53 protein-coding genes, 4 pseudogenes and 1 other annotated feature (1 of these 58 running past the window's edge) are annotated in these 57671 nt (G+C 37.4%); of the genes and pseudogenes, 54 read left to right on the top strand and 3 right to left on the bottom strand.

Annotated elements, in window-relative coordinates; translation table 11 throughout:
- The 3 genes in view from HMPREF9965_RS05680 to HMPREF9965_RS05670 are tightly spaced (at most 57 nt apart) and all read left to right on the top strand, a layout consistent with a single transcriptional unit that may run on beyond the window.
- On the top strand, positions 1 to 1669 hold the 3' portion of the coding sequence (locus HMPREF9965_RS05680) for a LicD family protein (RefSeq protein WP_001088915.1). It extends 491 nt beyond the left edge of the window; 1669 of the gene's 2160 nt are visible here — the last part of the coding sequence; its start codon lies beyond the left edge, outside the window; it ends in the stop codon at positions 1667 to 1669.
- A 57-nt stretch (positions 1670 to 1726) separates the two neighbouring features.
- Positions 1727 to 2539: a LicD family protein gene (locus HMPREF9965_RS05675; protein WP_000004185.1), complete on the top strand. Its 813-nt coding sequence runs from the start codon at positions 1727 to 1729 to the stop codon at positions 2537 to 2539.
- Between the two features lie 36 nt (positions 2540 to 2575).
- Positions 2576 to 5284 carry an MBL fold metallo-hydrolase gene (locus HMPREF9965_RS05670; protein ID WP_025170823.1) on the top strand — a complete coding sequence of 903 codons (2709 nt, stop codon included), beginning with the start codon at positions 2576 to 2578 and terminating at the stop codon, positions 5282 to 5284.
- Positions 5285 to 5333: 49 nt separating this feature from the next.
- Here the strand turns inward: HMPREF9965_RS05670 and HMPREF9965_RS05665 are convergent, their stop codons facing one another.
- Positions 5334 to 6812 (bottom strand): oligosaccharide flippase family protein, encoded by a 1479-nt coding sequence (locus HMPREF9965_RS05665; RefSeq protein WP_000789699.1) that lies wholly within the window; start codon positions 6810 to 6812, stop codon positions 5334 to 5336.
- A 122-nt stretch (positions 6813 to 6934) separates the two neighbouring features.
- Here HMPREF9965_RS05665 and mecA point away from each other — a divergent pair, with 122 nt between their 5' ends.
- The 24 genes from mecA (at position 6935) to HMPREF9965_RS05545 (ending at position 31322) form a co-directional block, all read left to right on the top strand.
- The gene (gene mecA, locus HMPREF9965_RS05660) at positions 6935 to 7675 is read left to right on the top strand and encodes an adaptor protein MecA (protein ID WP_000782714.1); all 741 of its coding nucleotides are present in this window, start codon (positions 6935 to 6937) and stop codon (positions 7673 to 7675) included.
- A gap of 148 nt (positions 7676 to 7823) precedes the next feature.
- Positions 7824 to 9110, top strand: a complete 1287-nt coding sequence (locus tag HMPREF9965_RS05655) for a homoserine dehydrogenase (protein ID WP_000216371.1) — start codon at positions 7824 to 7826, stop codon at positions 9108 to 9110.
- Between the two features lies 1 nt (position 9111).
- Positions 9112 to 9981, top strand: coding sequence for a homoserine kinase (gene thrB, locus HMPREF9965_RS05650; RefSeq protein WP_000692408.1), 870 nt, complete (start codon positions 9112 to 9114; stop codon positions 9979 to 9981).
- Positions 9982 to 10232: 251 nt separating this feature from the next.
- Positions 10233 to 11171, top strand: coding sequence for a peptide-methionine (R)-S-oxide reductase MsrB (msrB, locus tag HMPREF9965_RS05645; protein ID WP_000818198.1), 939 nt, complete (start codon positions 10233 to 10235; stop codon positions 11169 to 11171).
- Positions 11172 to 11231: 60 nt separating this feature from the next.
- Positions 11232 to 12956: an ABC transporter ATP-binding protein gene (locus tag HMPREF9965_RS05640; protein ID WP_000681670.1), complete on the top strand. Its 1725-nt coding sequence runs from the start codon at positions 11232 to 11234 to the stop codon at positions 12954 to 12956.
- 1 nt (position 12957) lies between these two features.
- A complete protein-coding gene (locus tag HMPREF9965_RS05635) occupies positions 12958 to 14706 on the top strand; it encodes an ABC transporter ATP-binding protein (protein ID WP_001254288.1) in 1749 nt (582 codons plus the stop codon).
- A gap of 261 nt (positions 14707 to 14967) precedes the next feature.
- Positions 14968 to 16227 carry a TRZ/ATZ family protein gene (locus HMPREF9965_RS05630; RefSeq protein WP_000870439.1) on the top strand — a complete coding sequence of 420 codons (1260 nt, stop codon included), beginning with the start codon at positions 14968 to 14970 and terminating at the stop codon, positions 16225 to 16227.
- A 62-nt stretch (positions 16228 to 16289) separates the two neighbouring features.
- Positions 16290 to 16425: a sequence feature (ribosomal protein L10 leader region), on the top strand.
- Positions 16426 to 16463: 38 nt separating this feature from the next.
- Positions 16464 to 16964: a 50S ribosomal protein L10 gene (gene rplJ / locus HMPREF9965_RS05625; RefSeq protein ID WP_001287274.1), complete on the top strand. Its 501-nt coding sequence runs from the start codon at positions 16464 to 16466 to the stop codon at positions 16962 to 16964.
- 74 nt (positions 16965 to 17038) lie between these two features.
- Positions 17039 to 17404, top strand: coding sequence for a 50S ribosomal protein L7/L12 (rplL, locus tag HMPREF9965_RS05620; protein WP_001196969.1), 366 nt, complete (start codon positions 17039 to 17041; stop codon positions 17402 to 17404).
- A gap of 201 nt (positions 17405 to 17605) precedes the next feature.
- Positions 17606 to 17779: a hypothetical protein gene (locus HMPREF9965_RS12995; RefSeq protein WP_000159606.1), complete on the top strand. Its 174-nt coding sequence runs from the start codon at positions 17606 to 17608 to the stop codon at positions 17777 to 17779.
- On the top strand, positions 17776 to 18555 hold the full coding sequence (locus HMPREF9965_RS05610; RefSeq protein WP_000822774.1) for a replication initiator protein A: 780 nt from the start codon (positions 17776 to 17778) through the stop codon (positions 18553 to 18555). Before HMPREF9965_RS12995 ends, HMPREF9965_RS05610 begins: the two co-directional genes overlap by 4 nt.
- A 98-nt stretch (positions 18556 to 18653) precedes the next feature.
- The gene (gene dcm, locus HMPREF9965_RS05605; RefSeq protein ID WP_000668588.1) at positions 18654 to 20012 is read left to right on the top strand and encodes a DNA (cytosine-5-)-methyltransferase; all 1359 of its coding nucleotides are present in this window, start codon (positions 18654 to 18656) and stop codon (positions 20010 to 20012) included.
- Entirely contained in the window at positions 19996 to 20445 is a 450-nt protein-coding gene (locus tag HMPREF9965_RS05600) for a hypothetical protein (protein ID WP_000645891.1), read from the top strand. The genes dcm and HMPREF9965_RS05600 overlap by 17 nt, the downstream gene beginning before the upstream one ends.
- Positions 20438 to 20818 (top strand): arsenate reductase family protein, encoded by a 381-nt coding sequence (locus HMPREF9965_RS05595; protein ID WP_000566534.1) that lies wholly within the window; start codon positions 20438 to 20440, stop codon positions 20816 to 20818. The genes HMPREF9965_RS05600 and HMPREF9965_RS05595 overlap by 8 nt, the downstream gene beginning before the upstream one ends.
- A 12-nt stretch (positions 20819 to 20830) precedes the next feature.
- Complete coding sequence (locus tag HMPREF9965_RS05590) at positions 20831 to 21064, top strand: hypothetical protein (RefSeq protein ID WP_000840776.1); 234 nt, start codon at positions 20831 to 20833, stop codon at positions 21062 to 21064.
- A gap of 2 nt (positions 21065 to 21066) precedes the next feature.
- Positions 21067 to 21654 carry a CPBP family intramembrane glutamic endopeptidase gene (locus tag HMPREF9965_RS05585; protein WP_000821303.1) on the top strand — a complete coding sequence of 196 codons (588 nt, stop codon included), beginning with the start codon at positions 21067 to 21069 and terminating at the stop codon, positions 21652 to 21654.
- A gap of 333 nt (positions 21655 to 21987) precedes the next feature.
- Positions 21988 to 22287 carry a hypothetical protein gene (locus tag HMPREF9965_RS05580; RefSeq protein ID WP_000869753.1) on the top strand — a complete coding sequence of 100 codons (300 nt, stop codon included), beginning with the start codon at positions 21988 to 21990 and terminating at the stop codon, positions 22285 to 22287.
- Complete coding sequence (locus tag HMPREF9965_RS05575) at positions 22277 to 22765, top strand: hypothetical protein (RefSeq protein WP_000093687.1); 489 nt, start codon at positions 22277 to 22279, stop codon at positions 22763 to 22765. Before HMPREF9965_RS05580 ends, HMPREF9965_RS05575 begins: the two co-directional genes overlap by 11 nt.
- A complete protein-coding gene (locus HMPREF9965_RS05570) occupies positions 22765 to 24642 on the top strand; it encodes a VirD4-like conjugal transfer protein, CD1115 family (RefSeq protein WP_025170820.1) in 1878 nt (625 codons plus the stop codon). Before HMPREF9965_RS05575 ends, HMPREF9965_RS05570 begins: the two co-directional genes overlap by 1 nt.
- Before the next feature lie 20 nt (positions 24643 to 24662).
- Positions 24663 to 24905 carry a hypothetical protein gene (locus tag HMPREF9965_RS05565; RefSeq protein WP_000627865.1) on the top strand — a complete coding sequence of 81 codons (243 nt, stop codon included), beginning with the start codon at positions 24663 to 24665 and terminating at the stop codon, positions 24903 to 24905.
- A 16-nt stretch (positions 24906 to 24921) separates the two neighbouring features.
- Positions 24922 to 25776: a conjugal transfer protein TrbL gene (locus HMPREF9965_RS05560; protein WP_001054255.1), complete on the top strand. Its 855-nt coding sequence runs from the start codon at positions 24922 to 24924 to the stop codon at positions 25774 to 25776.
- A gap of 53 nt (positions 25777 to 25829) precedes the next feature.
- Positions 25830 to 26189: a PrgI family protein gene (locus HMPREF9965_RS05555; protein WP_001097584.1), complete on the top strand. Its 360-nt coding sequence runs from the start codon at positions 25830 to 25832 to the stop codon at positions 26187 to 26189.
- Positions 26140 to 28497 (top strand): VirB4-like conjugal transfer ATPase, CD1110 family, encoded by a 2358-nt coding sequence (locus HMPREF9965_RS05550; protein ID WP_000823786.1) that lies wholly within the window; start codon positions 26140 to 26142, stop codon positions 28495 to 28497. The genes HMPREF9965_RS05555 and HMPREF9965_RS05550 overlap by 50 nt, the downstream gene beginning before the upstream one ends.
- Before the next feature lie 11 nt (positions 28498 to 28508).
- On the top strand, positions 28509 to 31322 hold the full coding sequence (locus tag HMPREF9965_RS05545) for a phage tail tip lysozyme (RefSeq protein ID WP_000653453.1): 2814 nt from the start codon (positions 28509 to 28511) through the stop codon (positions 31320 to 31322).
- 30 nt (positions 31323 to 31352) lie between these two features.
- Here HMPREF9965_RS05545 and HMPREF9965_RS13155 read toward each other — a convergent pair whose 3' ends face one another.
- Positions 31353 to 31541, bottom strand: a complete 189-nt coding sequence (locus HMPREF9965_RS13155; protein ID WP_071788347.1) for a hypothetical protein — start codon at positions 31539 to 31541, stop codon at positions 31353 to 31355.
- Positions 31542 to 31559: 18 nt separating this feature from the next.
- On the opposite strand from HMPREF9965_RS13155, the gene HMPREF9965_RS05540 reads away from it, so the two are divergent.
- The 5 genes from HMPREF9965_RS05540 to HMPREF9965_RS0102300 all read left to right on the top strand — a co-directional run bounded on the left by HMPREF9965_RS05540 (position 31560) and on the right by HMPREF9965_RS0102300 (position 39616).
- The gene (locus tag HMPREF9965_RS05540; protein ID WP_000013901.1) at positions 31560 to 32126 is read left to right on the top strand and encodes a PBECR4 domain-containing protein; all 567 of its coding nucleotides are present in this window, start codon (positions 31560 to 31562) and stop codon (positions 32124 to 32126) included.
- A 150-nt stretch (positions 32127 to 32276) separates the two neighbouring features.
- The gene (locus HMPREF9965_RS05535; protein ID WP_000387505.1) at positions 32277 to 32687 is read left to right on the top strand and encodes a thrombospondin type 3 repeat-containing protein; all 411 of its coding nucleotides are present in this window, start codon (positions 32277 to 32279) and stop codon (positions 32685 to 32687) included.
- Between the two features lie 47 nt (positions 32688 to 32734).
- Positions 32735 to 38947, top strand: a complete 6213-nt coding sequence (locus HMPREF9965_RS05530; protein ID WP_000453512.1) for a DEAD/DEAH box helicase family protein — start codon at positions 32735 to 32737, stop codon at positions 38945 to 38947.
- Between the two features lie 74 nt (positions 38948 to 39021).
- Entirely contained in the window at positions 39022 to 39306 is a 285-nt protein-coding gene (locus tag HMPREF9965_RS05525) for a DUF5962 family protein (protein ID WP_000969638.1), read from the top strand.
- Between the two features lie 13 nt (positions 39307 to 39319).
- Positions 39320 to 39616, top strand: a complete 297-nt coding sequence (locus tag HMPREF9965_RS0102300) for a DUF5966 family protein (protein ID WP_000998886.1) — start codon at positions 39320 to 39322, stop codon at positions 39614 to 39616.
- A gap of 13 nt (positions 39617 to 39629) precedes the next feature.
- Here HMPREF9965_RS0102300 and HMPREF9965_RS12745 read toward each other — a convergent pair whose 3' ends face one another.
- On the bottom strand, positions 39630 to 39827 hold the full coding sequence (locus tag HMPREF9965_RS12745; protein ID WP_001841477.1) for a hypothetical protein: 198 nt from the start codon (positions 39825 to 39827) through the stop codon (positions 39630 to 39632).
- A 159-nt stretch (positions 39828 to 39986) separates the two neighbouring features.
- Here HMPREF9965_RS12745 and HMPREF9965_RS05520 point away from each other — a divergent pair, with 159 nt between their 5' ends.
- From HMPREF9965_RS05520 to HMPREF9965_RS05425, 22 genes and pseudogenes are all read left to right on the top strand, one after another.
- Positions 39987 to 40628 carry a hypothetical protein gene (locus tag HMPREF9965_RS05520; RefSeq protein WP_000933081.1) on the top strand — a complete coding sequence of 214 codons (642 nt, stop codon included), beginning with the start codon at positions 39987 to 39989 and terminating at the stop codon, positions 40626 to 40628.
- 9 nt (positions 40629 to 40637) lie between these two features.
- Positions 40638 to 41719, top strand: a pseudogene (locus HMPREF9965_RS13335) (DNA primase).
- A 50-nt stretch (positions 41720 to 41769) separates the two neighbouring features.
- A complete protein-coding gene (locus HMPREF9965_RS05510) occupies positions 41770 to 42003 on the top strand; it encodes a DUF5965 family protein (RefSeq protein ID WP_000152420.1) in 234 nt (77 codons plus the stop codon).
- Positions 42000 to 42383, top strand: coding sequence for a DUF5945 family protein (locus tag HMPREF9965_RS05505; protein ID WP_000159211.1), 384 nt, complete (start codon positions 42000 to 42002; stop codon positions 42381 to 42383). The genes HMPREF9965_RS05510 and HMPREF9965_RS05505 overlap by 4 nt, the downstream gene beginning before the upstream one ends.
- Positions 42384 to 42420: 37 nt before the next feature.
- Entirely contained in the window at positions 42421 to 42693 is a 273-nt protein-coding gene (locus HMPREF9965_RS05500) for a hypothetical protein (RefSeq protein WP_000494444.1), read from the top strand.
- 67 nt (positions 42694 to 42760) lie between these two features.
- Positions 42761 to 43237, top strand: a complete 477-nt coding sequence (pezA, locus tag HMPREF9965_RS05495; protein WP_000579611.1) for a type II toxin-antitoxin system antitoxin PezA — start codon at positions 42761 to 42763, stop codon at positions 43235 to 43237.
- A complete protein-coding gene (pezT, locus tag HMPREF9965_RS05490; protein ID WP_000405379.1) occupies positions 43237 to 44007 on the top strand; it encodes a type II toxin-antitoxin system toxin PezT in 771 nt (256 codons plus the stop codon). The genes pezA and pezT overlap by 1 nt, the downstream gene beginning before the upstream one ends.
- A 218-nt stretch (positions 44008 to 44225) precedes the next feature.
- On the top strand, positions 44226 to 44657 hold the full coding sequence (locus HMPREF9965_RS05485) for a hypothetical protein (RefSeq protein WP_025169729.1): 432 nt from the start codon (positions 44226 to 44228) through the stop codon (positions 44655 to 44657).
- Between the two features lie 2 nt (positions 44658 to 44659).
- Positions 44660 to 45049, top strand: a pseudogene (locus tag HMPREF9965_RS05480) (replication initiation factor domain-containing protein); the annotation flags it as partial.
- Positions 45050 to 45211: 162 nt separating this feature from the next.
- Positions 45212 to 45682: a MarR family transcriptional regulator gene (locus HMPREF9965_RS05475; RefSeq protein WP_000447038.1), complete on the top strand. Its 471-nt coding sequence runs from the start codon at positions 45212 to 45214 to the stop codon at positions 45680 to 45682.
- Positions 45682 to 47958 carry an ATP-binding cassette domain-containing protein gene (locus tag HMPREF9965_RS05470; RefSeq protein WP_000401875.1) on the top strand — a complete coding sequence of 759 codons (2277 nt, stop codon included), beginning with the start codon at positions 45682 to 45684 and terminating at the stop codon, positions 47956 to 47958. Before HMPREF9965_RS05475 ends, HMPREF9965_RS05470 begins: the two co-directional genes overlap by 1 nt.
- Before the next feature lie 452 nt (positions 47959 to 48410).
- Entirely contained in the window at positions 48411 to 48719 is a 309-nt protein-coding gene (locus HMPREF9965_RS0102285) for a LytTR family transcriptional regulator DNA-binding domain-containing protein (protein WP_000656274.1), read from the top strand.
- A gap of 33 nt (positions 48720 to 48752) precedes the next feature.
- Positions 48753 to 49492, top strand: a pseudogene (locus HMPREF9965_RS05465) (response regulator transcription factor).
- A gap of 228 nt (positions 49493 to 49720) precedes the next feature.
- A complete protein-coding gene (locus tag HMPREF9965_RS05460; protein WP_000209242.1) occupies positions 49721 to 50866 on the top strand; it encodes a low temperature requirement protein A in 1146 nt (381 codons plus the stop codon).
- Between the two features lie 297 nt (positions 50867 to 51163).
- On the top strand, positions 51164 to 51232 hold the full coding sequence (locus HMPREF9965_RS12990) for a Maff2 family mobile element protein (RefSeq protein ID WP_373852502.1): 69 nt from the start codon (positions 51164 to 51166) through the stop codon (positions 51230 to 51232).
- A gap of 324 nt (positions 51233 to 51556) precedes the next feature.
- A pseudogene (locus tag HMPREF9965_RS05455) lies at positions 51557 to 52239 on the top strand (S24 family peptidase).
- A 2-nt stretch (positions 52240 to 52241) separates the two neighbouring features.
- Positions 52242 to 53657, top strand: coding sequence for a Y-family DNA polymerase (locus tag HMPREF9965_RS05450; protein WP_000219658.1), 1416 nt, complete (start codon positions 52242 to 52244; stop codon positions 53655 to 53657).
- Positions 53654 to 54019, top strand: coding sequence for a hypothetical protein (locus HMPREF9965_RS05445; RefSeq protein ID WP_000981956.1), 366 nt, complete (start codon positions 53654 to 53656; stop codon positions 54017 to 54019). Before HMPREF9965_RS05450 ends, HMPREF9965_RS05445 begins: the two co-directional genes overlap by 4 nt.
- Positions 54009 to 54299: a DUF5960 family protein gene (locus HMPREF9965_RS05440; RefSeq protein WP_001080188.1), complete on the top strand. Its 291-nt coding sequence runs from the start codon at positions 54009 to 54011 to the stop codon at positions 54297 to 54299. Before HMPREF9965_RS05445 ends, HMPREF9965_RS05440 begins: the two co-directional genes overlap by 11 nt.
- Positions 54300 to 54590: 291 nt before the next feature.
- The gene (locus HMPREF9965_RS05435; RefSeq protein WP_000003751.1) at positions 54591 to 54947 is read left to right on the top strand and encodes an SAG1252 family conjugative relaxosome accessory protein; all 357 of its coding nucleotides are present in this window, start codon (positions 54591 to 54593) and stop codon (positions 54945 to 54947) included.
- A gap of 4 nt (positions 54948 to 54951) precedes the next feature.
- The gene (locus tag HMPREF9965_RS05430) at positions 54952 to 55317 is read left to right on the top strand and encodes a MobC family plasmid mobilization relaxosome protein (protein WP_000431636.1); all 366 of its coding nucleotides are present in this window, start codon (positions 54952 to 54954) and stop codon (positions 55315 to 55317) included.
- A complete protein-coding gene (locus tag HMPREF9965_RS05425) occupies positions 55304 to 57124 on the top strand; it encodes an SAG1250 family conjugative relaxase (RefSeq protein WP_000237142.1) in 1821 nt (606 codons plus the stop codon). The genes HMPREF9965_RS05430 and HMPREF9965_RS05425 overlap by 14 nt, the downstream gene beginning before the upstream one ends.
- Positions 57125 to 57671 lie beyond the last annotated feature (547 nt).

Genomic DNA, 57671 nt, shown 5'->3' with positions numbered 1-57671 from the left:
TGGACGTCTGTGGGGGATTGTCAATCCTAATGCTAGTGCGATATTTTCATACATTAGCATTATTTTGGCTATGTATCTGATCCATAAAGGAAGTAAATATTCTGTATATCTTAAACTGAACAATGTGATTCAATTAGTATACTTTGCTACTATGCAAAGTCGAGGAGCCTTACTTTCTTTACTCCTTATGATTGGACTTTATAGTTTCTTTGCTACTAGAGGAAGTCTCATTAAACGATTTCTTACTTTTATTGTTGCTGGTTCGCTGGTTACTACTACCAACATTGGATTAAGCTATGCAACTTCAATTTATATCTCATCTGAAACTGCGACTGTTTTTGACTTAAACAAAGGACAATCCTACGCTGAGACAGATTCGTCTATCACTAAGAAGAATGGTGAACTCCATCTAATTGAAACAACACCAAGTGGTAGGACCTACATTTGGAAAAATGCCATCAAAATGGGAAGTGCCAAACCAATTTTGGGTTATGGTGTACGGAATGTCCCAGATTACTACACAGAATATTTCAGTAAATTTGAGATCCAAAACTCCCTTATCGGTGGGAACTTCCATAACATTTTTGTGACTATATTTGTTAGTTCTGGAGTTCTAGGCTTAGTATCCTTCCTTCTTATATTGGGATATGTAATCAAGTGCTTTTTAACTTATTTGATTGTTTCTAAGAAAAATACTGATAAATTGATTATGATCCTTTTCTTCGGTATCTTGTTTGGTCAGTTGTTTGAAAGTCAGATTATGTATTCAACCAACTTTATCAATATCATCTTTTGGTTGGCAATCGGTTATGGACTAGTGGTTTGCAAACGGGATGAAGGAGTTCGGTATCAAGAAGTAACAAATGTCAGTGAAATTCAACAGATGGAACTTGGAATCATGGAGTACATTCATGAAGTTTGTCAGAAAATTGGTGCCAAGTATTTCTTAGCATATGGAAGTCTAATTGGTGCTGTTCGCCATCAAGGATTTATCCCTTGGGATGATGACATGGATATCTGCATGCTAAGAGAAGATTATGAGAAACTACAAGATTACCTTATCGCTAACCCTGATGAGCGTTACGAGGTCATGTCTCATAAAAATAATCTCAACTATGTCTATCCTTTTATGAAAGTGCAGGATAACCATACCTACTTGCTCGAAGAAGATGTACGAATTGATTCCAATATGGGAATCTATGTGGATATTTTCCCTGTAGATGGTTATGAAGATGATGCAGATTTTAAAAACAAGATGACGAAACTCATAAAGAAACGTCAATTAAGTTGTTATACATTTAAAGGCATCACCAATACAAAAAGTCTACTAAATTCTTTAATTCGTTATATTTCTGTTGTCATTTTCTACTTTACAAATACGAATAAGTATGTTGAGCGAATTGATGAGCTTGCTAAATCTAGAGCAGTTGCTGACTACGAGCAAGTTGATTATTTGATTTACAAGGATATGAATAAGCCAGTTTGGAAACGTGAGTGGTTGGAACAAGTGATTGTGGGAACGTTTGAAGGCAAGGAATTTATGATTCCAAAACACTACCATGAAATTTTGACCTCTGACTATGGAGATTACATGCAATTGCCGCCTCTTGAACAAAGAGTATCTCACCATGATTTTAAACTGTGGAAAATCACTAAAAGTTCTAAGTAAGCAAATCGCAGTTAAAAATCGTTTAAAAAATTAGTCAAAATTAGGAGAATAGAAAGTATGTCTGAGAGAGTTTTAAGTCTTGAAGAAATAAAACAAGTGGAGTTGGATATTTTAAAGTATCTACATGAATTATGTGAACAGCATCAGATTAAATATTTTATTGATTTTGGAACCTTACTAGGAGCTGTCCGCCATAAAGGATTTATCCCTTGGGATGATGATACGGATATTTCTTTGGCGCGAGATGAATTTGAAAAGCTTTATAAGGTTTTAAAAAATGAGAATCATCCCTACTACAAATTGATTTCATTTAGAGAAACAAAAGGCTATCCGTACAGTTATATGCGCGTTCATGACATTAGAACACGTAGAGATGCAAATCTTCTGGACCCGACAGTCGTATTGGGAACTTGCGTTGATATTTTTCCATACGATGGTGTCGTGACGGAGGAAAGTGATTGTAAGAAAATGAAGCTCTATAAACACTTTGTCCGCCTTTCTTCTTTGAATTTTAAAGGGATCAAGTCTGAGAATGGTGGACTTAAAAATCTGCCTCGTTATATTGGATCAGCTATTTTTCGCCTAAGTTCTCCACAAACTTGGAATCAAAAATTAGAGAATCTTGCTTTGAAATATAGTGTAAATCAAGCTACAGATCTTACCTGTACGATATTTGATCCAAGCTTTCCAGAGGGAATCAAAAAAGAATGGCTCTATGATCTGATTGATATGCCATACGAAAACATCGTAGTGAAGGCTCCGAGAAAATACCATGAAATTCTTGTCTACGAATTTGGAGCAGATTATATGACTCCACCGCCTGTTGAACAACAGATTCCAGGAACTGATAAGAATTATTGGATTGATTAGTAAGAGATTGTTTTCATCGAGAAAGGAGTGTTCATGATGAAGAATAAAAAATTAGTTAAATCAGTCAGTTATAGTTTATTTGCTTTCCTTTTTGTGTTGATTGGTTTATCACAACAAGTTAATGCAGACACCATTACTGCTGGTTCAGGCAATCGTATCCATTTCATAAATACTAAAGCAAAATCTGGGAGTGATGCCATCCTTCTGGAGAGCAATGGTCATTATGCCTTGATTGATATGGGGGAAGATTATGACTTTCCTGATGGAAGTGACCCACGCTATCCAAGCCGCTGGGGAATTTCCATGAGAAATTATCAAGTCTTGGAAGACCGTTTGATTCGCCATCTTGATCAGATTGGTGTTAAAAAATTAGATTTTATTTTGGGGACTCATGTTCATAGCGACCATATCGGCGGAGCAGATGAAATACTCAATCGTTATAAGGTTGATAAGTTTTATCTGAAAAAATATTCAGATGAACGGATTACCTCACACTGGGGACTCTGGGATAATCTTTTCAATTATGATAATGCTTTGAGAACCGCACACAAACGAGGAGTTACTCTTATTCAGAATATTACAGATGAGGATAGTCACTTTAAATTAGGTGATATGGATATCCAACTCTATAATTATAAAAATGAATATGATGCTGAGGGAAATCTGAAAAAAGTTCGAGATGATAACTCAAACTCAATCGTTTCAGTGGTGACTGTGGCAGGAAAGAGAATCTACCTTGGTGGAGATTTGGATAATGCCGAAGGAGCGGAAGATAAGTTAGGTCCAGTTATCGGTAAGGTTGATATGATGAAATGGAATCATCATTATGATGCGACAATTTCAAATACGATTAATTTTCTTGAAAACCTATCTCCAAAGATGATTATTCAGACAACTGGTGGTGATATTAATGTTGCTTCAACCAGAGAATATCTCCAAAAGAAAAATATTCAAGTTCTCAGAGCTTCTAGTCAAACTCAAGACGCTACCGTTTTTGATATTAGTGATAGCGGATTTGCCAATGTTTCTAATCTCTTCCCTGACATCCCTGTAGTTGACGAAAAATGGTATCAAGAAGGTGGCTACTGGAAATATCGTTTAAGTGATGGGGAAATGGCTATCGGTTGGAAAGAGATTGGCGGAGCCACTTACTTCTTTAATGGAAAAGGACAAATGCAAGCAGGCCGCTGGCTTCACCTTAATGATGATTGGGGAGAAAATGCTAAGGGGAATGATTACTATCTCAACTCAAATGGTGAAATGCAAACAGGCGGTTGGTTCAAGTTGGATGGCTCTTGGTATTATATCCAATCAAATGGCGCTAGACGATTTAGTGAGCTTTCTGAAATTGGAGGGAAGAAATATCTCTTTGCAGCAGATGGAAAGATGTTAACAGGACATCAAGTCTTTAATGGCAAGAAGATGTTCTTTGCAGACAGTGGAGCTTTACAAGTTGTTGATAATGTATCAAGTTGGAAAAAGATTGATTCGAACTGGTACTACTATGATGAGAATGGTAATGTAGTCGTTGGTCTAAGGGAGATTAATGGGGGAACCTATTATTTTGATAAAGATGGTATCATGCAGACCGGTTGGAATCGTATTAAGAGATACTGGCGTTACTTTGCTACTTCGGGAGCTATGAAAACTGGATGGATCAAGGATCAAGATACTTGGTATTATCTGGATAAAGATGGTATCATGCTCACTGGAAAACAAGATATAAATGGTGTTCGTTACTATTTGAACGCTAGTGGTGCAATGCAAACGGGCTGGAAATGGCTAGAGAACAACTGGTATTACTATGCGAACTCAGGAGCTATGAAAACAGGCTGGATTAAGGATAATGAGAAATGGTATTATCTAAATCAAGATGGTATTATGCAGACTGGGAAACAAGAAATCAACGGTACGCGTTACTATTTGAATACCAGTGGTGCCATGCAAACAGGCTGGCAGTGGCTTGATAAACACTGGCATTACTACGCTGATTCAGGAGCTATGAAAACTGGTTGGTTGAAGGATCAAGGAACATGGTATTATCTTGAAGATCAGGAAGGCATCATGTTGGTCGGTTTCCAACAAGTGGATGGTAAGCAATATTACTTTAGTGCATCAGGTGCCATGCAGATAGGCTGGAAATGGTTTGATAATCATTACCGTTACTTTGAATCAAATGGAGCTATGAAAACAGGTTGGTTGAAGGATCAAGGAACATGGTATTATCTTGAAGATCAGGAAGGTATCATGCTGGTCGGTTTCCAACAAGTAGATGGTAAGCAGTATTACTTTAGTGCATCAGGAGCAATGCAAACAGGCTGGAAATGGTTTGATAATCATTATCGTTACTTTGAAGCAAATGGAGCTATGAAAACAGGTTGGATAAAGGATAAAGGAATCTGGTATTATCTCAATCCTGAAGATGGTATCATGTTGGTTGGCCTTCATAAAGTAAATGGTGATCATTATTACTTTGATGAATCAGGAGCTATGCAGACCGGTTGGAAACGAATTGACGGTAATTGGTACTATTTCCAAACAGATGGTTCCTTGTTGAAAAATGCCACCACACCGGATGGTTATAAGGTAAACGAAGAAGGCATTTGGAGACAGGCTGTTGCTGCTGTCAATGGCGAAGCAGATCAGTCAGAGAAGAAGCAAGAAGCTAGTTCCTCTATTGCTGAACAGCCAAAACAAGATTCAAATCTAGAAGCCAATACTTCTGACAAGAAAGAAAAAGAATAAATAAGAAACACCCTACTGATAAACGAGCGTTTATCAGTAGGGTGTTCTTTTAATTTCTTTTGATCTTAGCTAATACTAGGTTCAGTGCATAGTGAAGTGTTCTATCCTTAGTGAGAAAGAGTGTTAAGAGATAGTAGATTCCACAAGTAGCTATGGTAGAGAGAACCATGAGAATCATATTGAGGTTCACCGTATAGGAACTGATTTGGAAAATCATCTTGAAAATATAGAAGATCGGGATAAATCCAAGGGATATGAGACCATAACGTGTTAAGGTCATAAAGATTTCTTTTAAATTGATTAGTTGGTGTTTCCTAATAAAATGAATTTCTAAGAGAACAACGATGGCTTCGGCAATAATGGTAGTAGCAATATAATACTCAGGGGCAAAAATATTATTGATATACAAGATACAGTTGAAGAGGAGATTTGCGCCACCACCAGCAAAGTAGAAAGCGGTCAAGCGGTTCTCGTGGTCATTGATAAAGATAATTTGCTTACCAAGAATCAATTCAATAGCCCAGATAATGGTTCGAAAGGCGAAGACGCTGGTCACGATACCTGCCTCAAGATACTTTTCAGAAGAGTAGATAACCGTTGCGTACTTTCCCAAAATCATAATCCCAAAACTAGTTGGAATCATGAGAAAATAGAATAATGATGCCGCTTGATTTACAAGATAATTATAAGAATTGTAATCCTTTTTCCCGAGGTAGTAGCCGAGACGTGGAATGCTGACACTGATAGCTCCACTTAAGACACCTGCAATCAGCATAACGATGCTATAGGCAATTGTATAATAAGAAATATAGTTTTCATCTGGTCCCTTGGTGATAAACATTCTATCTAGCAAGGTATAAAGCATATTGGCATTTGCCAAGAGAAGCATAGTAAAGAGTGGTTTAGAAGCCTTAGCTAACTCGATGAAACCAATTTTGACAAAGGAAACTTCTCTCTTGATCCAAAGAAAACTAAGGAGGTAGTTGAGAATAGTGGTCGCAGTCATGACGATAGCGTAGGGAACAATATCATCAGCAGTTTTGACAAAGGCAAAGATGGCGACCAGCATGGTAATCCGAATAATCAATGTCTTGTAAAGGATAAAGGCATAGTTTTCATAGGCCTCATTCATCCATTCGATATTGAGGAATTGGAAGAGTGCCTGAGCTCCTAGGATGTAGTAAAGGACTTTAAGATTCTCAATGCTGGTGTCAAAGAAGATAAAGAGGAAGTAGATACCAGTCGTCAGGAGAGAGGTGAAAACTGAGATATAAAACAACTTAGAGAAGACATAGTTGATTTTATTCTTGTCGTCCTTAACCTTACTGATAGCACGAATCCCGTAGTTGTAAATACCAAAGGCAGCTAGTGGAATAACAAAGCTAGCCCAGGTATTGGCAGTATTGAAATAACCATAGTTGGATTTGCTGAGAATTCGCGTCAGATAAGGGTTGGTTATCAGCGGAAAAACGATATTGAGGATATTGACCAGCAAGCTAGCCAATGCATTAACTTTTATATTTTTCATTGAACTTTCTTTCTTAAATGTAACATTATCTCTAGTATTATATCACATTCCAGCTTCATTCTTTTGATAAAATCGTAAAAATCTAGTATAATAGATAGACTGAAAGTATGAGGTTAGTAGAAATGAAGATGAAACAAATTAGTGATACAACACTAAAAATTACAATGACTTTAGATGATTTGATGGATCGAGGAATGGAAATCGCAGACTTTCTCGTTCCTCAGGAAAAAACCGAAGAGTTTTTCTATGCTATTTTAGATGAGTTAGAGATGCCAGAGAATTTCTTGGATAGTGGCATGTTAAGTTTCCGTGTGACGCCAAAACCAGATAAGGTCGACGTCTTTGTGACCAAGTCCAAGATTGACCAGAATCTGGATTTTGAAGATTTGGCAGACCTACCAGACATGGAAGAATTAGCCCAAATGTCGCCAGATGAATTTCTCAAAACCTTGGAAAAGAGCATTGCAGATAAGACCAAGGATGATATTGAAGCTATCCAATCTCTAGAGCAGGTCGAAGCAAAGGAAGAAGAGCAAGAGCAAACAGAAAAGGAAACGGAGAACAAGAAAGAACCTTATATCTACTATATTCTGCGTTTTACAAGCCTTGCTGACTTAGTTGCTTTTGCAAAGACGGTTAACTACCAGATGGAAACATCTGAACTCTATAAGATGAATGGGCACTATTATTTGACAATTTTAGTCGATATTGAAAACCATCCAAGTCCATACCCAGCCTGGCTCTTGGCTCGTATGCGTGAATTTGCAGACGACAGTGATATCAGTCGTTCAGTCTTGCAAGAGTATGGTCGCATCTTGATCAACCACGATGCAGTTCTCGGTCTTCAAAAAATTAATTCATAGTTTTTAGAAATCAATTTTTACTTATCAGAAAAGACGAATCCCATGATTCGTTTTTTCTTTACTAGGCTGAAATAGTGATTTACTATAATAGGAATTTTCACAAAATTCTGTTATAATGGCTATATCAGAAAATTTCTAGGAGATAAACATGACAGTTAAAATTGCTTTACTTGGATTTGGTACCGTTGCAAGTGGCGTGCCTTTCCTCCTAAAGGAAAATGGAGAAAAAATCGTTCAGTCAGCTCATTCGGAGATTGAAGTAGCCAAGGTATTGGTTAAGGATGAAGATGAGAAGAACCGCTTACTTGCAGCAGGGAATGACTTTAACTTTGTGACCAATGTAGATGAGATTTTGTCAGACCAAGACATTACGATTGTAGTGGAATTGATGGGGCGTATCGAGCCTGCTAAGACCTTTATCACTCGTGCCTTAGAAGCTGGAAAACACGTTGTTACTGCTAACAAGGACCTTTTGGCTGTCCATGGAGCAGAATTGTTAGAAATTGCTAAAGAGCATAATGTAGCACTTTATTACGAAGCAGCAGTAGCTGGTGGGATTCCAATTCTTCGTACCTTGGCAAATTCGCTGACGTCTGACAAAATCACTCGTGTCCTTGGCGTGGTTAACGGAACTTCTAACTTCATGATGACTAAGATGGTCGAAGAAGGCTGGTCTTATGACGATGCTCTGGCTGAAGCTCAAAGACTTGGATTTGCAGAAAGTGACCCGACAAATGACGTAGATGGGATTGATGCGGCCTACAAGATGGTCATTTTGAGCCAATTTGCCTTTGGCATGAAGGTTGCATTTGACGATGTAGCCCACAAGGGGATCCGCAATATCACACCAGAAGACGTAGCTGTAGCTCAAGAGCTTGGCTATGTTGTGAAATTGGTTGGTTCTATCGAGGAAACTCCTTCAGGGATTGCTGCAGAAGTGACTCCAACCTTCCTACCTAAAGCACACCCACTTGCCAGTGTGAATGGGGTGATGAACGCTGTCTTTGTAGAGTCTATCGGTATCGGTGAATCTATGTACTACGGACCAGGTGCTGGTCAAAAACCAACTGCAACAAGTGTTGTAGCGGATATTGTCCGTATCGTTCGTCGCTTGAATGATGGTACCATTGGTAAAGACTTCAACGAATACAGCCGTGACTTGCTCTTGGCAAATCCAGAAGATGTCAAAGCAAACTACTATTTCTCAATCTTGGCACCAGACTCAAAAGGTCAGGTCTTGAAACTTGCTGAAATCTTTAATGCTCAAGATATTTCCTTCAAGCAAATCCTCCAAGACGGAAAAGATGGGGACAAGGCGCGTGTCGTCATCATTACACATAAGATCAATAAAGCGCAGCTTGAGAAGGTTTCAGCTGAGTTGACCAAGGTATCAGATTTTGACCTCTTGAATACCTTCAAGGTGCTAGGAGACTAGGATGAAGATTATTGTACCTGCAACAAGTGCCAATATCGGGCCAGGATTTGACTCGGTCGGTGTAGCTGTAACCAAGTATCTTCAAATTGAGGTCTGTGAAGAACGAGATGAGTGGTTGATTGAACACCAGATTGGCAAATGGATTCCCCACGATGAGCGCAACCTTTTACTCAAGATTGCTTTACAAATTGCGCCTGACTTGCAACCAAGACGCCTGAAAATGACCAGTGATGTTCCCCTAGCGCGTGGTTTGGGTTCTTCTAGCTCGGTTATCGTTGCTGGGATTGAACTGGCTAATCAATTAGGTAAGCTCAACTTATCTGACCACGAAAAATTGCAGCTGGCGACCAAGATCGAAGGACATCCTGACAATGTGGCTCCAGCCATTTATGGTAATCTCGTTATTGCGAGTTCCGTTGAAGGGCAAGTCTCTGCTATCGTAGCAGACTTCCCAGAGTGTGATTTCCTAGCTTATATTCCTAACTATGAATTACGTACTCGAGACAGTCGTGGTGTCCTACCTAAAAAATTGTCCTACAAGGAAGCTGTTGCGGCTAGTTCTATCGCCAATGTGGCGGTTGCAGCCTTGTTGGCAGGAGACATGGTGACTGCTGGTCAAGCGATTGAGGGAGACCTCTTCCACGAGCGCTATCGTCAAAGTCTGGTCCGTGAATTTGCGACGATTAAGCAAGTAGCCAAAGAGAATGGTGCCTATGCAACCTATCTCTCTGGTGCTGGACCAACAGTTATGGTCTTGGCTTCTCATGATAAGATGCCAGCGATTAAGGAAGAATTACAAAAGCAACCCTTCAAAGGCAAACTGCATGATTTGAAAGTTGATACGCAAGGTGTCCGTGTCGAAGCGAAATAAAGAATAAAAGATAGGATGGGGAAACTCTTGACCAGAGGGCTTCCTATCCTTTTTTTGAAAAGAAGTTTATACTCAATGAAAATCAAAGAGCAAACTAGGAAGCTAGCCGCAGGCTGCTCAAAACAGTGTTTTGAGGTTGTGGATAGAACTGACGAAGTCAGTAACCATACCTACGGTAAGGTGACGCTGACGTGGTTTGAATTTGATTTTCGAAGAGTATTAGTTAACAACTTGATAAAGGAGAAATAAAGATGGCAGAAATTTATCTAGCAGGTGGTTGTTTTTGGGGCCTAGAGGAGTATTTTTCACGAATTTCAGGCGTATTAGCAACCAGTGTCGGCTACGCTAATGGGCAAGTCGAAACGACCAATTACCAGTTGCTCAAAAAAACAGACCATGCAGAAACGGTTCAAGTGATTTATGACGAGAAAACAGTGTCACTCAGAGAAATTTTGCTTTATTATTTCCGTGTCATTGATCCCTTATCAATCAATCAACAAGGGAATGACCGTGGTCGCCAATATCGTACTGGTATTTATTACCAAGATGAAGTAGATCTGCCAGCTATCTATACAGTGGTGCGGGAGCAGGAGCGTATGTTGGGTCGAAAGATTGCAGTAGAAGTGGAGAAACTTCGCCACTACATTCTGGCTGAAGACTATCACCAAGACTATCTCAAGAAAAATCTTTCCGGTTACTGTCATATCGATGTGACAGATGCTGAGAAGCCATTGATTGATGTGGCAAATTATGAAAAGCCTAGTCAAGAGGTGTTAAAGGAAAGCTTAACTGAAGAGTCCTATCGTGTCACCCAAGAAGCTGCTACAGAGGCTCCATTTAGTAATGCCTATGACCAAACCTTTGAAGAAGGGATTTATGTAGACATCACGACGGGTGAACCACTTTTTTTTGCCAAGGATAAGTTTGCCTCAGGTTGTGGTTGGCCAAGTTTTAGTCGTCCGATTTCCAAGGAATTGATTCATTATTACAAGGACATGAGCCATGGAATGGAGCGAATTGAGGTTCGTTCTCGGTCGGGCAATGCTCACTTGGGTCATGTTTTCACAGATGGACCTCGGGAGTTAGGTGGCCTCCGTTACTGTATTAATTCTGCATCCTTGCGTTTTGTATCCAAGGATGAGATGGAAGAGGAAGGATATGGCTATCTATTACCTTACTTAAACAAATAAAACAGAGAGGGTGGGCGCTTCCCCCTTTCTTCATTTCCAGAATAAGAATAGAAGGGATCTATGAAACACTTACTATCTTACTTCAAACTCTATATCAAAGAATCCATTTTGGCTCCCTTGTTCAAGCTGCTAGAAGCTGTTTTTGAGCTCTTGGTTCCCATGGTGATTGCTGGGATTGTTGACCAGTCCTTGCCCCAGAGAGATCAAGGTCATCTTTGGATGCAGATTGGCCTGCTCCTTATCTTTGCAGTGATTGGCGTTTTAGTGGCCTTGGTAGCCCAGTTTTACTCAGCCAAGGCAGCGGTTGGGTTTGCCAAAGAACTGACAGACGACCTTTATCGTCATATTCTTTCCCTACCCAAGGATAGCAGAGATCGTCTGACAACTTCTAGCTTGGTGACTCGCTTGACTTCGGACACTTACCAGATTCAGACTGGTATCAATCAATTTCTGCGTCTCTTTTTGCGAGCGCCTATTATCGTTTTTGGGGCTATCTTTATGGCCTATCGCATCTCGGCTGAGCTGACTTTCTGGTTTTTAGTTATGGTTGTGATTTTGACGATTGTCATTGTAGGCCTCTCTCGACTGGTAAGTCCTCTCTACAGTAGTCTCAGAAAGAAAACGGACCAGCTGGTTCAGGAAACGCGCCAGCAATTGCAAGGGATGCGGGTCATTCGTGCTTTTGGTCAGGAAAAACGAGAGTTACAGATTTTTCAAACCCTTAACCAAGTTTATGCTAGATTGCAAGAAAGGACAGGTTTCTGGTCTAGTTTGTTAACACCTCTGACCTATCTGATTGTTAATGGGACTCTCCTTGTTATCATCTGGCAGGGCTATATTTCAATTCAAGGAGGTTTACTCAATCAAGGTGCCCTGATTGCCCTTATCAACTATCTCTTGCAAATCTTGGTGGAATTGGTCAAGCTAGCTATGCTGATAAATTCCCTCAATCAGTCCTATATCTCAGCTAAGCGAATCGAGGAAGTATTTGCTCAAGCTCCAGAAGACATCCATTCAGAATTAGAAGAAAAGCAAGCTACCAGTAATCAGGTTTTACAAGTTCAAGAATTGACCTTTACCTATCCTGATGCGGCCCAACCTTCTCTGAGAAACATTTCCTTTGATATGAAGCAAGGGCAAATCCTTGGTATCATCGGGGGAACTGGTTCAGGTAAGTCAAGCTTGGTGCAAGTCCTACTTGGACTTTATCCAGTCGACAAGGGGAGCATTTCCCTTTATCGAGATGGACGTAGTCCTCGCAATCTTGAGCAGTGGCGATCTTGGATTGCCTATGTGCCCCAAAAAGTCGAACTCTTTAAAGGAACTATTCGTTCCAACTTGACTCTAGGTTTCAATCGAGAAGTAACTGACCAAGAACTCTGGCAGGCCTTGGAGATTGCGCAAGCTAAGGATTTTGTCAGTGAAAAGGAAGGAATTTTGGATGCCCTAGTTGAGGCAGGAGGTCGAAATTTATCAGGTGGACAAAAACAACGTCTGTCTATCGCCCGAGCAGTCTTGCGCCAAGCTCCTTTTCTCATCCTAGATGATGCGACCTCAGCTCTCGACACCATCACAGAGTCCAAGCTCTTGAAATCTATTCGAGAAAATTTGCCAAACACGAGCTTAATCTTGATTTCTCAACGGACTTCGACGCTTCAGATGGCTGACCAGATTCTCCTTTTGGAAAAAGGTGAGTTACTAGCTGTTGGCAAGCACGATGACTTGATGAAGACTAGCCAAATCTATCACGAAATCAATGCATCCCAACATGGAAAGGAGGACTAGCATGAGACGACAAACCGCAAACCAGACGCTCAAACGTTTAGCCGTAGATTTAGCAAGCCATCCCTTCCTCCTTTTCCTAGCCTTTCTAGGAACTATTGCCCAGGTTGCCTTATCAATCTACCTACCTATTCTGATCGGGCAGGTCATTGACCAGGTCCTGGTGGCTGGTTCTTCACCAGTTTTTTGGCAGATTTTTCTCCAGATGATCTTGGTGGTAATAGGAAATACACTGGTACAATGGGCCAATCCTCTTCTTTATAATCGTCTAATCTTCTCTTATACCAAAGACTTGCGAGAGCGAATCATCCATAAGCTCCATCGTTTACCGATTGCTTTTGTGGATCGGCAAGGTAGTGGGGAGATGGTTAGTCGTGTAACCACGGACATAGAACAGCTGGCAGCTGGCTTGACCATGACTTTCAATCAATTTTTCATTGGTGTCTTGATGATTTTGGTTAGTATTCTAGCCATGCTCCAAATTCATCTCCTCATGACCCTCTTGGTCTTGCTGTTGACGCCACTGTCCATGGTGATTTCACGCTTTATTGCCAAGAAATCTTATCATCTCTTCCAGAAGCAAACAGAGACGAGGGGGATTCAGACTCGGTTGATTGAAGAATCGCTTAGCCAGCAAACTATTATCCAGTCCTTCAATGCTCAGACAGAGTTTATCCAAAGACTGCATGAGGCGAATGCCAACTACTCAGGCTATTCTCAGTCAGCCATCTTTTATTCATCAACGGTAAATCCTTCGACTCGCTTTGTCAATGCGCTCATTTATGCCCTTCTTGCTGGAGTGGGAGCCTATCGTATCATGATGGGTTCAACCTTGACCATCGGACGTTTAGTGACTTTTTTGAATTACGTCCAACAGTACACCAAGCCCTTTAACGATATTTCTTCTGTTTTAGCCGAGTTGCAAAGTTCTCTCGCTTGTGCAGAACGTGTCTATGCTGTCTTAGAGAGTCCTGAGGTGGCTGAAACAGGTAAGGAAATCTTGACCAGCGACCAAGTCAAGGGAGCTATTTCCTTTAAACATGTTACTTTTGGCTACCATCCAGAGAAGGTCTTGATTAAGGATTTATCCATTGACATTCCTGCTGGTAGCAAGGTTGCTATTGTTGGTCCGACAGGTGCTGGCAAGTCAACTCTTATCAATCTCCTCATGCGTTTTTATCCCATTAACTCGGGAGATATCTTGCTGGACGGTCGTTCCATTTACAACTATACCCGAGCGTCATTGAGACAGCAGTTTGGGATGGTGCTCCAAGAAACCTGGCTCAAGCAAGGGACCATTCATGACAATATTGCCTTTGGAAATCCTGAAGCCAGCCGAGAGCAGGTGATTGCTGCTGCCAAAGCAGCCAACGCAGACTTTTTCATCCAACAGTTGCCACAGGGATACGATACTAAGTTGGAAAATGCGGGGGAATCTCTATCTGTCGGTCAAGCCCAGCTCTTGACCATCGCCCGAGTCTTTCTGGCTATTCCTAAGATTCTTATCTTAGATGAGGCAACTTCATCTATAGATACCCGTACAGAAGTACTGGTTCAGGATGCCTTTGCAAAGCTCATGGAAGGGCGCACCAGCTTTATCATTGCCCACCGCTTGTCTACCATTCAGGATGCGGATCTGATTCTAGTCTTGGTGGATGGTGACATCGTGGAACATGGCAATCATCAGGATCTCATGGCAAGAAAGGGCAAGTATTACCAAATGCAGCGAGCTGCAGTTTTTAGCTCTGAATAAGCCATCCCTGTCCATTTAAAGTCTTAATGACACTAAAAGTTGCCTTCGGGTGACTTTTTTGTTACAATAGCTAGAAAAATTGTTCACTGTAATACTCAATAAAAATCAAAGAGCAAACTAGGAAGCTAGCCGCGGGCTACTCGAAGCACTGCTTTGAGGTTGTAAATAAGACTGACAAAGTCAGTCACATATACCTACGGCAAGGTGAAGCTGACGTGGTTTGAATTTAGTATAAATTGTCTTATAGAAAAGGAGCCTATAATGAAAGTCTATCAGCATGTAAATATCGTGACTTGTGACCAAAATTTCCATGTCTATTTGGATGGTCTCTTAGCTGTTGAAGCATCTAAAATCGTCTATGTTGGTCAAGAGAAGCAAGAAATTTTAGAGCAAGCTGAGCAGATTATAGACTATCAGGGAGCCTGGATCATGCCTGGTTTGGTTAATTGCCACACCCATTCTGCTATGACAGGCTTGAGAGGGATCCGAGATGACAGCAATCTCCATGAATGGCTCAATGACTATATCTGGCCAGCTGAAGCAGGATTTACAGCAGATATGACTACAAGAGCAGTCAAGCAGGCTCTGACAGAGATGCTCCAGTCAGGAACAACAACCTTCAACGATATGTATAATCCCAATGGTGTGGATATTGAGAGAATTTATCAGGCAGTCAAGGCATCTAAGATGCGTTGTTATTTCTCACCGACCCTCTTTTCTTCAGAGACAGAGACAACTGCTGAGACCATAAGCAGAACACGTGCTATTATAGAGGAAATCTTAGGATATGAAAATCCAAATTTCAAGGTTATGGTAGCTCCACATTCTCCATACAGTTGTAATCAAGACTTGCTGGAAGAAAGCTTAGATATGGCAAAAGAGCTGGACATTCCTATCCATATCCATGTAGCGGAGACTCAGGAGGAATCAGGAATTATCCTCAAACGCTATGGCAAACGCCCCCTCACCTTTCTAGAAGAACTAGGTTACTTAGATCATCCGTCTGTCTTCGCTCATGGAGTCGAGTTAAACGAGCGAGAAATTGAACGCTTGGCGACTTCTCAAGTGGCTATCGCCCATAATCCTATTAGTAACCTTAAACTGGCCTCAGGAATCGCTCCCATCATCCAACTGCAAAAAGCAGGAGTGGCAGTAGGAATTGCGACAGATTCAGTTGCTTCCAACAACAACCTTGATATGTTTGAGGAAGGGCGGACCGCCGCTCTCCTTCAGAAGATGAAGAGTGGAGATGCGAGCCAATTTCCTATTGAAACAGCCCTCAAAGCTCTGACGATAGAAGGTGCTAAGGTTCTTGGAATGGAAGATCAGATAGGAAGTCTAGAAGTTGGCAAGCAGGCAGATTTTCTGGTCATCCAACCACAAGGAAAAATCCATCTCCAACCTCAGGAAAATATGCTCTCTCACCTCGTTTATGCAGTCAAATCCAGTGATGTTGATGATGTCTATATCGCTGGAGAACAGGTGGTTAAGCAAGGCAAAGTTTTGACGGTAGAGATTTAAAAAAATTTCAAAAAAAGTTTGCAAACATCTTGCATTCTTTTTTTGTCTATGCTATACTTATATACGGTTTGAAAAAACTGCCTAAGACAGTAGGGGAGCTCGACTCATAAAGATCCTACCGAGGACAAAACGTATCATGTAAAAAGAAGCGTATTGTACTTTCGTGTCTAGGTTTGGGCGCGTTTTTCTTTTGGAAAAATTCCCCAAGCAAAATAATTACGGAGGTGAACACACTAATGAGTGAAGCAATTATTGCTAAAAAAGCGGAACTAGTTGACGTAGTAGCTGAAAAAATGAAAGCTGCTGCATCTATCGTCGTTGTAGACGCTCGTGGTTTGACAGTTGAGCAAGATACAGTTCTTCGTCGTGAGCTTCGTGGAAGCGAAGTTGAGTATAAAGTCATTAAAAACTCAATCTTGCGTCGTGCAGCTGAAAAAGCTGGTCTTGAAGATCTTGCATCAGTATTTGTTGGACCATCTGCAGTAGCATTTTCTAACGAAGATGTTATCGCACCAGCGAAAATCTTGAACGATTTTGCTAAAAACGCTGAAGCACTTGAAATCAAAGGTGGTGCAATCGAAGGCGCTGTCGCATCTAAAGAAGAGATCGTTGCTCTTGCAACTCTTCCAAACCGCGAAGGACTTCTTTCTATGCTCCTTTCTGTACTTCAAGCGCCAGTGCGCAACGTTGCTCTTGCAGTCAAAGCGGTTGCAGACAACAAAGAAGACGCAGCTTAATCTTAAGCTACGCAGCGTAGCATAGCTACGAAAAAACTATTATATAATTAAAAACTTATTTGGAGGAAATAACAATGGCATTGAACATTGAAAACATTATTGCTGAAATTAAAGAAGCTTCAATCCTTGAATTGAACGACCTTGTAAAAGCTATCGAAGAAGAATTTGGTGTAACTGCAGCTGCTCCTGTAGCTGTAGCTGCTGCTGGTGGCGCTGAAGAAGCTGCTAAAGATTCATTCGACGTTGAATTGACAGCTGCAGGCGACAAGAAAGTCGGCGTTATCAAAGTTGTACGTGAAATCACTGGTCTTGGACTTAAAGAAGCTAAAGAACTTGTTGATGGTGCACCAGGTGTCATCAAAGAAGGCGTTCCAACTGCAGAAGCAGAAGAAATCAAAGCTAAATTGGAAGAAGCTGGAGCTTCAGTTACTCTTAAATAAGAGGCATATACCAATTAGAATTCGGAATACTATAGTATCAGCCTTTTAGAATCGTGAACACATTTTAGAAACTGATAAATTAATTTAGTTTCCTGCCAAAAACCCTACCAAAAATTAATTTGGCAGGGTTTTTCTTTTTAATAAAAATATTTTGGAGAACAGTTGAATATTGTTCTCCTTTTTTTATTTTCTGGAGGGAAAATGACAAAAGAATTACAATCATCACGCTATATCGTCATTTCATTTTTAGTACGTGAAATGGGAATTGACATTGTTGAAGCCATCTCTCTTATGGCTGAATTAGAAAAAAGTGGCTTGGTTCGCTTGGAATCAAATGGCGATTTAATACTCAAAGAACTTGGAGGAGAGCTATGAAACGAATTACCGCAAATCAATACCAAACTTCAGAACGGTATTATAAATTACCTAAAATTCTTTTTGAGGATGAGAAATATATGGATATGAAACTAGAAGTAAAGGTGGCTTATTCTATTTTAAAAGATCGTTTAGAATTATCTCTCAGTCGTGGTTGGATAGATGAAGAAGGCGCGGTCTATTTAGTATTTTCTAATTCTAAACTGATGAGGCTGTTAGGTTGTTCGAAGTCAAAATTACTGTCCATCAAAAAAACTCTTAAAGAATATGACTTAATTGATGAAGTTCAACAGTCTTCAAGTGAGAAAGGAAGACTAGCTAATAAGATTTATTTAGGGGAATTATCTTCTACCCCAGTAGGTAATTCAAACAGGCCTAGTGTTAAAAAAAGACTAGGGCAGGTTGAAAATCAAACGGCCCCCGTCTCACATTCAGCCCCTAGTGAGACTGAAGTTAGTGAGACTAAATATAGTGAGACTGATTCTTTATTTATTGAGGATGAGGAGGATAGGAATACTCAACCTATCTTGAAAAGAAAAGTAGAAAAGGTCACAAAATATGATCGAGATTATATTTGGGGATTGGTACAAGATCAATTTAGACGCGAAGGTTTTTCTGAAACAGCCAGTGAAATTGCTATGACTGATTTTGAGAAAATCTATCAGTATGCTCTAGATAATGTCCGCTTTGTTAGACGTGCGGAAGTGCTTGCTGAATTTGTGTTTAACGGCTTGTATTCTGTTTGGAATAACCGTGTTAGAAAAGGAGGTGGTTAAATGTCGCCAATCGAGTGGATATTAGTTATGCTCATTTTCATTTCAAGTGGTTTGACTCTTTGGACATTAATAGTCGATCAGAAAGGGGTAATCAAGAAATGAAATTTATTGATTTATTTTCAGGTATCGGTGGTTTTCGACTAGGAATGGAAAGTGTCGGACACGAGTGTATTGGATTTTGTGAGATTGATAAATTTGCTAGAGAATCTTATAAATCCATTTTTCAAACGGAAGGAGAAATAGAATTTCATGACATACGAAATGTTTCAGATGATGAATTTAAAAAACTTAGAGGGAAAGTCGATATCATCTGTGGGGGATTCCCTTGTCAAGCATTTTCAATCGCAGGAAGACGATTGGGATTTGAAGATACTAGAGGAACTTTGTTCTTTGAAATTGCTCGGGCGGCCAAACAAATCCAACCACGTTTTCTTTTTCTTGAAAATGTTAAAGGCCTACTCAATCACGATAAGGGACGGACGTTCACCACAATCCTTACCACACTTGATGAGTTGGGGTTTGATGTTGAGTGGCAGGTGCTTAACAGTAAGGATTTTGGCGTTCCCCAAAACAGAGAGAGGGTGTTTATTATCGGACATTCTAGAAAGAAAGGTACCAGACTCTTATTTCCTTTCAGACGAGAAGGTCAAGCAACTAACTCTGAGATTTTAAAAACATTAGGAAATTTGAATCCATCAAAAAGTGGAATGAGCGGTAAAGTTTATTATTCAGAAGGTCTTGCGCCAACCTTAGTTCGTGGGAAAGGAGAAGGATTTAAGATTGCGATTCCTTGTATGACACCAGACAGATTAGACAAGAGACAAAATGGTAGACGCTTTAAGGAAAATCAAGAGCCGATGTTTACTTTAAATACTCAGGATCGTCATGGCATTGTCGTTGTTGGAGATTTACCCACTAGCTTTAAGGAGACCGGTCGCGTCTATGGAAGTGAGGGCTTATCTCCAACACTGACTACGATGCAAGGAGGAGATAAAATTCCCAAAATACTGATTCCAGAACCAATCCAATTTTTAAAAGTCAGGGAAGCAACTAAAAAAGGATACGCTCAAGCAGAGATTGGAGATTCAATCAATTTGGAAAGACCAAGTTCTCAGTATCGGCGTGGTAGAGTTGGAAAAGGTATAGCGAATACGTTAACAACTAGTGGTCAAATGGGAGTAGTAGTGGGTAGCTATGAAGGAGAAGATAAACAAGTTTATCATGTAGCTGGTGTCTTGATAGATGGACAATTTTACCATCTGAGGATACGACGAATCACTCCTAAAGAGTGTTTTCGCTTGCAGGGCTTTCCTGATTGGGCTTTTGAAGCTGCGAGAAAAGTCTCTAGTAATAGTCAGCTCTATAAACAAGCTGGTAATAGTGTAACCGTTCCTGTGATTGCCGCGATCGCAAAGAAATTAAAAGAAATAGAGGAAAAAGATGAAAGCATTAAATAAAGAATCAATACTAGATTGTGATGAATTAGAAACAGAATTACATGATGCAGAAATCAAACAGCTGGATGAACAATTATTTTTGATGCCCAATTATCCATGTGAGTTTGAAGTAACATTTTTAGATGATTACCATAAAAAACACAACTACCCACTATTTTACGAGTCCTATCTTCAAAACGTTATGGAATTCCTTGAAAGTCAAGACATAAAGAATGGGGTTGATGCCTTTGTAGATGATATTCAGAATCTTGTTTTTGTTTTATATGGACAAGGCTATCGAGCCGAGGGAAAAGAAGGAATACTTACAACCCAAGTAACTGTAAAAGCTTATGATGAAGACAAGAAATCGATTAACTTCTCAAATTCATTAGATTCCTTAATCGTCTCAGAATATCAAATGGAACCGAATCTTTGGGAGGTCTCCCATGATTGATCTCTATCTAAGTAAAAATAGCCAAAGAAATCAACTTCTTTTGGATTTCTTTCAAAAGTATGGCATCGAGGTGTCTTGTCATTCGATTTCTGAAATGACAAAGGATAAATTAATTGAGATGATGAGCTATTCTTCAGATTGTTTTGAGTTTCTATCTCCCAATTTATTACGATTTAAGAACCGTGACAATCTAAGATTAACGGATTTCATTGAAATGATATTAAAAAATCCTGAACTATGCATCAGGCTTCCTCTTGCGGTTTCAAATAAGAGAGTTTATCCAAATCTGAATTTGGAAGAGGCTAGAGCTCTATTGCCAAGAGATACGAAACAATTGATTTACATGGCACAAACACATTATTTATCTAGTTAAAGGAGAAGCAATATGGCTGAACGATTTTGGGAGAACTTGTCCATTATTTTGGCTGAAAGAAATATTAGCTGGATTGAGTTAACCAGAAAAATGTTTGCGGGAGAGTTTCACTATCCAAGTGAATTGAATCGTTTGTATCAAAAAATACGCCACTACAAGATGGAACAACGAATGCCTCAAAGTCCATGGGTAGAAAGGATTGTGCAGGTATTAGATTTAGATTATGAAGATTTATTTCGGAGGTAACTATGAAAAGAATAATTCCAGTTTATATATTCCAACAAGTAAATGTCTTATTGGTATCCCTATACTTACTGAAATTGCTTTGTATTGGTGAGTTAACCATACTACAGATTCTCTATTGTGCGTCGCTCATTTCTTTTTTATGGATGTATGGCCAACGAAAACAAGTGGTCAAGGTCAATATGAAAACTAGGATGAAATGGCTTGGTATTGGATTCGTTAGCCTACTGATTATAAGCCTATGTTTTAGTCTGATTCATGCTCAAGGAACCACGAATCAAGCAAACTTAATTGGCCTTCAACATCAGGTTCCTTGGTTTTCATTTTTATTGTTCTTAATCAATGCGAGTATGGTTGAAGAATTTCTGTATCGAGAAATTTTATGGAACCTGGTCAGAAAATTAGATATTCGAGTTGCTTTGACAAGTGTTTTATTTGCCTTAGTACATCATCCAGGAACCATTCTAGCTTGGTGTTTATATGTTTCACTTGGGATCTTTTTAGGGATGGTGCGCTATAAATCGGACTTATGGGGAAGTATGGGTCTACATTTGGTGTGGAACCTACTAGTTTATAGTTTGCTGCTTTTTTAGACAAAATTAGCTTATTTTAGGGAAATGAAATGCTAACGTTATGTAACAATGTTAGTCTTTTATTTCAAGATCTTTGTTTAGTATGAATTTAGCTCTACAGGAAAATAAAAAATGTGATAAAAATTTCAACTACTCTTATCTATAATAAAGCTACCTGTTCTTTGAAAATTGAATTCACTCCGTCTTGATTAGCGTGCCTGTGTAAGTAGGGACTGAGAGTATTTCCCTGTGAAGGGCAACTGGCACAAGACGTGTGTGAGAATTTTCTAACAGACACGGAGTTTATCGTTACCAGACTTAAACGATGCGACAAACTAGATAAAGGAGTTAATCATGAAGGTAGTAAACTTGTATGATTTGAAACAAATGGGAAATAAAGGTGGTTGTACCATCCAATTGATTCATCACTTTCCTTTTGGTATGGGCTTAGGACATCTCAAAAAAGACTACATTGAATTTAAACGTGTTGGTATCTTTGATGGAAAAGCAGTAGAAGTTACTCTTCGAGAACCTTATTCGAGAGATCTACTGCAGGTTGTCAAGTCGATTAAGCAACGTCAGAAATTGATAGCTTATCGTTATAAAGAAGGAAAGCTGCTATTTGTGAAGAAGGAGGCCTCAGATGTCCTCTGAACAACAGGAACGAATGGCAGTTCAATATGCAGAGCGTAGTCTTTTATTTACTGTAAGAAGTCTCTTAAAGATTCTAGAATGGTCTAGACGTCAGGCTTTAGCACAGGATTCCGCCTATAAGATAGGGGTGCAGAAATTAGAAGAATTGCTACAATCTCCTTATTCGATTGACACGATTAATCTGAAAAAAGATTTTTTAGACAAACCAATTGATATAGAGAAATTTAAAGCTTTTTTAGAAAAAGAAGAGATTCCTTTAGCCATCGCTTGGCAAGGGGATTCTCTACATTTCTATACGAAAGACCGTTCGATTCTAGACAATCATTTAGACCATCTGCTAGAAAAAATGGTTAATGATCCGGAGAAATTAGCTGATTTTACTATGGATAAGTCATTAGACGATGCAATTGATGAGGCGAAATCCCAAATTACCTTTAGACAAGAAGGGGCCGTCAAACAGAAAGAGATGGTGAGATGATGTACAGTGGAAAGAAATTCCTACTATTCTCACTGTTAGGCATCTTACTAGGCTATCTTTTTCATCGTTTGACGCTTTTGTATGATTCCTATACTGGAAATAGCTTAAATAAATGGACTCATCTTCTGATGGAGGGTCAAGATGAAGTTCTTCAGTCGCCATGGAATATTTCTTTTACTGGAAAATCAAGTGCTTTTTTTCTACTAGGCTTTGTGATGATGCTGCTGGTTTATCTCTATTTAGAGACTGGAAAAAAACAATACCGAGAAGGGGTAGAATACGGGAGCGCCCGTTTTGGAACTCTAAAAGAAAAGAAGCTCTTTTACGGTAAGGAATTTTCTCATGATACGATCTTAGCACAAGATGTTCGTCTGACATTATTAGATAAAAAACCAGCCCAATATGATAGGAATAAGAATATTGCGGTGATTGGAGGTTCAGGAAGTGGGAAGACATTTCGCTTTGTGAAACCCAATCTTATTCAGATGAATAGTTCTAATATTGTAGTTGATCCTAAAGACCACTTGGCCGAAAAAACAGGCAAACTCTTTTTAGAACATGGCTACCAAGTAAAGGTGTTAGATTTAGTCAATATGAAGAACTCAGATGGCTTCAATCCTTTTCGCTATATAGAGACAGAAAATGATTTGAATCGCATGCTGACGGTTTATTTCAATAACACCAAAGGCTCTGGCTCCCGTAGTGATCCATTTTGGGATGAAGCTTCTATGACTTTGGTACGAGCTTTAGCCTCTTACTTGGTCGATTTCTATAACCCACCTAAAACAAGAGAACAGCTCATAGAAGAAAGTCGTTTAAGTCAAAAGGAATACCAAAACTTGTTGAAACGTCAAAAAAAAGAAGTGGAAGAGCGAAAAAAACGAGGGCGTTATCCAAGTTTTGCTGAAATCTCAAAACTCATTAAACACTTATCCAAGGGTGAAAACCAAGAAAAAAGTGTCTTAGAAATTCTATTTGAAAATTATGCTAAAAAGTATGGAACTGAAAATTTTACCATGCGAAATTGGGCAGATTTTCAAAATTATAAGGATAAGACTCTGGATTCTGTTATAGCTGTAACCACTGCTAAATTTGCCCTCTTTAATATTCAAAGTGTCATGGATTTGACCAAAAGAGATACCCTTGATATGAAGACATGGGGCAAGGAAAAATCAATGGTTTACTTAGTTATCCCAGATAACGATAGTACCTTTCGCTTTCTTTCAGCCCTCTTTTTTTCAACAGTATTTCAAACTCTAACAAGACAAGCAGATATTGATTTTAAGGGGCAATTACCTCTTCATGTGAGAGTCTACTTAGATGAATTCGCAAATATCGGAGAAATCCCAGATTTTGCTGAACAAACCTCAACAGTCCGTTCTCGGAATATGAGTCTCGTTCCTATTCTGCAAAATATTGCTCAACTTCAAGGACTCTATAAAGAAAAAGAAGCTTGGAAAACTATTCTTGGGAACTGTGATAGCTTAGTCTACTTAGGTGGTAATGATGAAGATACTTTTAAATTTATGAGTGGGTTACTCGGTAAACAAACCATTGATGTTCGAAATACTAGTCGTTCCTTTGGCCAAACAGGTTCAGGATCCCTTTCTCATCAAAAGATTGCTCGTGATTTAATGACACCTGATGAAGTCGGAAATATGAAACGGCATGAATGCTTAGTTCGAATTGCCAATATGCCTGTCTTTAAAAGCAAAAAGTACAATTCAACTAAGCATCCAAACTGGAAGTACCTTGCCAATCAAGAAAACGATGAACGGTGGTGGAACTATCAGATCAATCCTTTGAATCAAAGTCAGGAAAATCATCTTGAAGGCCTTAGAATTCGTGATTTAACTTTTGAATCTAGTTTAAAATAAAAATAGAAAAGAGGAAATAGATGATTACGCATTTTAAAGGTTTTGTTTATGGAGTAGACGCAAGTGCTATGTTTGCACAAGCTATGTCTTTGTTACAGAAGGGATTGATTGCGGTTGGTGCCTTTCTCGTTGTTGTTGGGATTGTCAATCTTGCAACCAACATTAAAGACGGTGGACCAGGTGTTCGGAATGCCATTCTTGAAATTGTCGGTGGTGTTATGGTCGGGGCTGCTGGAGCCTTTGTAACCCAGATTTCAATTTAGGAGGATAAACAATGACATGAATCTTAGTTTAGTCTCACCCTTTGTTTACCTTGCATCTGAAAAAATATCAGCTGAAAATTTATTTGAAGGATTTAATGTGGATTTACAATCTACGGTAGATCTGATTAAATCACTATCTAGCTACAATCCAACAGTTTGGACTTATATGTCTAGTATTACTAAAAGTGTCATGCAGCCCCTTGGAGTTGCGATTTTATCAGTTGTTCTCATCTTAGAATTTTCGAAGATAGCAAAGAAAATTGCTAACTCAGGAGGAGCGATGACCTTTGAAGCATTAGCACCGATGTTGATTAGTTATATTATGGTCGCAGTTGTAATTACCAACACTACCGTTATTGTAGAAGCTATCATCGGGATTGCGAGTCACGCCATTGAACAAGTGGCTTCCATTGTGGCTCACGGTGGGTCAAAGTATGATACCATCTCTGGATTAAAAGGGTCAGGATTTATTGGCCGGATGATTGTGGGCTTTTTCGCCCTCCTCATTTGGCTTGTTCGGATAGTAAGTGCAGCCATGGTTAATCTTTTGGTATCTATTCGATTTATTCAACTCTACCTTATGATCCCATTTGCCCCTCTTACGATTCCAACATTTTTAAGTGATGAATGGAAGTCTATTGGTATAGGCTATTTAAAAAATATTATGGTCTATGCGGTACAAGGGGTTCTTATTTTTCTGATTGTTTCTCTTGTTCCTTTGTTTGAATCTGCTGGTAAAATAGCTGTTTCAAATGGTGCAGGAGTCCTGCAATCACTTGCGATTATGTTTGGTAGTTTGGTACAAGCTATCTTACTGATTATTGCCCTCGTTGGTTCTCAACGTACGGCTCGCTCAATCTTAGGTATGTAATTAGATAAAGGCTAGGAAGTGGTTGCTTCTTAGCCTTTTTAGAAAGGAAAGTCATGAATACACGTGTCTTTAAAGACATCTCAAAATACCAACACAGGGCTTGGTTAGGTTTCACCACAAGACAAATCATCTTTGTTATACCAGCCTTTATTGTCACAATTATTGTTTTGGGCTTGAATCTCTTTTTCTGGCAATTTGGAGATTGGTTTGTTTACGGTTTTGTGTTTGCTTTTACCATCCCCCTCTTGCTTTTTGGAGTCTATAAACCCAATGATTTATATTTTGAACATTATTTGAAATACCGTCTTCATTTTGAACTAACGGTTCCCCTACGCACAATTACAGGAAAGAAAGGACTTGAACATGAAAAGAAAATTAAATACATTAAAGAAACAAAAAACTTCAACGACTAATAAAAAGGAAGAAGTTAAAGATAAAAAAGAGGAAGTGTTACCATCAACGGCTAATACTCTTTCCTATCAAGCCTTGTATCAAAATGGTCTGATGCAGGTAAAAGAAGATTATTTTTCACAAAGCTATTTACTTGGTGATGTCAATTACCAGACAGTTGGTTTAGAAGATAAGAGCGCAATCATTGAGAAGTATTCTGATTTGATTAACTCTTTAGATGACCAAACCAACTTCCAATTGACCATTTTTAATAAAAGATTGAATTTAGAAAAATTCAGACACAGTGTTTTGTATGAGGAAAAAGAAGATGGGTACGATAGCTATCGTAAAGAATTGAATCGGATGATGAATCAAAATTTAGATAGTGGTGAAAATAACTTTTCGGCTGTGAAACTGATTAGTTTTGGTAGAAAGGATTCTAATCCCAAACAAGCCTATCGTTCCTTGTCTCAAATAGGCGAATATTTCAAGAGTGGTTTCTCAGAAATTGATGCTCGATTTGGATCCTTGACTGGAGAAGAACGGGTGAACTTGTTGGCAGATATGCTTAGAGGAGAACACCATCTTCCTTTTTCTTATCGTGATTTAACGAGATCTGGCCAGACAACTCGTCACTTCATAGCACCTAATCTCTTGGATTTTAAAAACAAGAATTACCTACAAATCAATGACCGCTTATTACAGATTGTCTATGTGAGAGACTACGGTATGGAATTAGGGGATCAGTTTATCCGAGACCTCATGCAAGGAGATCTGGAATTGATTGTAAGCCTTCATGCTCAAAGTTCGACCAAGGCAGATGCCATGAAGAAACTACGAACAAAGAAAACCTTAATGGAATCCCAAAAGATTGGGGAACAACAAAAACTAGCTCGTACAGGTATCTATTTGGAAAAAGTAGGTCATGTATTAGAAAGCAATATCGATGAAGCTGAGGAACTCTTAAAAACCATGACCGAGACAGGAGATAAACTATTTCAAACGGTCTTCTTGATTGGGGTCTTTGGTCAGGATGAAGAAGAACTCAAACAAGCCCTAGACACTATCCAACAAGTGGCCGGCTCAAATGACCTAATGATTGATAAACTTCCATATATGCAAGAAGCAGCCTTTAATAGCTTGCTGCCATTTGGTTGTGATTTTTTAGAGGGCGTATCACGGAGTTTATTAACATCTAATGTAGCAGTGAACTCACCTTGGACTTCAGTAGATTTACAAGACCGTAGTGGGAAATATTACGGTATCAATCAAATATCAAGTAATATTATTACCATTGATCGCAGCCTATTAAATACACCGTCTGGTTTGATTTTAGGAACATCTGGAGCTGGGAAAGGGATGGCAACCAAGCATGAAATTATCACGACTAAAATCAAGGAATCTGGTGAAAATACTGAAATTATCATCGTGGATCCAGAAGCAGAATACAGTGTCATTGGACGGGCTTTTGGGGGAGAAATGATTGATATTGCGCCCGATTCCCAGACTTATCTCAATGTACTTGACTTGTCTGAGGAAAATATGGATGAGGATCCTGTAAAGGTAAAATCAGAATTTCTTTTATCCTTTATCGGTAAGTTATTGGATAGAAAAATGGACGGAAGAGAAAAATCGATTATCGACCGAGTCACCAGACTCACCTATCAGTCATTTAAAGAGCCTTCTTTGGAAGAATGGGTCTTTGTCTTGAGCCAACAACCAGAAGAAGAAGCGCAGAATTTGGCACTTGATATGGAACTGTATGTCGAAGGTTCTCTTGATATTTTTTCTCATAAGACCAATATTCAGACAGGATCTAATTTCTTAATCTATAATGTTAAAAAGTTAGGAGATGAGCTGAAACAAATTGCTCTTATGGTTGTTTTTGATCAGATATGGAATCGTGTCGTTCGGAATCAAAAATTAGGGAAGAAGACCTGGATTTATTTTGATGAAATGCAGCTTCTCTTATTAGATAAATATGCCAGTGATTTCTTCTTTAAATTGTGGAGTCGTGTCAGAAAATATGGAGCTAGTCCGACTGGGATAACCCAAAATGTCGAAACCTTATTGTTAGATCCAAATGGTAGACGGATTATTGCAAATAGTGAATTTATGATTCTCCTCAAGCAAGCAAAAAATGACCGAGAAGAACTGGTTCAACTCTTAGGCTTGTCAAAAGAACTCGAAAAATACCTTGTCAATCCAGAAAAAGGGGCAGGACTGATAAAAGCTGGTTCAGTTGTCGTACCCTTTAAAAATAAGATTCCTCAAGGTACTCAATTGTTTGATATCATGAGTACAGATCCTGATAAAATGGCTTCTAATTAAGGGGAAGGTAAATGAAGGATAAAAGAGAAATCATACGTGCCCGAAAGGCATTTAGAAGAAGTCTAAAAGATGAGAAGAAATTCTTGAAACAAGGAAAGAAGGAGGTGAAGAAACAGAAAAAAGATTCTGCTGTGCTGGATGAAAAAGCATGGAAAAAAGAGATAAAAGAAAAGCTAGAGGAGATGAGAGAAGCTTCAAAGGCTAGAGTAAAACAAGCAAATGAAGACTACAATCACATCCTTCAAAATACTTCTCCATCTCTTTTGAATCGGAAAGAATTAAGAGACAGACGATTGCCTCATGCTAGGAAACGATTGAAAATAGCCAAGAAGCAATTTAGAGAAGTCAAGGTACAAACAAAAGAAGAAAGAAAAGAGAGTCGTAAAGAAAGAAAAACCAATCCAAAATTTCTCTACGGTCAGGAAACAAAAGTAAAATCCAATTTTTTCTTTCAAGGGAAGAGTTTAGAAGAATTAAAAGCTAAGAAAGAAGTCAAGGCCGCAAAAGAAAATCTAAAATCTACTAAACAAGCCTATAAGTCCAAAAAAGTCAGTAGGAAAGCCAAAACTTTTCTTTATGTTCTTGGACGTGAAGGAGGAGAGTTAGCTTCAGAAAATGAAAATTTAGAAGGCTATCGCACGCTTCAAGAGACTATCAGAAAAGGGAAACGGTACAGTCGCCTTTCTTATAATCTCGGAAAAGCTAGTGTCAAAACAGGACAAGCAACAGGTCGTTTTACCAAGAAAAGACTGACCAACACAAAAGAGCGATACCATCATTTTAAGGATGGAAAAGGATGGAAACTAGCGAAAGATAACCCAAGTTCCTTTAAAAATCGGTTTCGAAAATTAAAGAAACAAGGTCTTACAAGTGTTCGAAATATCTATCAAAAACTAAAAGCAGCCTTTTCCTTCTTTACATTTGCGACTGGGAATCCTGTAACCTGGATAGTTGGAGGAATAGTCTTTCTTCTTTTACTTATAATGAGCTTCTTTTTAGGATTTTCATCTTCTAGTTTGATTCAACAAGATGAATTTGAATTAACAAAAGCTTATACCCACCTAACTTGGGAAGATGCAGAACATACTCGCACAAATGACAAAGGAATTACCTATTACACAAAAGTTGATGATGTGATGGGGTATATGAACTTTAAATTCCATGACTATGAGTTACACAAACCAGTTCACTTATTTAGTACAGAAACTTACAAGGATTATCTATCTACTTTGTGGCATGATTTAAACGATGGGGAAGATTTGAAATCCATGCAAGACCTCTATGAAACTCCTAAGTATAAACTATCGAAAGACGATCAAGAGGAAATGAAGGAACTAAAAGAAGAAGGTGTGTATGCTTCCATGCAGGAATTGGACAATCCATTTGAGGGGAAAAGCAACGAAGATAGTCTAACCATGACTTATCGTTATGGATACTATGATTTAGACGGAAAACCTACCCTTCAGGAGTACATTCTACTAGAAGCAAAGGCTCACCAAACGATTGTCGCACCAATGGATGGAGTTGTATCTCTAGATGGCGACAATGTTATTCTCACTAACGGAAAAGGAGAGAATGAGAGTAGATTGACCTTGTATTCTATTCATAATGGCCGTGCGATTGAGGGGACAAGAGTCCTAACGGGTGATATTATTGGTGAAACACCAGACGATACAGGTTTGAAAGTTTCCTATCAAAAGTATAAGAACAAGAAAGAAAAATTGGTGTATGTCAATCCGCAATTTTATTTTCCAAAGGTCATTCAACTTCAGACCACTATCTTACCTGCCATTGGTCAGTTTGGTGGGGATGAGTTTGAACGTGCAAAACATATTTATGATTTTTTGAAATCTCAAGGGGCAAGTTCCCAAGCCATTGCGGCTATTTTAGGAAATTGGTCGGTAGAATCTTCTATCAATCCAAAACGAGCTGAGGGAGATTATTTATCTCCTCCTGTTGGCGCTACCGATTCCTCATGGGATGATGAAACCTGGTTAGCAATTGGAGGTCCAGCCATTTATAGTGGTGCTTATCCTAATATACTTCATAGAGGTTTGGGGTTAGGGCAATGGACGGATACCGCAGATGGTTCAACACGTCATACAGCCTTGTTAAATTATGCACGCACCCAAAATAAGAAATGGTATGATTTAGACCTCCAACTTGATTTTATGCTTCACGGTGATAGTCCTTACTATCAAAGTTGGTTAAAGGATTTCTTTGGAAATACGGGCAGTGCAGCCAATCTAGCCCAACTCTTCCTTACCTATTGGGAGGGAAATTCTGGTGACAAACTACTGGAAAGACAAACCAGAGCAACGGAATGGTATTACCAAATTGAAAAAGGCTTTAGCCAAACAAATGGAGGACAGGCAAAAAGTGACCCGCAATCCCTTGAAGGTGTTCGTGGAGACTTGTATGATCATTCTGTTCCTGGTGGTGGAGATGGTATGGCCTATGCCTATGGACAATGTACATGGGGTGTTGCGGCTCGTATGAACCAGTTAGGCTTGAAATTAAAAGGAAGTAATGGAGATAAGATTTCAATCATTAATACTATGGGAAATGGTCAGGACTGGGTTGCGACAGCTTCAAGTCTTGGTGGGGAAACTGGCTCTACACCAAGAGCAGGTGCTATTGTTTCTTTTGTGGGAGGAACACATGGAACACCAGCAGACTATGGTCATGTGGCTTTTGTAGAGAAGGTCTATGATGATGGTTCTTTCCTCGTGTCCGAAACTAACTATGGTGGTAACCCTAACTATACCTTTAGAAAAATCTCGCAAGCAGATAGCGCCATTAGTTTTGCCTATACTACGAAATAGAAGAGTTTACACTTGAAATTTTAGCTATTTTCAGGTAAAATAAATAGTGTAGATGAGTGGTCGGCTCATGGTCAATCTGATAGTAATCTTGGACATAAGGGCCAAGCGGTGGCGGACACCAGAACGAAATCCGATAGCAATCTTGGACGTAAGGGCCAAGCGGTGGCAGACACCAGAATAAACCGACTGACTAGGTGGCTTACAGACTCTGTAAACCACCTTTTTTGTGAGGAAAATATGGCAAATTCTAGAGATTATCGTAATCCAAATTACACCGAAAAAATAAAACTTCAGCGTTTTTTTACTCAGTTACAAATTGCGGCTTCTTTTTTTAAAGAGCACTTCGTTGGCAAAATCATGTATTATGAAACTGAAATAGAAAGTGTTGAACTTCATTTTTCACCTACTAATTTCATGCACCTATGTGGTGTTGATTACCGAAAAGGTGCAGGCAGTTTCTTTGACGATTGTTTAAATAGACATGTCATAATTGATGAGTTGAAGATAAAAAAAGATGGAACCACGATGCAAAAGTTACAAGTTTTAGGATCCATTGAGGAGTTATTGGGAAAGCATGTTCATCTAACTGGTTCAGGACGTTATTTGTATTTGGAGTTTGATTATGCTCTACGTACAAGAAAACAGATACTAGCATTAACATTGAAAGAAACATCAAGGAAAATTGTTCCTCAATCTTTATTAGATTTGAAGAGAAAGACAGTATTTCCAAAAGGTCAAAAAGTAATTTCAATTTACTCAAAACATTTACAAACGTCGGAACTTTTTTATTATTCAAAAGATTAGTTTACATATCTTTTGTGGCATAAAATATATTTTTATCATTTTCAGGAGAACGCAGTTTTGGCTCGTTCTCTTTTTTGTTGTGATACTTCTTTCAAGGAATATTTGGTAGGATTGGAGTGAAAAAAGATTAACTAGGAAAGAAGGAAGTATATGGAAGCCATTTATCAACGTGATTCGGATCAAGATGGACTGACTGATGCTCAAGAATTTGCGCTAGGAACCAATCCTCTTAGCGCAGATTCTGATGGTGATGGTCGTTCAGATTTAGTGGAAGTAGAAGAAGGAACCAATCCCTTAGAAAAGGATTTACAAAACATAGATCAAATAAGTATAACTGAACCGTCTTCAGTATTTATGGAAATGAAACAAAAGATTTCAGATATGATGGAGAGTCACTATAAGGAATTTATACAGGCTCTGATTAGTATTGAAACAGGGATTGAAAACCAACAAGACCTAGAAGACTTATATACTTACTACATGAGAACAGATGCCGTTTCTCTTTTGTCTAGTGATTTAGAAACCAGTCCTCAAGAGGTGGAAATGGAGATAGAGTTGTAGGGGAATCATGTGATTCTCCTATTTTCGTATAGATGAAAGGAGCAAGTATGGAAGTAATGCAATTATTGGCTATGTTTCGTGGAACAATTCCAAAAGATAGAGAGAAAATGGCCCTATTTCTTCGTTATCAAGCGCAACATTTTGATGAGAAATGGCAGGATTTGGTAGAGAGTTTTTTGACTGAAGAGGGGAAGATAGAAGAGATACCTCATGTCTATTCGTTTCATCAAGATATTGTTTCTTTTCTAGAGGCCAGTTCTGAAAATAATGACCAAGATCTAGAAAGTTACACAAGAAATTTTGGACAAGTAGGTTTAGATAAATTATCTCAATTAAGTAATTGGGAGAAAAACTTGGTGCTAGAAGTCGCAACCTATAACCTTTCCACTCGATTTTACATCCAATCTGAAAAAGAGAAGCTAACACCATTAAGTGAGCTTGTATTTCATCAGAATCAGGATGTCAATTTAGTCAATGTCTATCGAGTTGCAAATAATCTATCTGACCGCATTAGTAGAGATATAGAGGAGTTTATTCTAATGGTTGATTCCAAAGAACTAAAAAAAGAAGTTCTTGAGATTCATTTTGAAGAAAAAGAAGGAGATGTTCTAGCCTATTTGGGTTCAGAATTGATGGCTACTTTAGATATCGTTACGAATCTTGTCCATCATGAAGAAAACTACACACAACTCCCACTGACACAAAAGCTGAAGATTATTACTCATTTTGATGAAGTAAAGGCTATAAGAGAAAAGTCTAAGCAAGTAGAGGAATCCTTATCTCCTTCAAGTGATATTGAACAGGAAACAGAAGAAACTAACTCCTTTTCTAATGTCGATAAAATTGTAGAAGAAGCTTTGAGGGAATATCCAATCGGTTCACAAGTAAGTTATAAAGGACAAGTATTTCAGTTGGTTTCGATTGAAAATGCACAGTTAAATGACTTAGTTCGCCTAGAGCTATTCAATGATTCCAACCAGTTATTTGAAGAGAATCCTATCTTATACTTGAACAGTTTGGAAGAGATTGAACAAGTATTGTCTCATGTAGAACTTGAAAAAGAAGATTCAGATATTGAGATTGAATCACCAAGTGAAAGCCAGGAAATAGATTTGTTTTCCTATCTGGAAGAAGATAATGAAAAGGATAAGGAAACAGAAACGCTTATTGTAGGCATAGAAGAGACGGATGTCCCTGTTCTAGATTTTGTTTTTCCAGATGATTTAGAGGACTTTTATCCTAAGACAAATCGAGAAAAAATTGAAACGAATATCGCCGCAATTGAACTTGTTAAAAGATTAGAAAAAGAGGGACGACAAGCGAATCCAGAAGAACAAGAGCTACTAGCCAAGTATGTCGGCTGGGGCGGTCTTGCCAATGAATTTTTCGATGAACTCAATCCAAAGTATGAAACAGAACGTTTAACTCTTAAGAGTTTAGTAAGTAAATCAGAGTACTCCACTATGAAACAAAGTTCTCTCACAGCCTATTATACAGACCCAATGATTATTCGCCAGATTTGGCAAAAATTACTGGATGATGGTTTTGAGGGAGGAAGGATATTAGATCCTTCTATGGGAACTGGGAACTTCTTTGCGGCGATGCCTAGAAGTATACGAGATAAATCAGAACTCTATGGGGTTGAATTAGACAGTGTGACAGGCGCAATCGCAAAACAACTCCACCCCAATACCCATATTGAAGTGCGAGGATTTGAAGATGTTCCCTATCAAAATAATAGTTTTGATTTAGTCTTAACGAATGTTCCTTTTGGAAATTTTCGCATTGCCGATAAAAACTATGATAAACCTTATATGATTCATGATTACTTTGTCAAACACTCACTTGATTTAGTAAGAGACGGAGGACAAGTGTCGATTATCTCATCTATCGGGACAATGGATAAGCGGACAGATAATGTCTTACAAGAGATTAAAACCAACACTCATTTTTTAGGGGGAGTTCGTTTGCCGGATACGGCTTTTAAAAAGATTGCAGGTACTCGAGTGACCACAGACCTCCTCTTCTTTCAAAAGGATCAAGCAAAGAATCTTAATGAAGATGAGCTTGTCTTTGGTGGCTCTATTCCCTTTGAGGAGGATAAGCGTGTCTGGATCAATCCTTATTTTGATGGGAAATACAATACACAAGTTTTGGGTGAATATGAGGTACGTAATTTTAATGGAGGAACTCTCAATGTTAAGGGAGTATCAGAAACATTAGCTACTGAAATAATGAAAGCATTCGAGAATGTGGAAGCACCTAAACAAATTGACAATTCTTTGAAAGCACCTGTTTTTATCAAAGAAGAAGTGGATAATTCTATCCCAAGTCGTATACGTGAGGACTTAGCGCTCTATTCTTTTGGATATGAGGGAAATCAAATTTATTACCGAGATACGCATGGCATTCGGAAAAGTTCAAAAGTAGACGAAATTAGTTATTATGTAGATGAGAAGGGAGATTTTAAAGCTTGGAACAGTTCTTTGTCTGAACATAAAATAGATCGATTCGTGCAACTTCATTTGACAGATGAGGAAGCACTAGATGTATACAAGTCAGAAGAAGCGAGTAAAAGAGGGAAATATAAGGGACTGTTCAAAAAAACTGTCTTTTATGAAAACCCCTTATCGGATAAGGATATTAGTCGTATTATGGGCATGGTTGATTTGAGAGAGACCTATCAAGCCTTAATTGAAATTCAACGTCATCCAGATTATAGTCGAACAGATTTTCAGGTATTACTTAGTAAACTCAATCGTGACTATGACCGCTTTGTAAGTCAATTTGGATACTTGAATGCCTCAGTCAATCGAAACTTATTTGATAGTGACGATAAGTATTCTTTACTTGCAAGTTTAGAAGATGAATACATCGATTCTAAAGATCAGAAAGTAAAATATAAAAAATCTTTAGCTTTTGAGAAAGCATTGGTTAGGCCAGAGAGAGTGATTACAAGAGTATCAACGGCTTTAGATGCCTTAAACTCCAGTTTATCGGATGGTAGAGGGGTTGATTTAGACTATATGGTATCAATTTACCCTGAACATAGCCAAGCTGCTATTTTAGATGAGTTAGGTGACCAGGTTTTAATGGATCCAGAAAGCTATTTAAGAGGAGAAAGAAAATATCTTTCTAAGAACCAATTTTTATCAGGAGACATTCTCAACAAGATAGAAGTAGTTCAACTATTAGTGGAGGAAAACAACCAAGAATGTGACTGGTCCCATGCTTTAGATTTGTTAGAATCTGTTCGCCCTCCACGGATTCATCTGGCAGATATTGAGTTTAAAATAGGGTCACGTTGGATTCCTCAATCCGTTTATGGTAAATTTGCCTTTGAATGTTTTACTAATCGTAAATTTGAATTGTCTTCGCCAGATGTTAAACAAGTCATTGAAGTGAATCCTGTTGATGGGCAGGTTCATTTAAGGACATCATTTGCTTATCGCTATCCAAGTGCCAAAGATAGTAGTCTTGGAGTCAGTGGGTCACGTTATGATACAGGAAGAAAGATTTTTGAGAATTTACTAAATTCAAACCAACCGACGATTACTATGACTGTTACGGAAGGAGAAAAGAAAAAGACCATCACAGATTTGGAAAAAACATCTGTTCTAAGAGCAAAAGAGCAGTATTTACAAGAGCTCTTTCAAGAATTTGTCTCACGGTATCCAGAAGTCCAACAAGTCATCGAAGAAAGTTATAATCGTCTTTATAATCGAACGGTTAGTCGAGAGTATGATGGTAGCCATCTAGTCATTGATGGCTTGGCACAAAACATCAGTCTTCGTCCTCATCAAGAGAATGCCATTCAAAGAATCGTAGAAGAAAAAAGAGCTTTATTAGCTCATGAGGTAGGTTCAGGAAAGACCTTGACCATGCTTGGTGCTGGGTTTAAATTAAAGGAGCTGGGGATGGTTCATAAGCCCTTGTATGTGGTGCCCTCTAGTTTGTCTGCTCAGTTTGGCCAAGAAATCATGAAATTTTTCCCCACTAAAAAAGTCTTTGTGACCACTAAGAAAGATTTTGTTAAGGCGAGAAGAAAACAATTTGTGTCACGTATTATTACAGGAGATTACGATGCCATTGTCATTGGGGATTCTCAATTTGAAAAAATCCCTGTCAGTAAGGAAAGACAGATGAATTATATAGAGGATAAACTCAATGAACTACGAGAGATTAAAACACATTCTGAAAATAAGTATACTGTTAAAGAAGCAGAGCAATCAATAAGTGGTCTAGAGAAACAATTGGAAGAACTCCAACGCTTTAATCGTGATAGTTTTATTGATTTTGAGAACTTAGGAATTGATTTTCTCTTTGTGGATGAAGCACATCACTTTAAAAATATTCGTCCAATTACTGGACTTGGGAATGTAGCAGGAATTACCAATACAACTTCTAAGAAGAACGTGGATATGGAAATGAAGGTTCGACAGATTCAGGAAGAACATGATTTTAAAAATATTGTCTTTGCGACAGGAACACCTGTTTCCAATTCTATTAGTGAGTTGTACACTATGATGAACTACATTCAACCGGATATCTTAAAACGCTATCAAGTTGATTATTTTGACTCTTGGGTAGGTGCTTTTGGAGAAATTCAAAACTCTATGGAATTAGCTCCTACAGGGGATAAGTACCAACCTAAGAAACGATTTAAAAAGTTTGTCAATCTACCTGAGTTGATGAAAATTTATAAAGAAACAGCCGACATTCAAACACAAGATATGTTGGATTTACCTGTTCCAGAAGCCCATATTATTCCTATTGAGAGTGAATTAACTGAAAACCAGAAACTCTATCTAGAAGAATTGGTTATGCGTTCAGATGCGGTTAAATGTGGAACAGTTGATCCGAGCCAGGATAACATGTTAAAAATTACGGGTGAGGCACGAAAACTAGCAATTGATATGCGTTTATTGGACTCTAGCTATAGTCTAGCAGACAATCATAAACTACTTCAGGTAGTGGATAATGTTGAAAGAATTTATCGTGAGGGAATGGAAAATAAGGCTACTCAGATGATTTTTTCAGATATTGGAACACCTAAGAAAAAGGACAATGGCTTTGATGTTTATTCTGAGGTTAAGGCTTTATTAGTTGATAGAGGAATCCCTAGTAAGGAAATTGCCTTTGTACATGATGCCAATAGTGATGAAAAGAAGAATAGTTTGTCTCGAAAGGTCAATGCAGGAGAGGTGCGGATTCTCCTTGCCTCAACTGAAAAAGGAGGAACAGGTTTAAATGTTCAGAGCAAGATGAAAGCAGTTCACCACCTGGATGTACCGTGGAGACCAAGTGACATTCAGCAACGCAATGGACGTATTATCCGACAGGGAAATGAAAACAAGGAAGTGGATATTTACCACTATATTACCAAAGGTTCGTTTGATAATTATCTATGGGCAACTCAGGAGAACAAACTCCGTTATATTAAGCAAATTATGACTTCTAAGGAGCCAATTCGTGCTGCAGAAGATATTGATGAACAGACTATGACAGCTTCTGATTTTAAGGCACTAGCAACAGGTAATCCTTATCTCAAACATAAGATGGAATTGGAGAATGATCTAACCCTATTAGAAAACCAAAGACGCGCCTTTCAACGCAGCAAGGATCACTATCGTCATACAATCTCTTACTGTGAAGAAAATATTCCCATTCTTGAAAAACGATTAAGTAAGTATGAATGCGACATTCAACAGTCTGAAATGTCGAAAGACCAGGCATTTTCTATGACAGTAGGTAAGCAGGCTTTTGAGCAACGAGCTGAAGCAGGTGAATCCCTACACCGTCTTATCCGTCATAATCAAGCTGACAGCAAAGAATTTCGTACCCTAGCCAGTTATCGAGGATTTGACATTAAAATGCTTAGTCTTCCAATAAATCAACCTCTTCCTGAAACCTTCTCTGTTAAGATTGTAGGAGAAAATCAGTATTCTGTCAGTTTAGATTTGTATTCTCCTTTGGGGACAATTCAAAGGCTTCAGCATACGATTGATCACATTAAAGAGGACCAAGTGAAAACACAGAACTTATTGGATGAATTAAAGGATAAATTGACTACTGCTAAGGTAGAAATTGAGAAAAATTTTCCAAAGGAAGAGGACTATCAAACAAAAAAGGCCGAATACGATGTACTCGCGCCATTGATTGAAACAGAAACGGATTTAGATATTATAGATCAAGCCTTAAGACAATTCCATGAAAAAGGAAACGAAAAGCAGGAACAACTTTCTTTTGAATTGGATTAAAAAATAGATACAAATAGCGGACAAGAAAAGAAAAGCGCGGTAGAATAAAGATAGAAAGAAACGAGGTAATAATTATGATGGAAGATACCTATTATCAATTAGAAGAGGCCTTGGTACAGGGATTTCAAACGCCTGAAGAATACCAAGCCTACAAGGAACTAAAGGAACATTATGAGGAAGTGACGGGGGATTACAGTTTTTCTAAACGAGAACTCACTAGTCAATTGGAAATCGCTCTTCAAAATCATCGAGGTTTGGACTTTGAAGAACATGAAAAAGAGGAGTATTTGGACTTAGTTCAAAAATTAGAAGAGTTTGATTCCTCTCTTGCCACCCATTATTGTCAATTGATTGACTAGAAAGGAGAAAGTCATGAATGATTTACTCCTTATCCCAGTAATTTTTTTTGCAGTAGGAGGAATTCTCATTCTTTTATGGAGACTCTTTCTTATTGCCAGTGGACTTTTCCTTATTGGTTTTATCAGTTTTCTTATTTTCGTGGAGGTCTATGGAATTTATTTGTTCTTTACTGAACCTAGTTTATATTTTGATGATATCAGACAACATGGTTTAGCTAGTTTTACGTCTGTGTACCTTCTCATCAATCTGATGTTGGTTCTAGGATTCAGTTGGCGCTTCATTAACTCCATAAATAAGAAAAAAATGTGAACTTTCTAGATAGTCAAAAGACTTTATCTGAATCTAAATTCGGATAAGGTTTTTTATTTGCCTTGATTCTTTCATATACATCATAGCTAAATTGGAGTAATAATTTATGAAAATCATTATCCTCGCTATTATTACTTGTATTTATGGCTTGTTTATGGCGTTCAATATGAGAAAGAGCTCTTCTCAAATTTTCTTCTTTTAATTTGTTCATATTTATATTATAAACTGAAGACAGCTAATTTTGATATTTTTCTCTGAACTGTACGATTTTGCGCCTGAAATGTAGGAATTACCTTTTGTTGTGATGTGATAAAACTTACAAGTTCTTTTTGTTATTCTTGACCTAGTTTTTATAGAAAGAAGGTCTAAGATGTTAAATAAAGTCAAAACTAAAGCCTTAATTAGTGTTGGAGCAGTGGCTGCAACTAGCTTTATTCTCATGATGGGATATACTGCTGGTCAACATTCTACTGCTAAACAAAGTCGCAAAGAAATCGAATTGGCTGCAGCTAAACTTGTAGAGGACAAACAAGCAGAAGATAAAGCCAGCATTTTGTCATCGGATACTGTAAAAGAATTTTTGACTCAGTACTATACGAAAGAAAAGCTCGGTGAAAATAATACACGTATTCAACCTTATATGACTGAATCGGCTTATTCTCAAGAATTGTCAAGTCAAAATGATGCCATGAACCAAGTGTATAAGGATTATATTTTGGATTATCATTTTGAAAAAGCTGATATCTTTGTCAATCAGACTACGAATCAAGCTATTGCCATGGTCTCTTATAATGTAACCTATGTATCTGATTTAAAGAATGCCAACCAATCAAAGACTAATCAGACAGAAACCAGAACAGTTAAGTTATCCTATTCTAAACTACCTGGTAAGTTATTGGTCAACCAAGTACAGGTTTGGAAATCTGGATTAGATGATTTGGATAAGGCCACTCTCAAAACTTTGGAAGAATCCTCATCTGTTCCATCACTGCCAAATACTACAACAAAATGATGATATTGCATGGAAATAGAAGAATGTAAGCAAATTTCAATTCTTGATGTAGCCAATCGTTTAGGTATCTCCTTTAAACAAGTTTCGAGCAGTGTCTATGAACATCCTGAACACGATTCATTTCGGATTTTTTCAACTACCAATACTTTTAAATGGTTTTCAAGAGATATTCAAGGTGATGTCATTGATTTTGTTCGACTTGTTAAGGGAATTTCTTTTAAAGAAGCTCTAGCTTTTCTTTCTGAAGAACCTTTTCAAAAAGAAGCTGTTCAAGAAAAAAGAGAGAGACCATTTTATTATCCTTTAAAGAGAGTAGAAGATTCTAACTGTAGTCTGGCCAGATATTATTTAACAGAATGTAGAGGAATCTCAGAAGAAATCATACAAAAGATGATTCAACAAGGTTTGATGGCACAAGCCAGTTGGAAAACAAATGAAACTGTTGAACCTATTATTGTTTTTAAAAGCTTTGATCATCGTCACAAACTGCAGGCAGCAAGCTTACAAGGGATTTATAAGAATCCCGCTCTTTCTAGAGAGAGGTTAAAAACGATTCTAAAAGGAAGCTATGGACATATTGGAATATCCTTTGACATTGGTAAACCAAACTGGTCTTTTGTGAATCGTTTATCGACTTGATGAGCTATTACGAACTTCATCAACAAAGTCTAACTGATGTTCGTTTGGTATCTATGGAGGGATTAAAAAGGTCTGTTGTTGCTTATCAAACTTTACGACTGATAGCTGAAGAAAATCAGAAGTTGGAATTTTTAGATACAGTAATACCTTCAAAGTTATTGCCTTTGATCAATACAATTCGTGATACCACCAGCTATTTTGATAATCATCCTGATTTATTGACACTGGCAGTAGATTGTGATGATGCAGGTAAAGATTTTTCTGATAAGTTATCTAGATCAGGATTTCCTGTTTTACTGGATTTACCTGATAATGAATATGGGAAAGAAAAAAGAGACTGGAACGATATTCTTCGAGAAAAGAAATCAGATTTACAATTGATGATCGAGAATGCAAAAGATTCATTGAGGAATCAACCAGTAAGACAAACCTCTCAATGTTTAGAATTGTGATAACAAAATCAAGATGTTTTAGCTAATATTAGAATGAAGGAGGATCGTATATGACCATTATTGAACGCTTAGAAGAAAAGGTCACTAGGCAAGAAAGTAAGGTAGCAAGAGAGACAGAAAAACTCGCTGCTTACAAAGAGCAACTAGAGACAGCGATGTTTGCGACGTTCAAAAGGCGTCAAAGCATTAGTCACATGAGTTTTGAAGAAGCTCTTGATCATGCTTTTGGTAAAGAAAGACAATTCGATGATTCTGAATTTAGAAAGGAGGAAATGAGTGAATGACAAAAGATTGGAATTTTAATCAACCATTAGAAAGTAAATCAGAAAATCAAGAAGATCCAGATAAAATTGCGGCCTTATTTGGAAATCATCAAGGAGGTAATGATGTAAATTATGAAGCAGCTTTTCAAAAGCGTAAACAAGCACCTGTGACGGAATCAAATCCTAGTTCTAAACCCAAAGTTACAGAGGTTAGAACAGGAAAAGAGACAGATATCACTACAAGTTATCAGCAACATCTTAAAAGACTTATTGCAGATAACAATAGCGATATTCAAAGTAGTCAAAAGAAAATTGAAGATCTACATACGTTGATTGACACAAAGAATAAAGAAAATAAGAAATTGCAGTCCATTTATGATGCGATTTCGGAATTACACTAAGCAGTCCTGATAGGCTGCTTTTTTTGAGAGGTTATAGATGTTTACAAAACTTTTTAAGAAAAACCAAGACAATAGTGATGTATTTAAGAAGCTAATTCATAGACTATCTGATATGTCTATCCAAGATCTTAAAAAAATAGATCGACTGTTAGATATCATTTTCACTCCAGATCAAGAATCAGAACAACTAAAAACAGAATCAACTTACAGAGAAGAAACTTTGGACGACACATTAAAGGAAGCTAAGAATCAACTTCATAAGGAACAATTGGAGAAGAATTTAGAGAGATTTAGGAAAAATAATCAATAACGCACCAAAATTGGTGCGTTATGCTTTTTTATGCTATAATTGAATTATAAAAATAAAGGAGAGAGCCATGATCGGAAAGAACATAAAATCCTTACGTAAAACACATGACTTAACACAACCCGAATTTGCACGAATTATAGGAATTTCTCGAAATAGCTTGAGTCGTTATGAAAATGGAACTAGTTCAGTCTCTACGGAACTAATAGACATCATCTGCCAGAAGTTTAATGTATCTTATGTCGATATTGTAGGAGAAGATAAAATGCTCAATCCTGTTGAAGATTATGAATTGACTTTAAAAATTGAAATTGTGAAAGAAAGAGGTGCTCATCTATTATCTCGACTCTATCGTTATCAAGATAGTCAGGGAATTAGCATTGATGATGAATCTAATCCTTGGATTTTAATGAGTGACGATCTATCTGACTTGATTCATACGAATATCTATTTAGTAGAAACTTTTGATGAAATAGAGAGATATAGTGGCTATTTGGATGGAATTGAACGTATGTTAGAGATATCTGAAAAACGGATGGCAGCCTAATGGAAATCCAAGATTATACCGATAGTGAATTCAAACATGCTTTAGAGCGAAACCTTCGCTCACTGACAAGAGGAAAAAAGTCCAGTAAGCAACCTATAGCGATTTTGCTTGGAGGGCAAAGTGGTGCCGGTAAGACTACAATTCATCGTATTAAACAGAAAGAATTTCAAGGAAATATTGTTATCATAGATGGTGATAGTTTTCGTTCTCAGCATCCACACTATTTAGAACTGCAGCGAGAATATGGCAAAGATAGCGTTGAATACACCAAAGATTTTGCGGGAAAAATGGTAGAGTTTTTAGTAAGAGAATTGAGTCATTTGGAATACAATCTTTTGATAGAGGGAACTTTACGAACAGTTGACGTTCCAAAGAAAACAGCACAACTATTGAAAAATAGGGGATATGAAGTACAATTATCCTTGATTGCGACCAAGCCTAAGCTGTCCTATCTGAGCACTCTTATCCGATACGAAGAACTGTACGCTATCAATCCAAATCAAGCACGCGCAACTCCAAAAGAACATCATGATTTCATTGTAAATCATCTAGTTGATAATACACGACAATTGGAAGAACTAGCTATCTTTGAAAGAATTCAAATTTACCAACGAGATAGAAGTTGTGTATATGATTCAAAAGAAAATACAACTTCAGCAGCAACCGTTCTTCATGATTTACTATTTGGAGAATGGAATCAAGTTGAGAAAGAGATGCTTAAATCTGGAGAAGAAAGATTGAAAGATTTAACGAATCGAAATGATTGTTAGATCTCAAATTATAAAATAAACTATACTTATAATTTTTGTTAGTTGTTTGAGCTGGGCGAAAAGTTTTTAAAATCAAAAAAAACGCATAGTATCAGGTGTTGAAAAAGCTTGATATTATGCGTTTTCTTGTGGGAAGATTTACTCCATTTTCTTCAGGAATTAAGATTTTGCCCAGCCTCAAAAGTTCTAATCAATTTTAATAACTCAGAAAAAGAAGACTGACAAAATTTAACTTAACAGACGAAACTATAAAAGTTGGCGACTTGAAATTGGATAAATCACAATTTGACATTCCAAAGAAAGTGACCATCCTTTCTTCACGAGTTGCACCAGTCTATAAAAATGTCAATGGCGAAAGCATTGCGACAGATGAAGTAGCTAAAATTACTTGCTCTGTACAAGATACAGACAAAATCCAAGCCTTGAAAGACCTGGGCTATTCCCTTGATGACCTCAAGGGTATTCGCTTGGAGATTGTAGACAATCTTGACAAGTTGGCTAAATCCGTTGAAAAGGATGAGCTGAACTCACTTGTAGTAGAACTTGTCAATCCAGAAGTCCACCTTAGTTGGCGAGCTAATAATAATGGTGGTGGAAATTGGGGAGGCTTAAAACTAGTGGCAACTGATATTAAATTTATTGGAGCCTAGACATGGATAACTCAGTGATGTTAGACTACTTAGCCGTAACGATTAAATGCTTAGCTCCAGATGATGTCATTGAGAAAATCCTCATTCTTCCTAAAGATAAGTTTGTTCTCAATGAATGGGGGATAAACAAGTACCAAAGGCATTATGCCTTCTCAGAGATAAAGGTTAACTTCAATAAAGACTGGGAATCAAAAATGGGAGTTTTTATCGAACTGAGAGGGCAGGGGTGCCGTCAGTATGAAGAATACATGAAAAGCAATGTCAATAACTGGGTAACCCTGATGAAACGCATTTCTGAATGCCATAGTAACTTTACAAGACTAGATATCGCCAATGATATTTTTGATGATAGCCTATCCGTCCCGCTTATTTATAGTTATTGTAAAAAGCAAAAAGACACCATGAGAGGAGCTGTAGAAAGGCTGGAAAAGTTGATTAATAATAAGAACTAAGTGTTGAAAGGAGGATACTGCCTCCTTCTCTATTTGACATAGATATTTTTTTAGGATATAATTTAATCCGAAATCAGACTAAAAGAGATGTAAGGAATTATTTTGGAAACAGATTTTATAAAGCAATTATCAGTACAAGAGAAAGAATTCTCATCTCTTTATCGTGTCATGGCTAAGAATTTTGGGCTATCTGAGAGTAGCGTGTGGGTCTGTTATTTTTTATTAGTAAATAGTGGTGATATCACTCAGCAGGACTTGGTTGAACAGATGATGTTCCCAAAACAAACCATTCACTCTTCGGTAAAAAAGTTGAGTGCTGACCAATATGTAAGGGTGACGCCACTACCAAGTTCTCGTAAGAGTAAGAAATTGTCCTTGACTGAAAAAGGCAAAACTTATATAGAGATGACCGTTGCTAAAATAGTGGAAGCAGAAAAAGAAGCAATAAGGGGCATGGGGCAAGAGGATATGCAAAAATATGTTGAACTTCAAGGAAAATATCTAACTCTTGTGAAGAATGAATTTACTAAAGCTGAGCTGTTAACTTTAACTGACAATATGGAGAATAATTGATGGAAATAGATAGTATTGAAATTTTTGGTGCTAAAGAGCACAATCTAAAAGACTTTGATGTGACGATTCCTAAGAATAAGCTAGTGGTTTTTGCAGGTGTTTCAGGTTCGGGGAAGTCTTCCCTTGTCTTTGATACGCTAGCAAGAGAAAGTAGTAGACAGTGGCAGGATAGTTATCCTCTCTTTTTACGGAACAAGCTACCTCACTATGAGCGTCCTCACGTAGACGAAATTAAAAATTTACCCCCATCTATCGTTGTCAATCAGAAAGCTTTAAGGACTAATACTCGTTCAACAGTCGGGACGGCTATGGACATTGCTCCGCTTATTCGTCTGCTGTTTTCACGGGTTGGTCAACCGAGTGCGGGTGGCTCAATGGCTTATTCTTTCAATCATCCTGCAGGGATGTGTCCTATTTGTACTGGGATTGGGAAGGTTTATCAGTTAATTGAGGATAAGATTTTTGATACCACAAAATCATTGAATGAAGGTGCTATTAATTTTAGTCAATTTTCGAGTGGCTGGCAGGCTTATCTTTACAAAAATAATCCTTTACTTGATGCAGATAAAAAGTTAGCTGATTTTTCTGAGGAAGAATGGCAGATTTTGCGAGAAGGAAGCGATGAAATAGTCAAGGTTGAATTTCGTTCTAATAATACGGGGAGTGTGGACCGTGTTGACTATGAAGGTGTAATTCCGCGTTTCTACCGCCTCTATCTGAAAAGGGATATTTCTAAGCTGAAAAAATCATTGCAAGAAGAAGTGCTATCTCTTGTCATTCAGGTACCTTGTGCCAGTTGTGAAGGCTCGGGACTAAACCCCAAGGCCTTAGCTTCTAAGATAAACGGGCATAATATTGTTGACTATATGAACTTATCAGTCAGTGAACTCTTGCCTTTACTTGAAGAAGTTGATAGTCCTTTAGGTCAATCATTAGTTGCACAAATCAAGTATGCTATTAAGCGGATGGAGACAGTTGGGATTGGTTATTTATCTTTGTCTCGGAAGACAGAAACCTTATCAGGTGGTGAGATACAACGGGTCAAGTTGGTGCGACACATTGGTTCCAGCCTAAGTAATGTCAACTACGTTTTTGATGAACCGACTGCAGGTCTGCACCCTCATGATGCCGAGAAAATCGGTCAGCTCTTGTTGGATTTAAGAGATAAGCACAACAATATTTTGGTTGTGGAACATAGCCGACAAATGTTAGCTTTAGCGGATGAAGTCATTGAATTGGGACCATTGGCTGGTCGGGAAGGCGGTAGGCTAATTTTTCAAGGAAGTCTTGTAGAGTTGCAAAAAGCTGACACCTTCACAACCCGTGTCCTAAAACAACCACTTAGACTGAATCAAGACCCACTAGCTTGGACAGAATATTTTGCCATCAAAGATGCTACTGCAAATAATCTTAAACAGGTTAATACAAAAATCCCTAAGGGAATCTTGACCGCAGTAACGGGTGTCGCGGGTTCAGGGAAGAGCTCTCTGATTGGTGTCGAATTTATCGAAAATTACCCAGATGCCATTATCATCGATCAAAAACCTATTGGTACCTCCATTCGTTCCACACCAGCAACTTACTTAGGAATAATGGATGAAATTCGAAAATTATTTGCCAAAGCCAACAATGTAACCCCTAGTTGGTTTAGCTATAATTCAAAAGGTGCTTGTCCAATTTGCAAGGGAACTGGAAAAATCGTTTATGACATGGCTTTTGCGGATTCAGTTGAGGTCGTTTGTGAGGAGTGCGGGGGTCACCGTTATAATCCTAAAGCGCTCAGCTATCGTTATCAGAATTTCACAATTGAAGAGATTTTGAATCTAACTGTCGAAGAAGCATTAACAGTTTTTTCTTCGAACGATAAGATTTGTCAATCTCTGTCAGTCATGAAGGAAGTTGGCTTAGATTATCTGACTTTAGGTCAGCCCACAAGTACCTTGTCAGGTGGAGAAGTGCAACGAGTTAAGTTAGCTAGTAAGTTACAAGAGTCAGGACAAATCTTTGTTCTCGACGAACCAAGCACAGGTCTGCATGGTAAGGATGTTGAACAACTGCTTAGTTTACTAAGACGCCTCGTCAATCAAGGGAATACGGTTGTGATGATTGAACATCGCTTAGAACTTATTGCTCAAGCTGATTGGATAATTGATTTAGGACCCGAGGGCGGAAAGAATGGGGGTTATATTTTATTCGAAGGCAAACCAAGAGATATTATCAGTTGTGAAGAGTCTCAAACGGGGAAATATTTGAAAGAAATTTTAAATTTCAGTTAAAATACGTCAATTGCTTCTAATCAGACAAAACCACATTATAAAAACAAAAAAGCCTAGAAACGTTGATTTCATAGGCTTTTGGTATATTGTCTTACTTAACTTCTGATAAGTAGAAGATTTATATTTGTAGTTAATCTTATGCCCTTGTAAAAATTTTGTATTTTTGAATGTTTTTTTAAAGAAATAATATTTAAAATACAGAGATAAAATATATCCAAATAAAGAATAGTGTAAAATTTGAATTACCTTCATAGCTTTCCTTTCATATTATAATAGTTTATCAAATGAAGAAAGATTAGTATTATTGAGATACTAAAAAGTATCTATTTCATCATGAAATGTCTAAATTAAGAAAATTTCCACCATTTGAGATAGTATAGAAACCATTTGAGATTTTTATAATTTAATTTCCATCATTCTGATAAGATTAAACTGATTGAAGGAGGCTAAATATGAAAGACTACATTTTATATCAAGATAGAGCTATAGTAAAGGTACCACTCTCTAAAATTTATTTTGTTACAACTCACCCAACAAAAGCTCATGCTGTTCTTTTTGTAACAGCCGAAGGGAATTTTAAAGCTTCAACCTCACTATCTAAAATTGAAGCAGAAAGTACAGAAGAACTTATTAGATGCCATAGAAAGTTTCTTGTGAATAAAGATAAAATAACAGGATTTAACCATGAGACAAGAACGATTATGTTTCTGGATGATAGTGTATCAGACATTGCTTGTTCTAAAGACACTTTACAATATTAAAAAATCAGTGGAAAAATATATAAGAGTGAAATAGTGAATATTTTTATACTAGAAGATAATTTTTTACAACAGACTAGAATTGAAAATATTGTCAAAAAAATTTTGGTTGATAGTAAGTTTGAGTATAGGCATTTTGAGGTTTATGGAAAACCTCAACAGCTTTTAGAGGACATTTCAGAGAGAGGAAGTCATCATTTATTTTTCTTGATATTGAAATAAAAGATGATGACAAAAGAGGACTAGACGTTGCTAGAGAAATTAGAAAACTTGATTCTCAAGCAGTGATTGCTTTTGTAACATCACATTCTGAGTTTATGCCTGTATCTTTTGAATATTTAGTATCAGCTATTGATTTCATTGATAAAGAATTACCTGAACCATTATTTATTAAACGAATTGAAAATGTTATTTCAAGTGTTAGCGATAATCAAGGAAGAACAGTATCTGGGGACTCTTTTATATTTACAGGATTCAAAGCTCAAATTCAAGTGCCTTTTAAAGATTTATTGTACATTGAAACATCGACAATTGCTCATAAATTGACTCTTTATTCAAAAAGTGACATAGTTGAATTCTATGGGCAATTATCTGAAATTATTGAACAGGAACCACGTTTATTTCAATGTCATAGATCGTTTATCGTAAATCCTTATAATATATCTTTAATTGATAAAGAAAATCGGGTAGTTCATTTTCAAAACGGGTCTTCTTGTATTGTCTCTAGGTTAAAAATTCGTTCACTCTTGAAAGTTGTAGAAAGACTTCATGACTAAGGAGATTTAGATGATATTTTTACTAGATATTATAGGTGTTTTTTTATTGTATAATCTTATTCTTCATTATCAATCATCAAACACTCCGCCTGTAAGCTGGTACGTGAGGTAAATGTGCTCCAAGGTTTTTACAATTCGCGCCACATGAAATTATTTAAGCATATCCTTTTCTTTCATTACCATTTTCTGTTATAATGTATTGTATTTCTAAAGTAGAAAGGTATTAATATGACAACTCTTATTAAGCATAAACGTGTAGAATTTTCAGAACTATTTTATGACCTAGTGTTTGTTTTTGCAATTTCAAAAGCAACTGCTTTAATTCACCCTCTTCATAGCGGTGTTGTGGCTTGGGATTCTTTACTTGATTTCTTCATCTCTGTCATGGTTATCATCAATTCCTGGATGATTCAAACCATTTATACCAATCGCTATGGAACAAACTCGTTATTTAACATGGTAATCATGTTTATCAACATGGGACTTATGCTCTTTATGTCCAATATGATTGGATACAATTGGCAACAATGGTTCTATTATACCTGTTGGGCTGTTGGTACATTGACCCTTACCTTATTTTTTCAATATTTGGTTGAATTTTTTAGAAAATCAACCGATAATACTGATCGGGAAAGTATCAAAGGTTTTCTATGGTTAACAGGTCTAGGAAGTTTAGGAGTCTATCTGGCAGCTCTTTTTCCTATTTACGTTGGAGTCTATATCTTTATTGCTAGTATTCTGCTAACATTTATTGTGCCAATTTTCTTGATTACTAAAGATGAGCATTTCCAGGTAAATCTTCCCCATTTAATCGAGCGCGTCTCCCTTCTTGTGATTATTACGTTTGGAGAGATGGTTGTTGGGCTAGCTAGCTTCTTTACAGTCGAGAATTTCTCGATTTATTCGGTTCTCAATTTCGTTATCATGCTTTCCCTGTTCTTGTTTTATTTTGGCGAATTTGACCATGCTATTGATGAAGGATCTAGTCAAAAGGGATTATTTGTAATTTATAGTCACTATCCTATTTTCATCGGGCTTATGTTGATGACAGTTTCGATGGGTTATCTCCTGAATCCCGAGGCTAATCTTCTCGTTGCAATCAGCTTCTTTTATATCGGAATTGGCCTCTTCCAAGCTGCTGTCCTAGCAAATGGGCCCTATAACAAAAACTATCTTCGCTATCCGAGAAGTTACTACTGTGCTCAAGCGACACTCTATCTGGCTGCCTTGATTCTCTCTTTGCTTTTCGCTTCTAATCCTATAACAGTGTTGAGTATTGCAACCATTTTTACTCTAGCTATAGCCATTCATTTTATTTATTTTTATGTGACACAGAATAAAAAATATTCCAAATCTAACTGGGGGTTCTTTTAATGAGTTTATAGCATTAAAAAAGCCTTGGTTTTCCAAGGCTTTTTTTTCATTAATTTGTTTTTCCATTTTATCCTCCGATTTGAACTCGCACTGACATTTATTTATAACAACACTATATATCTAGTATGGCATAATCATTAGGTATTATAGATTTTCAAACCAAATGTGAGTCATTCGTTTTTGCCCCACTTTTGCCACGTTTTTAAAGCCTGACAGTGAAAACACCTAAAAGTATTTCCCTAAAATCAGCTATATTTCAACACTTTTGTTTATTTTCAATATGAAAAGTTCTTACAAATTCATGGTGGAGGCATCGTTCTAATCGGCTTAAAACTAATCCCATTACTTTCAAATGTATTGAAGTAAGGAGAGTAACGTCATTACTGACAAAGTCTAATTTAATTTACTAATCTAGTAAATTTATTCTTTTAGATAACTAGGTATTTAAATATAGTACTACTAATTTATTTATTTAAAATTACAAATCTATTGGTAGCTTTTTGGTAGCTAAACAGACAAATTTTATAATGTTTATCAAAGTGAACATAAAAAGAATGTTGATTTGTCAGCATTCTTTTTTATTTCAAATGTATTCTCGGAATTAGAACTTGGGGGTTATTAAACTCTTGATTTTTTCAACAAGCTATGGTATTCTTTTGTTAGTTAATAAACTTACAAAAAGGAGAACAAATGTTTTCACCTACTAAATTAAAAGAAAAAGAGAAAGTCAAGGGTTATCGCAATCACAACTTGCATCCAGTTTGGGAATCAGTAGAGTCTCATACTTTAATTGGGAATCAGGTAAAACAAAACCGAATCAAAATAATCTAAGTAAGTTGAGCCAGATTTTAACTGTCGACCCTTGCTATTTTGAATCAGAGTATGAAATAGTTGAAACTTATCTCAAACTAACGGAAAAGAATCAAAAAGCGACACTTCATTATGCTACAGAATTGTTGAACAAACAGAATGAGAAGGTTGTAGACATTCCTGAGCGTTTTGCTTATAAGGTCTACGAAAAATTATCAGCTGGTACAGGAACAGCTTATTTTGATGATGGTAATTACGATACAGTTTACTTTAATCACCAATTTGATTATGACTTTGCATCATGGGTGTTTGGTAATTCGATGGAACCAACATATGAAAATGGTTCTGTAGCCCTTATTAAGCAAACAGGATTTGATTATGATGGAGCTATCTATGCCATAGATTGGGATGGTCAAACCTATATCAAGAAAGTGTATCGTGAAGAAAATGGGCTACGTTTAGTTTCACTCAATCGGAACTATTCAGATAAGTTTGCGCCTTATGATGAGAATCCTCGTATCATAGGGAAAATTGTTGGAAACTTTATGCCTTTAGAGGACTGAGTATGACTTGGTTTGATTATAGTCTCGAACCTAAAAGCGATATTGCCTTTATTGATATGAAATCTTTTTACGCAAGTGTAGAGTGTGTAGATAGAGGCCTGCATCCACTTAAGACTTCACTTTGTGTTATGAGTCGAGCAGATAATTCTGCTGGGTTAATCCTTGCTTCCTCTCCTATGTTTAAGAAGGTATTTGGGAAATCAAATGTTGGACGTTCCTATGATTTACCATTTGATGTAAAGACTAGAAAGTTCTCTTACTATAATGCTAGAAAGCAAGGGTTACCGACAACGATAGACTATGTTCACTATATAGAGGAATGGGCAAAATCAACTGTGATTGTTCCTCCGAGAATGGATACTTATATTGCAGTCAATATGGAGATTCAAAAAATCTTTCAAGATTTTGCAGCACCAGACGATATTTATCCCTACTCAATTGATGAAGGATTTATAGATTTAACCAGTTCATTAAATTATTTTGTGCCTGATAAAAGTATTAGTCGAAAAGATAAGTTAGACATCATCTCAGCTGCTATTCAAAAAAAGATTTGGAGAAAAACAGGAATTTATTCAACGGTAGGTATGTCTAATGCCAATCCCTTATTAGCGAAGTTAGCACTAGATAATGAAGCTAAAAAGACTCCGACAATGAGAGCCAATTGGTCCTATGAAGATGTTGAAAAGAAAGTATGGTCTATCCCTAAAATGACAGATTTCTGGGGAATTGGGAATCGTATGGAGAAAAGATTACATAGTTTAGGCATCTTTTCGATTAAAGAATTGGCACAAGCTAATCCTGACTTGATTAAAAAAGAGCTTGGTATCATGGGCTTAGAGTTATGGTTTCATGCTAATGGGATTGATGAAAGTAATGTTCATAAACCTTATAAGCCAAAGTCAAAAGGGATAGGGAACTCTCAAGTTTTACCTAGAGATTATGTCAAACAAAGAGATATTGAGATCATACTTCGTGAGATGGCAGAACAAGTTGCTGTTAGATTGAGAAGAGCTGGTAAGAAAGCAACTGTAGTTTCTATACACTTAGGGTATTCTAAAGTGGAACAGAAACGATCTATTCATACTCAAATGAAGATTGAACCAACTAATCAAACAGCACTACTGACAAACTATGTTTTAAAGTTATTTCACACTAAATATACTTCAGGAGCTATCAGAAGTGTTGCAGTGAGCTATTCAGGTTTAGTAGATGAATCATTTGGATTGATTTCATTATTTGATGAAGTTGAGAAAATAGAAAAAGAAGAAAGGCTCCAGTCCGCAATCGATGCTATTCGAACAGAATTTGGTTTTACTTCATTATTGAAAGGGAATGCCCTGGATCAGGCTTCCAGAACAATTGCAAGAAGTAAACTCATTGGTGGTCATTCAGCTGGAGGATTAGATGGACTAAAATGATGAATCGTTCTTATTTACCTTTTTTGTCTGCAAGAGAGTATCAAGACCGTGGGATGGCTAAGTGGTTGGGATTCTTTTTGTCAGAACATTCAAGTTCTCTTTGGGAAGAAAAAAATAGAGAAGATATCTCCATTTCCCTATCAACGGAAGAGAAAGTTCTATTTGTTCGTCAACTTTATACGAATGCATTCCCAGCAACTTTTGTTTGTAAGCTCTCAAATAGAAGAAAAGTAGTCTCGGGTATTGTTAAAGAGATGGGGAGAGAGTCTATATCCATTAAATCAGACTTTGGTTTTTTTCGCTTAAAATGGGAAGATATACTCGATATACAGATAGAAGGGGTAGATTTATATGAATCGTAAAGAATTATATGATGATAAATTGCAGCTAGATTATTTTTCTGATTCTTATTTACGGTTTGAGTCAGATTTTTACAAGTATTCTGCTTTAGACATACCATTAACATTTATCACTGATGATATTTTACGTACAATGGCTATGTCTCAAAAACATTATTTTAAACTTAATAAAAGTAAATCTTTAGATAATCGTGATCATTACTTTGTTTTTTCTATCAAGATGAACAAAGATAGTAGTGGGATTAGGCAGTATGAATATCAAAGACATTGTTTTAGTTTGTAAGAGTCCGACAAGGCTCTTTTTTCTGTGATAATTTTATCAAAAAATATTTGTTATACTTTTTTTAATTTAGATTTATCTTGGGGGTTTGGGGGCGTACCACCACATTTTCATATCGCTTGTTTTTTGAACCGTGAGGTTTGAAATGGCAGGCGATATGATTTTTGAGATATTGTGGACACAATATCTGAGCTCGCAAAGCCATACAGAATGCTGAATTTTGATTTTGCAAGTTTCCCGTGATTGACACGGGGTCGGGGATCGTACGACCATGCATGAAAGTGAGGAAATAGTATGTCAGAACAATACAGAGACATTCGCAAAGAAGTTAATTTAACCGCAAATGAACTAGAAATGATTGAGATGATGATGAAAAAGAAGGGATTTGAACACTTCTCTCCATTTGCTAGAGATAAGTTACTGGTGGAAGAGTTTGAAATGACTGCTGAAAAGTGGTTCACTTTCTGGCAATCTCAAAAGCTAGAACAAATCAGTCGTGATATTTATGAGATTTTAATCTTATCAAGGGCAGAACATCAAGTCACCCAAGAACATGTATCCATTCTCTTAACCTGCGTTCAGGAATTGATTCAAGAAATAGGGAACTCCATTCCTCTTAGTCAAGACTTCCGTAAAAAATACATGGGGTAGGAACATGGAAAATCGTTACCGAACTAATCTAAAGAAAGTTTTCCTATCTGATAGCGAATTGGGTCAGTTGAAACATTGTATCGACCAAAGCGGTTGTCAATCTTTTTCAGAATATGCTCGACGAACTCTACTCGATCCTGGTATGAATTTCATCACCATTGATACAACTGGTTATCAAGATTTGGTGTTTGAGTTGAAGAGGATTGGCAACAATATTAACCAGATTGCCCGAAGTGTAAACCAATCTCAGTTAATTTCAAATGATGAATTGAAGAACTTGAAAAAAGGAATCTCCGAATTGATAAGAGAGGTAGAGAAAGAGTTTAGTATTCAAGCTAAAAAGTTGAGGGAGTTTCATGGTTATCACTAAACACTTTGCCATTCACGGCAAGAGTTACCGCAGAAAACTTATCAAGTATATCCTCAATCCTGAAAAAACTAAGAACCTTGCCTTGGTGTCGGACTACGGCATGCGAAATTTTTTGGATTTTCCCAGTTACGAAGAGATGGTGCAGATGTATCAGGAAAATTTCATTAGCAACGATACGCTTTACGATTTTCGCCATGACAGACAGGAGGAGAATCAGAGAAAAATTCATGCTCACCACATCATTCAGTCTTTCTCTCCAGAGGATCATCTCACTCCAGAACAAGTTAATCAGATTGGCTATGAGGCCATGAAGGAGCTGACGGGTGGAAAATTTCGTTTTATCGTTGCGACCCATGTTGATAAAGGTCATCTGCATAATCATATTATCATCAATTCAGTAGATAGCAATTCAGACAAAAAACTTAAGTGGGATTATAAAGTGGAGCAAAACCTTCGCATGATTTCTGACCGTTTTTCTAAAATTGCTGGTGCTAAAATCATTGAGAACCGCTATTCTCACCAGCAGTATGAAGTCTATCGCAAGACCAATCACAAGTATGAGATTAAGCAGCGACTCTATTTTTTGATGGAATATTCTAGAGACTTTGACGATTTCAAAAAGAAGGCTCCGTTACTACATGTGGAAATGGATTTCAGTCACAAGCATGCGACCTTTTTCATGACGGACTCAACTATGAAACAGGTGATGCGAGGAAATAAACTCAATCGCAAGCAACCTTACACAGAAGAATTTTTCAAGCAATACTTTGCTAAAAGAGAAATGGAAATCCTCATGGAATTTCTCTTACCAAAAGTTGAGAATGTAGATGATTTACTTCAGAAGGCAAAACTCTTTGGACTAACTATCACTCCCAAGCAAAAGCATGTTTTTTTTCAATTTGCAGGAGTGGAGGTGAAGGAGACTGAGCTAAACCAGAAAAATCTTTATGATGTCGAATTTTTCCAAGGTTATTTTGAGAATAGAAAAGATTGGCAGTCACCAGAAGGTGAGGATTTAGTTCAAGTTTATCAAGAAGAGAAATTCTCCAAAGAAAAAGAACTCCCAACGGTAGAGAAATTCTGGGAGTCCTATCATGAGTTTAAGAGTAACAGAGATGCTGTTCATGAGTTTGAAGTGGAATTGAATCTCAATCAGATCGAAAAAGTAGTGAATGATGGTATTTATATCAAGGTCAAGTTTGGTATTTGTCAGGAGGGACTTATCTTTGTACCCAATATGCAACTTGATATTGAAGAGGAAAAGGTGAAGGTTTTCATCAGGGAGACCAGCTCCTACTATGTCTACCACAAAGACGCTGCCGAGAAAAATCGCTATATGAAAGGGCGAAACTTGATTAGACAGTTCAGTTCTGAAAATCAATCCATTCCATTCCGTAGAAAGATGACAGTCGATATGATTAAAGAGAAGATTACAGAAGTGGATGCTTTGATTAAACTGGATGTGGGAAATAAATCTTATGTTGCGATTAAAGACGAACTGGTGTATGAACTAGCTCAGTCTGAATTGAAAATCAATCTCTTGCAAAAACGAATGTCAATCTTAAATCAAGTAGCAGAATATTTACTGGATTCAATTGAAAACAAGCAAGCGATGAAATTGAATCTTTCAAAACTGAATATAACCAAGGAAATTAGTATTGATGTTGTTGAGAAGGAGCTGAAGGAGCTAGGTAATCAGCTGGCATTAGAAAGTGCTAGGTATGAAAAGGTGGTGTTTAAACTGGATAAGTTTGTAAAACATTTGACTAAAGAAGGATTAGCATATCAAGAGAGTAGAGATATTTAGGTAATATTTAAAAATCTAGCACATTTCCAAAAACAATGTGGTGAGTATAATCAAAAAAACTGTATCAGACTTCTAAAATAAGACAGCAATCTTAACTTGATTACCATCTTAATAAGAATTATTGTCTCAAAGTATTGGTATACTTGATAATATAGTAGGGAAATGCACGGTGTTTAATTTGTAGATATTGGAAACTATTAAGAGGATGTTAATTCGTTTAAATAATTTTCTATTTGTATGTACATCAGTTTATTTTCGAATATCCTGCATAAATCTTTGGCATCTTTATAGTATTCAATCATTTGTTCTTTACCGATAATATCTTCTCCAGCATTACCCAGTAATATTAATAAAGGTGCTAATTGATAGGTTGTTTGCCAATTTTTACAAATTTCTATGGTTTCTAGAGCCTCTGCTACAGCTTCTATTTTTTTTCTTCTCCGAGTAAGTAATGTGCATGGTTATATTTCACTCTAATATAGCCATACAAATAATCTGAAGAACTAAAATCTTCATTTTTGTAAATTGATATTAGTAACTCATAATT

It is taken from the genome of Streptococcus mitis bv. 2 str. SK95 (assembly GCF_000222705.1).
GTDB lineage: Bacteria > Bacillota > Bacilli > Lactobacillales > Streptococcaceae > Streptococcus > Streptococcus mitis_AY.
Note: the sequence above shows the minus strand (reverse complement) of the source record. Positions and strands in the feature narration are given on the sequence as shown.

What these genes read in the sequence shown, in the direction of transcription:
- HMPREF9965_RS05430 (WP_000431636.1), top strand. Translation starts at nt 54,952, where the DNA reads ATGGAAAATCGTTACCGAACTAATCTAAAGAAAGTTTTCCTATCTGAT.
- HMPREF9965_RS05545 (WP_000653453.1), top strand. Translation starts at nt 28,509, where the DNA reads ATGAAGGATAAAAGAGAAATCATACGTGCCCGAAAGGCATTTAGAAGA.
- HMPREF9965_RS0102285 (WP_000656274.1), top strand. Translation starts at nt 48,411, where the DNA reads ATGAAAGACTACATTTTATATCAAGATAGAGCTATAGTAAAGGTACCA.
- HMPREF9965_RS05635 (WP_001254288.1), top strand. Translation starts at nt 12,958, where the DNA reads ATGAGACGACAAACCGCAAACCAGACGCTCAAACGTTTAGCCGTAGAT.
- HMPREF9965_RS05530 (WP_000453512.1), top strand. Translation starts at nt 32,735, where the DNA reads ATGGAAGTAATGCAATTATTGGCTATGTTTCGTGGAACAATTCCAAAA.
- HMPREF9965_RS05445 (WP_000981956.1), top strand. Translation starts at nt 53,654, where the DNA reads ATGATGAATCGTTCTTATTTACCTTTTTTGTCTGCAAGAGAGTATCAA.
- mecA (WP_000782714.1), top strand. Translation starts at nt 6,935, where the DNA reads ATGAAGATGAAACAAATTAGTGATACAACACTAAAAATTACAATGACT.
- HMPREF9965_RS05575 (WP_000093687.1), top strand. Translation starts at nt 22,277, where the DNA reads ATGTCCTCTGAACAACAGGAACGAATGGCAGTTCAATATGCAGAGCGT.
- HMPREF9965_RS05520 (WP_000933081.1), top strand. Translation starts at nt 39,987, where the DNA reads ATGTTAAATAAAGTCAAAACTAAAGCCTTAATTAGTGTTGGAGCAGTG.
- HMPREF9965_RS05525 (WP_000969638.1), top strand. Translation starts at nt 39,022, where the DNA reads ATGATGGAAGATACCTATTATCAATTAGAAGAGGCCTTGGTACAGGGA.
- rplJ (WP_001287274.1), top strand. Translation starts at nt 16,464, where the DNA reads ATGAGTGAAGCAATTATTGCTAAAAAAGCGGAACTAGTTGACGTAGTA.
- HMPREF9965_RS05470 (WP_000401875.1), top strand. Translation starts at nt 45,682, where the DNA reads ATGGAAATAGATAGTATTGAAATTTTTGGTGCTAAAGAGCACAATCTA.
- HMPREF9965_RS05500 (WP_000494444.1), top strand. Translation starts at nt 42,421, where the DNA reads ATGTTTACAAAACTTTTTAAGAAAAACCAAGACAATAGTGATGTATTT.
- HMPREF9965_RS05590 (WP_000840776.1), top strand. Translation starts at nt 20,831, where the DNA reads ATGGCTGAACGATTTTGGGAGAACTTGTCCATTATTTTGGCTGAAAGA.
- HMPREF9965_RS05540 (WP_000013901.1), top strand. Translation starts at nt 31,560, where the DNA reads ATGGCAAATTCTAGAGATTATCGTAATCCAAATTACACCGAAAAAATA.
- HMPREF9965_RS05655 (WP_000216371.1), top strand. Translation starts at nt 7,824, where the DNA reads ATGACAGTTAAAATTGCTTTACTTGGATTTGGTACCGTTGCAAGTGGC.
- HMPREF9965_RS05630 (WP_000870439.1), top strand. Translation starts at nt 14,968, where the DNA reads ATGAAAGTCTATCAGCATGTAAATATCGTGACTTGTGACCAAAATTTC.
- HMPREF9965_RS05510 (WP_000152420.1), top strand. Translation starts at nt 41,770, where the DNA reads ATGACCATTATTGAACGCTTAGAAGAAAAGGTCACTAGGCAAGAAAGT.
- msrB (WP_000818198.1), top strand. Translation starts at nt 10,233, where the DNA reads ATGGCAGAAATTTATCTAGCAGGTGGTTGTTTTTGGGGCCTAGAGGAG.
- HMPREF9965_RS05595 (WP_000566534.1), top strand. Translation starts at nt 20,438, where the DNA reads ATGATTGATCTCTATCTAAGTAAAAATAGCCAAAGAAATCAACTTCTT.
- HMPREF9965_RS05555 (WP_001097584.1), top strand. Translation starts at nt 25,830, where the DNA reads ATGAATACACGTGTCTTTAAAGACATCTCAAAATACCAACACAGGGCT.
- HMPREF9965_RS05535 (WP_000387505.1), top strand. Translation starts at nt 32,277, where the DNA reads ATGGAAGCCATTTATCAACGTGATTCGGATCAAGATGGACTGACTGAT.
- HMPREF9965_RS05580 (WP_000869753.1), top strand. Translation starts at nt 21,988, where the DNA reads ATGAAGGTAGTAAACTTGTATGATTTGAAACAAATGGGAAATAAAGGT.
- HMPREF9965_RS05670 (WP_025170823.1), top strand. Translation starts at nt 2,576, where the DNA reads ATGAAGAATAAAAAATTAGTTAAATCAGTCAGTTATAGTTTATTTGCT.
- pezT (WP_000405379.1), top strand. Translation starts at nt 43,237, where the DNA reads ATGGAAATCCAAGATTATACCGATAGTGAATTCAAACATGCTTTAGAG.
- HMPREF9965_RS05675 (WP_000004185.1), top strand. Translation starts at nt 1,727, where the DNA reads ATGTCTGAGAGAGTTTTAAGTCTTGAAGAAATAAAACAAGTGGAGTTG.
- HMPREF9965_RS05450 (WP_000219658.1), top strand. Translation starts at nt 52,242, where the DNA reads ATGACTTGGTTTGATTATAGTCTCGAACCTAAAAGCGATATTGCCTTT.
- HMPREF9965_RS12745 (WP_001841477.1), bottom strand. Translation starts at nt 39,827, where the DNA reads ATGAACAAATTAAAAGAAGAAAATTTGAGAAGAGCTCTTTCTCATATT.
- HMPREF9965_RS05425 (WP_000237142.1), top strand. Translation starts at nt 55,304, where the DNA reads ATGGTTATCACTAAACACTTTGCCATTCACGGCAAGAGTTACCGCAGA.
- HMPREF9965_RS05435 (WP_000003751.1), top strand. Translation starts at nt 54,591, where the DNA reads ATGTCAGAACAATACAGAGACATTCGCAAAGAAGTTAATTTAACCGCA.
- HMPREF9965_RS05570 (WP_025170820.1), top strand. Translation starts at nt 22,765, where the DNA reads ATGTACAGTGGAAAGAAATTCCTACTATTCTCACTGTTAGGCATCTTA.
- HMPREF9965_RS05550 (WP_000823786.1), top strand. Translation starts at nt 26,140, where the DNA reads ATGAAAAGAAAATTAAATACATTAAAGAAACAAAAAACTTCAACGACT.
- HMPREF9965_RS05610 (WP_000822774.1), top strand. Translation starts at nt 17,776, where the DNA reads ATGAAACGAATTACCGCAAATCAATACCAAACTTCAGAACGGTATTAT.
- HMPREF9965_RS05665 (WP_000789699.1), bottom strand. Translation starts at nt 6,812, where the DNA reads ATGAAAAATATAAAAGTTAATGCATTGGCTAGCTTGCTGGTCAATATC.
- HMPREF9965_RS05505 (WP_000159211.1), top strand. Translation starts at nt 42,000, where the DNA reads ATGACAAAAGATTGGAATTTTAATCAACCATTAGAAAGTAAATCAGAA.
- HMPREF9965_RS05565 (WP_000627865.1), top strand. Translation starts at nt 24,663, where the DNA reads ATGATTACGCATTTTAAAGGTTTTGTTTATGGAGTAGACGCAAGTGCT.
- HMPREF9965_RS05585 (WP_000821303.1), top strand. Translation starts at nt 21,067, where the DNA reads ATGAAAAGAATAATTCCAGTTTATATATTCCAACAAGTAAATGTCTTA.
- HMPREF9965_RS05560 (WP_001054255.1), top strand. Translation starts at nt 24,922, where the DNA reads ATGAATCTTAGTTTAGTCTCACCCTTTGTTTACCTTGCATCTGAAAAA.
- HMPREF9965_RS12995 (WP_000159606.1), top strand. Translation starts at nt 17,606, where the DNA reads ATGACAAAAGAATTACAATCATCACGCTATATCGTCATTTCATTTTTA.
- HMPREF9965_RS05640 (WP_000681670.1), top strand. Translation starts at nt 11,232, where the DNA reads ATGAAACACTTACTATCTTACTTCAAACTCTATATCAAAGAATCCATT.
- rplL (WP_001196969.1), top strand. Translation starts at nt 17,039, where the DNA reads ATGGCATTGAACATTGAAAACATTATTGCTGAAATTAAAGAAGCTTCA.
- dcm (WP_000668588.1), top strand. Translation starts at nt 18,654, where the DNA reads ATGAAATTTATTGATTTATTTTCAGGTATCGGTGGTTTTCGACTAGGA.
- thrB (WP_000692408.1), top strand. Translation starts at nt 9,112, where the DNA reads ATGAAGATTATTGTACCTGCAACAAGTGCCAATATCGGGCCAGGATTT.
- HMPREF9965_RS0102300 (WP_000998886.1), top strand. Translation starts at nt 39,320, where the DNA reads ATGAATGATTTACTCCTTATCCCAGTAATTTTTTTTGCAGTAGGAGGA.
- HMPREF9965_RS05440 (WP_001080188.1), top strand. Translation starts at nt 54,009, where the DNA reads ATGAATCGTAAAGAATTATATGATGATAAATTGCAGCTAGATTATTTT.
- HMPREF9965_RS05600 (WP_000645891.1), top strand. Translation starts at nt 19,996, where the DNA reads ATGAAAGCATTAAATAAAGAATCAATACTAGATTGTGATGAATTAGAA.
- pezA (WP_000579611.1), top strand. Translation starts at nt 42,761, where the DNA reads ATGATCGGAAAGAACATAAAATCCTTACGTAAAACACATGACTTAACA.
- HMPREF9965_RS05460 (WP_000209242.1), top strand. Translation starts at nt 49,721, where the DNA reads ATGACAACTCTTATTAAGCATAAACGTGTAGAATTTTCAGAACTATTT.